The sequence below is a fragment of the Glycomyces lechevalierae genome (assembly GCF_027622945.1).
GTDB lineage: Bacteria > Actinomycetota > Actinomycetes > Mycobacteriales > Micromonosporaceae > Glycomyces > Glycomyces rutgersensis.
In genome coordinates this window covers 629284-684738 of the sequence record NZ_JAPZVQ010000001.1, presented here as the reverse complement: position 1 = coordinate 684738, position 55455 = coordinate 629284, and the positions used below count along the sequence as shown (strand labels likewise).

Sequence of the window (55455 nt, the reverse complement as noted above, 5' to 3'; positions counted from 1 at the left end):
ATGATGACGCTGTGGCGGATCACGTCGCGGGCCCGGTAGACGCCGTAGACCTTGCCGTTGACGCTGGAGGCCTCCTGGACCTCGGGGTTCTCGGTGACGAGGTTCGGGTAGTCGCCCGAGGCGAGGTAGTCGGTGAGGTCCCAGAACCCGCCGGCCTCGGCGGTCTGCACGAAGGCCTGGTCCTTGCCCTGGATGACCATCACGTCGGGGATGTCGTCGCCCGCGAGCACGGTGTTGGTCTTGGCGCCGTAGTCGCTGTTGGGCACCCACTGGACGCTGAGGTCGAGCCCGGCGAGGTCGCTGAGCGCCTTGTCGATCGGGTCGTCCTCCTCGGGCGGGACGGCGGAGAAGAAGGGCGCCATGATGTCGAGCGATTCGAGCGGCTCCTCGCTGCCGCCGCCGTCGGAGCAGGAGGTGAGCGCGAGGGCGCCGATGGCGAGCACCGCCAGCGGTATGCGCTTTCTTACGGGTTTCATCGGGGGTCCTTTCGGAAGGGGATCAACTCGGTCGGTGGCGCGGTGCCGTTGCCGCGCTTGGTCTCAGGCCGCGAGGTTCCGGTCGTTGGCGGCGTAGAACGAGAGGCAGAGGGCGGTGCACAGGTGCACCCACGCGCCGATCGCCACGACCGGCAGCAGCCCGGGGATGAACGCGGTGACCGCGACGGCGAGCGCCGTGGTCGCGATGAGGAGCAGGGGCGCGCCGGGGAAGCGCACCAGGAACGCCCAGGCCAGCCGCAGGCTCTGGACACGCCGCAGCTCGTAGTGGGCGTCCATCGTCAGCACGAGCACGAGGTGCGCGAGGCAGACGGCCGCGGCCGCCCACAGTCCGAACTGGAGCGCGCGAGACTCGCCTGTGGCCGTCAGGAGTCCGAGGCCGAGGCCGGTGAGCGCGGCGGCGGACGGCGCGGCGAGGAGGTTGGCGTGGAGGAAGCCGCGGCGCCACCGGGTCGCGAAGGCGCGCACGAGCGGCTGCGAGCCGCCGCGCAGGCGGGTCCGGCTGCACGCGGTGGCGGCCGCGAGGGCCGGGGCCCAGCCGAGGACGACACCGCCCGCGAGGGTGAAGGCGAGTACGAGCAGGTTGAGCAGGCCGACGTACATCGCCGCGTCCGCCCAGCCGTACCACCGCTCGAGCCGGGTGCCGGCCCGCCCGGTCGCTGACGGCCCGCCGGGGGTGACCACCGTCGTCATGCGCACTCCTGCCATCTCCATCGATGCATGCGAACAGTTCGATTCCTGAGATCGGCGGTGGCCGCTGCTGCCGGCGCGGTGACCGCTGTCGATTGAAAGGATTCAACTGTGGTTGCCACCATAGTTAACGATCAATCTCCCGTCAATACCGGGACGCACTCGATGTAAACGGTTCCCGAGGCGGGCCGTCCAGCGGCCCGCCGGGCCGCCGTCGTTGAATCGGTTCAAGGACTGATCTCAAGAAAATTAATCTCTGACTCTTGAAAATTAAGATTTACACGAGTACAACTTGACATATGACAGACGAGGCAATGGATTGGCAGGAGCTCACGAACCTCACCGGGGGCCGCGAGTTCACCGTCGAGCGGGTGCGCCTGAATGAAACCGGCGTCGCGATCGAGGGCGCCTTCGAGCTGCCGCAGCTCGCGCAGCTCAGCGCCGAGGACCAGGTCTTCGTCACCGCCTTCGTGCGGTGCCACGGCTCCATCAAGGAGATGGAGCGGACCTTCGGCGTCAGCTACCCCACGATCAAGTCCCGGCTCAACCGCATCACGCAGGCCCTCGACTTCGTGGAGACCGACCCCGCGCCCTCGCGCGCCGAGGTCATCGACCGGCTGCGGCGCGGCGAGATCACCGCCGAGCAGGCACTGTCCGAACTGGAGGGACCCACGTGATGCCGCACCTCGTGACGCTCCGCGTCAAACGCCCCGGCCACCGCACGATCCGGCTCTGGATCCCCGTGCTCCTCGTCGTGATCGTGCTCTCGCCGATCCTGCTCCTGGCCCTCATCGGCGGCGTCATCGCCTGCCTGATCTTCGACATGAAGGTCATCCCCACCTACGCCGGCCTCTGGCGCGTCATCGCCGCCCTCCCCGGCTCCCACTTCGACTACGAGCAGGGCCGCTTCGGCCTGCTCATGACCATCCGTTAAGAGAGGCACCGCCATGAACGAACAACGCAAGGCCATCCTGGACATGCTCGCCGCCGGCAGCATCACCGCCGACGAGGCCGAACGGCTCCTCACCGCCATCGAACCCGGCGAAGCGCCCGCGTCCGGCTCCACCGAGCGCCCCAAGGCCAAGGCCAAGTACCTGCGCTTCGTCGTGGGCTACACCGAGAACGGCGAGCCGGGCCGCGTCAACATCCGGGTCCCCATCGCCCTGCTCCGCGCCGGCGTGCGCCTCTCGGCCCTCGTCCCCGCGCAGGCCCTCGAGAAGGCCAACGCCGAGATCGCCAAGTCCGGCGTGCCCTTCGACCTCACCCAGCTCAAGCCCGACGAACTCGAGGAGTTCGTCAACCACCTCGACGAGGTGATCGTGGAGGTCGACTCGCCCGACGCCCAAGTCCGCATCTACAGCGAGTAGACCGGTGATCTGGCGGTACCGGTTGGCGGTGAACCTGATGCGCGCACGCTGCCGGCAGGCCGCCTGGCGGTACCGGATCGAGCGGACCGTCAGACGGCAGGAGCGCCTGCAACGGGCCTGACCTGGCCCGCGCGGGCGCCCTCGGGTGAGGGAGAATCCTGTACGTGTTGCATGTTCGCGTGATCAGCCCCGCCGCCCGCACCGAAGAGGTGCTGCGGATCGCCGCCGACTGCCCGGCCGTGGTCAATGTGCTCAAGCTGCCCGGCGCCGCCTACGACCCCGAAGGCGACGTCGTCGAGTTCGACGTCGCCCGCGAGGGCGCGAACTCGGTCCTCGCGGACCTGCGCGCCTTGGGCCTCAAGGACACCGGCGGCATCAGCGTCGAGCAGCTCGACCTCTCGATCTCCTCCGCCGCCGAGGTCGCCGAGCAGATCACCCCCGGCGACGCCGAAGACGCGGTCGTGTGGGAGGAGCTCTCCGCCCGCACCGCCGCCGAGACCCGCATGACCTGGTCCTACTTCGCGTTCCTGGCGCTGGCGGTGCAGATCGCGGCGATCGGCGCGCTCCTGGACCAGCCCATCCTCATCGTCGGCGCGATGGTCCTCGGCCCGGACTTCGGGCCCGTGGCCGCCATGTGCTTCGGTGTGCTGCAACGGAACCTGCGCCTCATCGGCGCGGCCGCGGTCACCCTCGCGGCCGGGTTCGCGGTCGCCGTCTCGATCACCCTGGTGTGCGCGATCGCCAGCCGCCTCATGGGCTGGATCGAGCCGACCATGCTCGACGACCGGCCGTTGACCAGCTTCATCATCCACCCCGACCGGTGGTCCTTCGTCGTGGCCGTCCTCGCGGGCGTCGCCGGGATCCTCTCCATGACCGCCCGCAAGTCCTCGGCGCTCGTGGGCGTCTTCATCTCCGTCACGACGGTCCCGGCGGCCGGGAACATCGCCGTCGCGATCGCGCTCGCGCACTGGGACGAGGTGGGCGCCTCCCTGATCCAGCTCGGCGTCAACCTCGCCGGCATGATCGTCGCGGGCATCGCCACACTGTTCGTCCAGCGGACCATGTGGGCCAGGTTCGGGCAGCACGACATCATCCCGCGCTCCCCGGAACTCGAGGGTCACCCGACGAGCGGACGCGTCTCCGGGAAGCGATAGAGGCGCTTGCGGGTGGCCATCGCCAGCGAGGTCGCGAACAGGACCGGGCCGATGCGCCCGCCGTACATGACGACGGCGAGCAGCCACTTCGACGGATCGCCGAGGTCGTACGTGATCCCGGTGGACTGGCCGACCGTGGCCGCCGCCGAGACGACCTCGAACATGATGGGCGCCAAAGAGATGTCCTGCTCGAAGCGCTGCATGAGCAGGACGGCCGCGACGTTGAGCGCGAGGTAGACCAGGGCGACGGTGAGCGCCTCGCGCACCACCGGCGTCGGCAGCCGCCGCCGGAACGCCACCGCGTCCTGCTCGCCTCTGATCTCGGCCCAGATCACCCACATCAGCAGGAAGAACGTGGTGACCTTGATGCCGCCCGCCGTCGAGGCCGAGCCGCCGCCGATGAACATGAGCGCCATCGAGACCAGCAGTGAGTCGTCGCCCAACTGCCCCACGTCGATCGAGTTGAACCCGCTCGTGCGCAGCACCGCCGACTGGAAGAACGCGGGCAGGAACCGGTCGTGCCAGGCGAACTGCCCGAACGTCGCCGGGTTCGACCACTCCAGCGCCAGCAGCACGAGCCAGCCGCCGAAGAGCAGCACCGCCGTGCCGAACAGGGTCATCTGCGTGTGCAGCGACCACCGCCGCAGCCGCCGCCGACGCGTGAGCTCGAAGACCACGGGGATGCCGAGCCCGCCGAGGATCGTGCCGAAGGCCAGCGGCAGGCTGATCCAAGGGTCGGTCGCGAAACCGATGATCGAATCGCTGAACAGCGCGAAACCGGCGTTGTTGAACGCAGCGACACTGTGGAACACCCCGTGCCAGATCGATTCGCCCGCACCGAAGCCGTACGCCGCATGGAACCGCAGGGTCAGGACCGCGGCGGCCGCGATCTCGACGGCGAACGTGTAGACCACCGTGAACCGGAGCACACTCCGCATGTCGCCCAAGCTGATCGACGGATGCAGCTCGGCCTGCGTCATCAGCTTCGACCGCAACCGCAGCTTGCGGCTCACCAGCATGCCGAGGAACGCCGCCGTCGTCATGATGCCCAGGCCGCCGAGCTGCATGCACACCAGGATCACGGCCTCGCCGAACCCGCTCCAGTGCGTCGGCGTGTCCACAGTGATCAGACCCGTGACCGCGATCGCCGAAGTGGCGGTGAACATCGCGTCCACGAACCGGGTCCCGCCCTCGGTCGACTGCGCGGCGGGCAGGAGCAGCAGCCCGGCCGCGGCGAGGATCACCGCCGCGAACGCGACGGGGACGATGCGGACGGGATGCCGGAGGAAGGCTTCGAGCACGGCGCGCGGGACGGGTCGCAGGGCGGCCTACCTGTCGTTCGGAGTCCGCGGCACGGGTCCGTGCCGCCGGTTGCAGGATAACTTCGCGGCGTGCGACGGCGGCGCAGCGGTGGCCGCGACACGGCCGCTACACGCCCGACTCGGCCTCCAGGTCCGCCCGCGGCAGCGCCAGCACCATCGTCAGCCCGCCGCCCGGCGTCGCCTCCGGCAGCAGCGTGCCGCCCATCGCCTCGGCCAGGCCGCGCGAGAGCGCCAGCCCGAGTCCCACGCCCGTCGAGTTGTCCCGGTCGCCGAGCCGCTGGAACGGCGTGAACATGGTCTCGCGGTCCTCATCGGGAACGCCTGGGCCCGAATCGATCACGCGGAGCTGCAAGAACTCGCCGCCCACGCTCGCGCTCACGATCGGCGGCCGCCCCGGCGGGCTGTACCGCAGCGCGTTCGACACGATGTTCACCAGGATGCGCTGCAGCAGACCGGGGTCGGACGACACCTGCGGCAGGTCCGCGCCGATGTCCAGCCGCACCTTCGCCGCCGCCTCGCCGATCTCGTCCAGCGCGAACGGCACCGCCTCGTCGAGCGCGATCGGTACCGGATGCGCCCCGAGCACGCCCGCCTGCAGCCGCGACATGTCGAGCAGGTTGTCCACCAGACTCGTCAACCGCGCCAGCGACGCCTCCGCCGTCTCCAGCAGCTCCGCCCGCTCCTCGGCCGTGAACAGCGCCTCGTCGGATTTGAGGCTGCTCACCGCCACCCGGACCGAGGCGAGCGGCGTGCGCAGATCGTGCGACACCGCCGCCAGCAGGGCCGTCCGCAGCTTGTCCGTGTCCGTGAGCCGCTGCACCGCCTCCGCCTGCCGCGCAAGGCGTTCGCGCTCCAGGGCGGCGGCCGCGTGCATCGCGAAGGCCTGCGCGATCCGGCGGTCCTTCGCCTCCAGGATGTGCCCGCGCAGCGCCAACGCCAGGTCGTCGTTGATCGGCAGGTCGTTCTCGGCCGCACCGGGACTCGCGCACGCCGCGCCCGCGTGCGCCACCGCCCGCCACAGCTTCGGGTCGTGCCGCTCGGCCGGGCCCGCGCCCGGCTCGATCCGCTCCAGGAGCGTCACCGAGTCCAGCGCGAAGGTGACCCGCAACTGCTCCAGCAGGTCTGCGACCCGGTTGCGGCCCCTGAGCACGTCGCCGGCGAGCGCCGCCAGGGTCTGCGCCTCGGCGCTTGCGCGCGCGGCGAGCCGCGCCCGCGCGGCGGACACGTTCACCACGCCCGCGCCGCCCAAGGCGAGTGCCACGAAGATGAACAGGGCGATCACCTGCTCCTGATCGTCCACTTTGAACGTGTAGTACGGCTCGGTGAAGAAGAAGTTCAGCAGCACGAACCCCAGCAGCGCGGCCAGCAGCGCCGGCCACATGCCGCCCGTGAGCGTCAGACCCATGACGGCGGTGAGGACGATGAGCATCATCGTGGTGAGCGAGAGCTCGCCGTGCAGCGGCGCCAGCACCGCCATCAGCGCTGGAATGCCCAAGAGCGCCAAGGCGATCCCGAGGCGCCGCCGGCTCTGGTCGATGAGTCCCCGGCCCGCGCGGGCGTGCTTCACGCTCGCCACCCGCTCGTGCGTGACCAGGTGGACGTCGATCGGCCCGGACTTCGCGGTGGCCGTGACGCCGACGCCGCGCGAGAGGAGCTGCGCGAACCGGCCGCGCCGGGAGGCCCCCAGAACCAACTGCGTCGCGTTCACCCCGCGCGCGAACTCCAGCAGCGCGTCCGGGATCGAATCGCCCACGACCTGGTGGTACGAGCCGCCGAGGTCTTCGACGAGGTTCCGCTGCCGGGCCAGGTTCCGGGCGGAGCGGGCGCTGGTGAGGCCGTCGCCCGAGGCGATGTACACGGCTTTCAGGTCCGCCCCGCCCGAGCGCGCGGCGATCCGCGCGGCGCGGCGGATCAAGGTGTCGCCTTCGTCGCCGCCGGAGAGGGCGACGACGACGCGCTCCTTGGATTCCCAGGTGGCGGTGATGTGCTGGTCTTCGCGGTACTGCTCGAGCTGGTCCTCGACCTTGTCGGCGAGCCACAGCAGTGCGATCTCGCGCAGCGCGGTCAAGTTCCCGACCCGGAAGTAGTTGGCGAGCGCGGCGTCGATCTTCTCGGCGGGATAGACGTTGCCGTGGAGCATGCGGCGGCGCAGGGCCTCGGGGGTGATGTCCGCGAGTTCGACCTGGTCGGCGCGGCGCACGACCTCGTCGGGGACGGTCTCGCGCTGGGGGACGCCGGTGATCTGGGCGACGACGTCGTTGAGGGATTCGAGGTGCTGCACGTTCACCGTGGAGATGACGTCGATGCCGGCGTCCAGCAGTTCGTCGATGTCCTCCCAGCGCTTGGCGTTGCGCGAGCCGGGGACGTTGGTGTGGGCGAGCTCGTCGACGAGCGCCACCTTGGGGGCGCGGGCGAGCACGGCGTCGAGGTCGAACTCCTCGAACCGGCCGCCCCGGTACGCGATGGTGTGGCGGGGGACGGTCTCGAGGCCTTTGACGAGGTCGGCGGTGCGCTCCCGGCCGTGCGTCTCGACGAAGCCGACCACGACGTCGGTGCCGCGCTCGGCCCGGCGGTGGGCCTCTTCGAGCGCGGCGAAGGTCTTGCCGACGCCGGGAGCGGCCCCGAGGTAGATCCGTAGCCGGCCACGTGTCACAACCATGAGAATCCTCGCTATTGCTCGGGACCGCTTCCGGGTCGGGATCTAGGTGAGCGGGAACGCCGCGTCGAGGGCCAGGTTGAGCTCGACGACGTTCACCGCGGGTTGGCCGATGAAGCCGAGGAACCGGCCGCTGGTGTGCTCGTCGATGAGGTCTCGGACCTCGGTGACGGTCATGCCGCGCTCGGCGGCGACCCGGGCGGCCTGAAGCTCGGCGTACTCGGGGCTGATGTGCGGGTCGAGGCCCGATCCCGAGGCGGTGACGGCGTCGGCCGGCACCGCCGGTTCGTCGGGGGCGTCGCCCCTGACCGGCGTGATGATCGCGGCCGCGTAGTCCTCGCCGTATTCGGCGCATTCGACCTGCACGCCTTCGTATTCGGCGAGGAACGGCGCCGCGACGGTGCCGCACTCCTCGTTGAGGCTCACCACGCGGGTGACCTCGCCGCTGGTGCCCTCGGAGTAGAAGACCCCCAGGACCGCGCCCACGCCGGTGTCGGTGCAGTACGGCCGCGAGCCGTCCACGCCTTCGCGTTCCCCGATCTGGAAGGAACGCTCGCACACTTGCGTGAGCAGGCTCTTCGCGGCGTTCTCGTCGTCGTCCCAGCCCAGTTCCGGGTCGGGGAGCGTGTCGACGACGTTCTCCGGGCCGAGGTTGGAGGCCCCGGAGACGAGCGGGTCGTAGTCGCCGTCCTCACCGGCCGCCGCCGAAGGCCGCGATTGGAAGTACGCCAGGAGCGCTTCGCCGTCGTTGTCGGTGTACGACTGCCCGATCAGCGAGGAGCCGACCACGTTGCCGTCCGCGTCCGTGAGGAGCGAGCCGTCGGCCTTGCCGTTCAGGCCCGGGAGCTGCGCGACTGCGAGGACCGCGAGCGGGTAGGCGATGCCGGTGACGACGGTCAGGACCGCCAGCGCCCGGAGCGCCACGAAGTGCTGGAGGATCCAGCGCGGGAGACGTGCCATTGCTATGCCATCCCTGGGATGAGGGCGACCACGAGGTCGATGAGTTTGATGCCGATGAACGGGGTGATGATCCCGCCGAGGCCGTAGACCAGGAGGTTGCGCCGCAGGAGCGACGAGGCCGAGCCCGGCTTGTAGGCGACGCCCTTGAGCGCCAGCGGGACCAGCGCGATGATGATGATCGCGTTGAAGACGACGGCCGAGACGATCGCGGACTCCGGGCTGGCGAGGCGCATGATGTTGAGCGCGTCGAGCCCGGGGTAGATCACGGCGAAGATCGCCGGGATGATCGCGAAGTACTTGGCGATGTCGTTGGCGATCGAGAACGTCGTCAAAGCGCCCCTTGTCATCAGGAGCTGCTTGCCGATGGCGACGATCTCGATGAGCTTCGTCGGGTCCGAGTCGAGGTCGACCATGTTCCCGGCTTCTTTGGCCGCGGAGGTGCCGGTGTTCATGGCGACGCCGACGTCCGCCGCGGCGAGCGCGGGCGCGTCGTTGGTGCCGTCGCCGGTCATGGCGACCATGCGCCCGGATTCCTGCTCGCGTTTGATGAGCGCCATCTTGTCCTCGGGCTTGGCCTCGGCGAGGAAGTCGTCCACGCCGGCCTCGGCCGCGATGGCCTTCGCGGTGCGCGGGTTGTCGCCGGTGACCATGACGGTGCGGATGCCCATGGCGCGCAAGCGACTAAAACGCTCGGCCATGCCATCCTTGACGACGTCCTTGAGATAGATGACGCCGAGGACGCGGGCGCTCTCGCCGTCCCGGTGCTCGGCGACGACGAGCGGCGTGCCGCCCTCGCGGGAGACCTGGTCCACGAGTTCGTCGACGCGCGGGTCCGGGTCGCCGTCTTGGGTCTTGACCCATTCGATGACGGCGGCGGCCGCGCCCTTGCGGATGCGGTGCACCGAGCCGTGCTCGGCCAGATCCACACCGGACATGCGGGTCTGGGCGGCGAACTCGATCCACTCGGCGTGGGCGAGCTCCCCGGTGTCCCGTTCGCGCAGACCGTAGCCCTCCTTGGCGTACACCACGATCGAGCGGCCCTCGGGGGTCTCGTCCGCGAGGCTGGAGAGCTGCGCGGCGTCGGCGAGATGGCTCCCGGCGATGCCCGGGACGGCGAGGAATGCGCTCGCGCGGCGGTTGCCGTAGGTGACGGTGCCGGTCTTGTCGAGCAGCAGCGTGTCCACGTCCCCGGCGGCCTCGACCGCGCGGCCGGACATGGCGAGCACGTTGCGCTGCACGAGCCGGTCCATGCCCGCGATGCCGATGGCGCTCAGGAGCGCGCCGATCGTGGTCGGGATCAGGCACACGAGCAGGGAGATCAGCACGATGCCGGTCACGCCGTCCTGATTCAGGACTGCTGTGTTCGGTGCCGCCGCCATGTAGTCCTTGGAGAAGATCGCGACCGGCTGCATAGTGACCACGGCGAGCACGAAGATGATCGTCATGGCCGCGAGCAGGATGTTCAGGGCGATCTCGTTGGGCGTCTTGCGCCGTTCGGAGCCTTCGACGAGCGCGATCATCCTGTCCAGGAAGGACTTGCCGGGCTCGGCGGTGATCTCGACGACGATCCAGTCCGAGAGGACTTTCGTGCCGCCCATGACCGCGCAGCGGTCGCCGCCGGATTCGCGGATGACGGGCGCGGACTCGCCGGTGATCGCCGATTCGTCCACACTGGCGATGCCGGTGACCACGTCGCCGTCGCCCGGGATCGTCTGGCCCGCTTCGACGAGGACGTAGTCGCCGCGCTTGAGCTCGGGCGCGGGGACCTCGATCGTCGCCGCCCGCGGCGATTCGATCCGCGGGTCCTGGTCGGCGAGTTTCCTTGCGACCGTGTCGGTCTTGGCCTTGCGCAGCGAGTCGGCCTGGGCTTTGCCGCGGCCTTCGGCGATCGCTTCGGCGGCGTTGGCGAAGAGCACGGTCAGCCACAGCCACACCGTGATCGTCCAGGCGAACACGCTCGGGTCGACGGCGGCGAGCACGGTCGTGAAGGCTGCGCCGATCTCGACGATGAACATGACCGGGTTGCGCCACATGACGCGCGGGTCGAGCTTGCGGAACGCCGCGGGGGTGGACTTGACCCATTGCTTCGGGTCGAGCAGTCCGTTCCGGGCCGTCGGGGATGCCATTGCGGACTCCTATTGCAGCCCTTCGGCCACGGGGCCGAGGGCGAGGACGGGCAGGAAGGTGAGCGCGACGAGCACGATCGTCACGCCGACGACCATGCCGACGAACAGGGGCTTGTGGGTGGGGAAGGTCCCGGCGGTGGCGGGCACGGGCGTCTGCTTCGCGAGCGACCCGGCGAGGGCGAGCACCAGGATGATCGGCAGGAACCGGCCGAACATCATGCACAGGCCCAGGGCGGTGTTGAACCAGGGCGTGTTCGCCCCGAACCCGGCGAACGCCGAGCCGTTGTTGTTCGACGCGGACGCGAAGGCGTACAACATCTCCGAGAGCCCGTGCGGGCCCGCCTCCTGCATCGCGTGGAGATTGGACGGCACCGCGATCGAGGCGGCGACGCCGACGAGGAGCAGCGCGGGCGTGACGAGGAAGTACAGGCTCGCGAGTTTGATCTCGCGGGCGCCGATCTTCTTGCCCAGGTACTCGGGGGTGCGCCCGACCATGAGCCCGGCGATGAACACGGTGATCACTGCGAGCACGAGCAGGCCGTACAGTCCCGCGCCGACGCCGCCGGGGGCGACCTCGCCGAGCATCATGTTGAGCAGGAGCACACCGCCGCCGAAGGAGGTGTACGAGTCGTGGAACGAGTTCACCGATCCGGTGGAGGTCAGCGTGGTCGCGGCGGCGAACAGCCCCGAGTCGGGGATGCCGAAGCGCACTTCCTTGCCTTCCATGGCCGCGCCGACCGCTTGCGGCACCGTGCCGGCGCCGATCTTCTCGAAGCCGATGACGAGCGCGGTCGAGATGAGGGCGATGACGCCCATGACCGAGACGATCGCGAAGCCCTGCCGGTTGTCGCGGACGATCCGCCCGAACGTGCGCGGCAGCGAGAACGGGATGACGAGCAGCAGGTAGACGATGAGGAAGTTCGTCCAGGTCGTCGGGTTCTCGAACGGGTGCGCGGCGTTCGCGTTGTAATAGCCGCCGCCGTTCGTGCCGAGGTTCTTGATCGCCTCCTGGCTCGCGACGAGCCCGCCCGTGATGGTCTGGTCGTTGGCCGTGGTGGTGAAATCGGTGAGGTTCTGGACCACGCCGCCCGCGACCAGCACGATCGCGGCGACGAAGCTGATGGGCAGGAGAATCCACAGCACGATCCGGGTGAGGTCGACCCAGAAGTTGCCGAGCTTGTCCGTGGCCTTCCTGGCGAAGCCGCGCACCAGAACGACCGCTACGGCGATGCCAACGGCTGCGGACACGAAGTTCTGCACCGCGAGCCCGGAGGCCTGGATCAGGATGCCCATCGCGGACTCGCCGGAGTAGGCCTGCCAGTTCGTGTTCGTGGTGAAGCTGACCGCGGTGTTCCACGCCAGGCCCGGTTCGAGGCCGGCGAAGCCGTTGTCGAGCGGCAACCGGCCCTGGACGCGCTGGAACAGGTACAGGACCACGATGCTCACGGCCGAGAAGGCGAGCACGCTGCGGGCGTACCCGGACCAGTGCTGCTCGGCGCTGGGCCGCACGCCGATCGCGCGGTAGACCCCGCGCTCGACTCTCCCGCTGAACGACGTGCCGTGGTGCTCCCGGGTGACGACCCGGTACATGTAGTCGCCGAGCGGCTTGTAGCTCAGCGCGAGCGCCGCGACCATGGCGGCGACGAGGAGCGCGCCGGTGGCGTCGATGGTGATGCCTCCCATCAGAAACGCTCTGGTTTCAGGAGGGCCCACACGAGGTAGGCACCGGTGATGACGGCCAGGACGAGGCCGATGGCGTTCACGGCGCTCACAGCTTCTCCACCGCCTTGACGACGAGTGCGAGGGCGACGAAGCAGGCCACCGTCAGCGCCAGATAGGCGAGATCGGGCATTGTTTCCTTCTTCTCAGCGAACCAGGGAGGCGCGGCAGGCGCCGCGCCGCCGACCGGGGTGCGTCGGCTCGGCCCAGTGAACGTCGTATGGAAGCCCTTGCCTAGACCGCTTGACGCCCTCCATACGCGTTCGCTCGAACACTTGACGCATCGTTGACGACTCCAGAGCAGAGCCGTGGCGGTGCCCACAGCGGCGGCCCGGTCCGACCAAGCTGGTCGGGACCAGGCCTTCGCTGACGCCAGAGCGGACGCCGTCGCCACAGGTCAAGCTGGTTATGCGGGCCCGAGGTCGGGCATGAGCGCGCGCGACTGGTCGAGAATCCACGGGCACCAGTCGTCACCGTTCCACGCGCCGTTCCAGACCGGTTCGTCATCGGCGGCATCGGTGAACCGGCAGCACTCGCGCGGGCCGACGCCGTCGTCCACGTCGACCAGGAACCGGTTCGGGAAGTCCGGGAAGCCGTTGAGGCTCGGCCCGAGTTCGTAGACGGAGAACCGGGCGGCGTAGCGGGTGAACCCGCCGAGGTAGCCGTACTTCGCGGGCTGACCGTCGGAGCGGTGCGAGGGCCGGTCGCCGGGTTCCTCGGAAGGCAAGGCGGGCATGGCGGTCCTACCCATCGCAGAACTTCACCATCGGCGGGGTCGAAGGGAGTGCGGTGCGGCCGCTGTAGAACACCCGGAAAGCCGAGTCCTCGACCCAGATCTTCCAGTTGGGTTTGAACGACCGCCAGAACGGACCCCAGGTCGCCTTCAGGTTGCCGGAGTTCAGCCCGGACACGATCAGCACGATGTCCTCGCTCGCGCCGGTGACGACTTGGAATGAGTCGGGCGCATCGGCGCTCGACGCGCGGACTTTGTAAGACCGGTAGTCATCGTGGAACGCTCCTCGCTCGAACGAGTCGGTTCGCCTTGCACCGCTTGCATTTTGTTCCCCCATATCTTGTTCCTCCACTTCGGATCAATGTGAGTGGCCGCATCTCGCGATAGATCGAAGATAGGCAGATCGACACGCTGAATCAAGGGTGAAATGCCTGTTCAGGGGGTATCTATGCGCCGTGGCGGCTGGCTGTGGCGCTGTGCGCGTAGCGCTCCGCCACGGCATGTAGGCCTACGCGGAACGACACTTCAAACCGCACATGATGGGGGTTGCGGATCAGGTGTTGTTTGTTTTACTGAGTGGATGGCAACGAATGCACCACGCCGAACTTCGGTACGCCGCAAGCTCATCGGACGCAGGCTCCGCATGAAGCGAGAGCAGGCGGGGTTGCCGATGCGGCACGAGAGGATCACCGCGATCGTCGGATCCACAAGATCGCTCCAGCGCCTGGAGGGCGGTGAGGCAACCGGCTTGACCTATCCGGTCATCGGGGCGCTGTGTGACCTGTACAAGATTCCTGCAGAGGAAAAATTCGAGCTTCAACGACTCTGGGAGCTTCGGGAAGGCACAACCTGGTCGCAGCCCTGGGGGAAAGGCCCCTTCGGCTACAACGCATATCAAGAGCTTGAGCTCGAGGCTTGCGAGGTGTTCCGGTTCGAGACGACCTACGTACCCGGAAAGCTCCAAACTGAGCGCTATGCGCGCAGGGTCTTCTCCGGCAATCCGGGGCTCGATGAAGCGGGCGTCGACAGACAAGTCGATCTTCGCCTTAAAGGGCAGCAGTCGTTCTGGGGAGGGGGAGGCGGCCGAACCTACAAGTTCCTTATCAGCGAGGCGGTCGTACGATTCGCCGGGGATGAGGAGCAGATCGACAGACTGATCGCGGCAGATGCCCTCCCCTATGCGACGGTCAACTACCTGCCGTTCGAATACGGCCCATCGCCACTGCTCAACGTCCCCTTCGCGATGCTGAGCTTCGCAGACGAGAACTTCCCGGATATCGTTTGCGTTGAGGCTGGCAACGGGATGATCTACTTTGAGGCGGAAGAGTCCGTGAGTTACTACCGGTACAGCATTGCCGCGGGCGAGGGCCAGTACAGGCCGATCAAGGAGATCACGCTGTGAACGAGGCACCGTGGCGAAAGTCGAGCCGTAGCAGCGGAGCGGCCGACACCGAATGCGTCGAAGCTCGGGCCGTCGCGGCTGACTTCCAGGTGCGGGACAGCAAGCTCGGTGACACCTCCCCGGTCTTCGACCTGAAGGCCTCCGACTTCACCGGTCTGCTCCGCACGGCAGCCCGCGACTGAACACCCGCAAACGCAAAGACCAGGGCCGGGCGCATCGCGCGCCTGGCCCTGATCATTGTGCCTGGCCGTCTGCTTCCATTCCGTGGCAGATGATGCGTACCAGATGGAGTGCATGGTCGGCATCGGTGGCCGCTGAGGCGGCAGCGCTGGTCAGTGTGAGTATGTCGCCGACGGTGAAATCGGGTCGCAGCGCGTCGGTGTCGCGCGCGCGGTCCAACAGTCGCTCGGCAGTGGCACGGATCGAGTCGTGCCAGCGGTCGAACAATGCGGTGCGATGCTCGGGTCGGCGCTCGGTCCCGGTGAAGGCCAGGGCACGTTTGGTCGCGATGTGGGTGGCGAGAAGGTCCAGCCACGCGAACAGGGCTTCGGTCGCCGAGGGCTCGGACAGAAGCGACTCACCCTTGGCGCACAACGCCGCGACGTCGTCTTCGTAGACGGCGATGAGGAGGTCGGCGCGAGTGGGGAAGTGCCGGTAGAGCGTAGCGTTGCCGACTCCGGCCCGCCGCGCGATCTGGTCCAACGCGGCATCCGGGCCGTGCTCCTCGAACAGTTCTCGAGCCGCGGCGAGCAGCAGGGCGGCGTTCTTGACGCCGTCGGCCCTGGGTGCCATCCGATCACTCCCATCACATAAGCGGGGATGTCCCCGTATATTGTAGGATCATCGAAACGGGGAAGTCCCCGGATGCTGCACTTGGTGCGAGAAACCCTGCTGACCTTTGGAAATGAGGACTGGCATGACCATCACCGCCGACGACCGCGCAGCCATCACCGAGCTGCTGGCGATGCACGGCCACTTGATCGACGCCGGCGAGCTCGACCGGCTCGACGAGGTGCTCACCACCGACGCTGTCTACGACGTGACCGACCTCGGATCGGCGCCGCTCGAAGGGCTCGCAGCCTGCCGCGAGGCGGCACTTGCGCTCGGCGAGGGCAACCCGCTGGGGCACCATGTCACCAACATCGTGCTCACCGAGACCACCGCGGGGCAGGTGCACGCCCTCTCGAAGGGGATCGGCGTCAACACCGACGGCACGACCGGCACCGTGACTTACGAGGACGCGATCGTGCGCAATGAAGGAGGCTGGAGGATTCGCCACCGAAAAGTCATCGCGCGACGCTCCCCCTTGGGCGGCAAGGGAACGGCCACGACCGCCCGCTGATCGGGCACCAGCATGGTGGCTGGCGCCCGATACCACTGAGCGTCGTCCCGCAAGAGATCTCGAACTGTTGCAAAGGTTCACTCGGTCGAATCGGCCGCCAGGACGCGAGTCGGTGTTACTTGCCAGAGCAGCGGCCAGGCGGACTCCGTGTCGAGGTCCGAGTCTCGCGCTGGCGCAAGTCCAGCCGGAGCAGCGGTAATACCGACTCCAAATGCGTCGAAGCCCGCGCCTTCGCGGCTGACTTCGGTGCGGGACAGCAAGCTCGGTGACGTCTCCCCGGTCTTTGACCTGAAGGCCGCTGACTTCACCGGTCTGCTCCGCACGGCAGCCTGCGGCTGCACACCCTCAAACGCAAAGACCAGAGCCGGGCGCGATGCGCCCGGCCCTGGTTGCTAGGCAGTGTTTGAGAACTGAGTGAGCCTCCAGGTAGTTTTGTTGTGTCGCAACGAAACTCAATACTGGAGGCCGGTCTCGGTGCCGCGCTCACCGATGCCAGTGGCGGCGCTTGCGCCGATGGCTGCCGCCCCAGCAGCGACGGGGCGGCCGATCACCAGGTCGCGGCGGACGCTGATCGATGCGATCGCCTGGCGCGTATGCGTCGGCGCTCCTTGGGGATTCCTTCCCGAGACCGTCTTCGACCCTGGCGCACCTCGAGACTGCTCACGCGGTCACCTTATCGTGCGCCAGGCGGGGCCCGGAGTGCTTGGCGCTCCGGGCACCGGCTCACTGAAACCTCAGTGGAGGTCCGACTGGACCTCGGTCAGTCGCGGCCTTCAACGATGCGGAAGTCGCGCTCGAAGCCGTCGGGGAGTTCGGCCAATGCCTCCTGGTAGGCCGCGCTCGCGCGCGCGGCGACCGCTTGTTCGAAGCTGTCGAACTCGATCAGCACGACGCGCTCAGCGATTCCGGCTTCGTGGGCTTCGACCCGGCCGCCGACGCTGGCGAGCACCCGTCCGTTTGCGGCCTTGACGGCTCGACCTGCCAGTTCGTTGTAGACCTCAAGCCTCGCAGGGTCATCGATAGTGGGGTAGACGCTGACCCAGTAGCCCTTGCGCATGGAGCCTCCAATGTCGGGATGCGTGCTTCGAATTCCGAAGCACTGTCGCGATGTGCGACACTACAGCTTCGGAATTCGAAGCGCAAGAGTCGACGGAGAGCCATGAGCACGACGCCCATGCCGGGCCGACCGGTCCGCGGTTCCACCACGGGCCGATCGCTGATGGCGGCACTGGACCTGTTCGGGCGCCGCTGGACGCTGCGCATCATCTGGGAGCTTGGGAACGAGCCGCTCGGATTCCGGCTGCTGCAGCGGCGCTGCGACGACATGTCGTCAAGCGTCCTGCGGCAACGGCTCACCGAGCTTCAAGAGGCTCGGCTCGCCGAGGTGCGGAGTGACGGCACCTACGCCCTCACCACGCTCGGCCACGACGCCCGCAAGTCCCTCGATCCCGTCATCGAGTGGTCGCGGCGGTGGGCTGCCGCGCTCGCCGATGCCCCTCCCACCACTGCCGAGAATGCCGACGACGGCTAGGCATCGGTGCGAGATGGCTTGGAGGCCTTCATGATCGTGATCATCGTTGGCGAGTCTGCGGCGGGAGAGCAGCAGCCGTCGTCGCAGTCCTCGTCCTTGCCGCTCTGGTCCGCCAGGGTGAGTCCGACTGGGGCACAGCAGTTGTCGCCCTTCCACGCTTCGCGGCCCTCCTTGACCGCCAACGCGGCGATGACCAGGGCCGCGGCGGGGTCGGCCCACCACCACCCGAAGACGCTGTTGACCACGAGGCCGACCAGCAGGACCGCCGACAGGTAAGTACAGAGCATCGTCTGCTTCGAATCCGCAACGGCAGAGGCCGAACCGAGTTCCCTTCCGGCCCGGCGCTGCGCCAGGGACAGCGCGGGCATTACCGCGAGCGACACCGCTGCGAGGACGATGCCGACTGTGGAGTGCTCGGCGGCCTCGGCGCCGATGAGGGCGCGGACCGACTCGACCGTGACGTAGGCGGCGAGAGCGAAGAAGGCGATCGCGATGAGCTTCAACGCGACCTTCTCGCGCGCTTCCCGCTTCTCGTGGGTGGCGGCGGAGAACTGCCAGGCCACGGCTGCGGCCGAAGCGACTTCAACGATCGAGTCGAGACCGAACCCGATGAGAGCCGTGGAAGAGGCGATGGTGCCCGCGCTGATGGCGACGACCGCTTCGACGATGTTGTAGGTGATGGTCGCCGCGACGAGGAGTCGCACGATGAGGGTGAGCCGGTCGCGTCGCTCGACGGTGAGTACCTGCGCGGAGGCCATCAGCAGCACCCCTGCTCGTCGGTCGCGTCGCACGCGGCCGGGTCGACCGTGAGCGCGATGTTCAGTAGGTCGCCCAGGGCGTGGGCCAGGCCCGGGTCGGCCAGTTCGTACCGGGTACGCCGGCCCTCGGGCATGGCGACGACGAGACCGCAGCCTCGAAGGCACGCAAGGTGGTTCGAGAGGCGCTGGCGGGAGACGCCCAGGAGGTCGGCCAGATCGGCCGGGTAGCCCGGCGCCTCCCGCAGTGCGAGCAGCAGGCGGGAGCGGACGGGGTCGGACAGCGCATGGCCGAAGCGGGCCAGGACCTGTCCATAGGTCAGAGTTTCCACGAACATGACAGTACATAATTTCGTGTATTCACGCAAAGATATACTGTGAATGAGAACTTGCCTGGGGCGGGTACAGGCTTGACGGGAGCCTTCGAGAGCTGATCGGTGGAGGCGACCGTGCGCCTCTGGTGACCGTGTCCTTGCGTATCGGCTTTGCGGTCGCAGTGTTCGGCGTTCAAGATGGCGGCGACGGCGGAGTGTGGTGGGGCGGCGTAGTCAACCTCGCGGTCACAGTGAGGGACGCCGAGGTTTGCCTTGGGCCGCAATGGGTTCCGGCCGAGGTCGGGCGGAACGTGAAGCCTTTCGCATCTTGTGGGTGATGACGCTCGGTGCGGGGCGAAGGATACTTGAGGTACGTACAAGGACAGGGAAAACGTACAGGTGTTGAGTAGGTGCAAGCAGACTGAGCCAAGCCTCTGGCCTCTCGCAAACCGGACTGATTCCGAGGCGACGACCCGGTAAGTCAGGGTTCTCCTCCTGTTGGGGGCGTCCGATCTCATCCTCTCGTGCTATCGCGTTCCGCAGCTGACTACGGCCCCTTGATGGGTCGTACTGGGCGGGAGATCGTTGGTCGGGATCACCTCGATCAGCGGCAGTGTTCTGAACGAGACACATTCGAGGCAAGTCCGCCGCGCGACAGGCGGGGCCAGCCGGGCATTAGAGGACCCGGCTGCAGTCCACGTCAGAAACGCAAGGCACGCAAGACAACAGCCACTACTTCCTTCCCGGCGCCAGTGTGCGCACAGGAGGGGGATAGAAAGAAGGAGAGGGAGATAGGCGACCGGGCCGGTCGGATAGGCGGCTCGGGTCGGCCAGACGGCGAGACCGCTGGTGATGGGCACCCGACCGAAGGTGCACGGCACTGCAAGTGATGTGCGACGACCGAGAACGAGGAAGCACGGAAGGAGGTGAATGTGATGCGAGGTTCACAGACGATGCTGGCCATGCGATCTGAATACGTCTGCGGGCGAACCGATCAGGACGTCGTGTGGTGCGGGTGCGTGACCGGCGTCGGCCAGACCGGCCACCGCCGGGCGGACACGGTCATGGCGGCTGACCGATCGCGGACCGAGGAGAAGGCCACCGAGCGGTGCCATCGAAGACCACCAGGACCGTCTTCGCCGCTCCCCGGCCCGGAGCGGCGAACGACGCCGCCTCGGGAACTCGACCTCGGAGACGATCCTCGCTCCACCGTCGCTGATGGGGTGAGTCTGAACCGAATCTTCGTCGGCCCCGGAGGTCGGGCCCCGAACACCGTCACCGCTGTTCTGTCGCTGATGGGGTTGGGCAGGGCCGATTCCGGCCTCGACCACCTGTCTCCACTGAACCGTCGGCGATGGGTGAGGTCGGACCGAAACGGGACCGGGCTCAGGCACTCGAAGCTGTGCCCCGCTGGAACGTCTGTTCAGAGCAGTTCGTTCCCCCAGAGCCGGGCGCATCGCTCGCCCGGCCCTGGTGCCGAAGGCGCTTAAATCGGGCGGAACTTGGTGACCGTGAAGTCGCCGAAGACGGCCGGGCCTCCGTCGGTGTAGAGCGCGATCCGCTCGTCCCCGCCCTCGGGGAAGACCAGGCTTGAGTGCACGTACCTTCCATCATCCACGAACACTTCGATGCTGGTGCGGTCCAATAGGATCCGCAGGTCAACACTCGTCCTGGCCGGGTCATGCGGGGTGCGGCTCTCGAGCCACCTCGCCGAGCGGTCGGGGTTCCAGGTGCCGGCGCGGTTGACGTACGTGAAGTCGTTGTAGACGCCGACGTCGATGTGCCTTGAGCCCCAGTTCGAGAGCGCGAGCTGCATGCCGACGTTGCGCAGTGAGGTCCACGAGATCGAGGTGCGGATCTCGTATGCGAGGCCGGTGGCGTCGAGTTCGAGGCGGCCGTCCACGGTGAGATCCCCGAGCTCGATCCGCTCGGCGACTCGGTTGTCCAAGGCCGCCACCGGCTTGGACACGAGGGCGCAGTCAGTGGCGCTGTAGTACTTGAGGCTGATCTCGCGGGTGATCGAGTCGGTGCCGTTGAAGCCGTCGCTCTCCCAGGTGGGCGTCTCGTGCGGGTAGTCCCAGAAGTTCATCCAGGCCCTCGCGTAACGCGTCTTCGGGTCCGCCTGCCCATCGGCGACCTTCTCCCAGGTGACGGCCCCGTACCAGTCCCATCCGTGGTCGAGCCAGCGCGGTTCGGCCCGGTCGGGGGTGAAGTTCGCGCCGTCGAAGTCGCCGGTCCAGTACGCGTACGTGGCGGGCAGTCCCGAGCCCTTCCCGTTGGCGCTCAATCCGAGCACCCATCGGCCGGGCCCGGTGTCGGAGTCGATCCAGAACAGGTCCGGGCATTCGAGCGCGCCGAGGCCGTCCTTGATGAAGCCGCCCGTGTAGGTCCAGGTTTTCAGATCGGGGGAGTGGTAGAAGCCGATCTTGTTGCCCTCGGCGAGGGCCATGGCCCAGCGCGAGCGCTCGTCGTCCCAGAACACCTTGGGGTCGCGGAAGTCGCGGCCGCCCGGGTTGGCCAGCACCGGCCCGCCGGGGAGGGCGGTGAAGGTGCGGCCGTCGTCCGTTGAGTACCAGAGGAACTGGGCCTGCGCGGCGCCGGCGGGGGCGTTGTGGTCCTCCTGGGTGGCGAGGACGACGACCGCTCCGGCGCCGAAGCCGGCGGTGTTGTCGGTGTCGACGACGGCGCTGCCGGACCAGACGTCGCCGTCCGCGTTGGCGTCCTTGGGGATCGCGACGCCGCCGTCCTGGTAGACCAGGTTGTCGGTGCTGGTGGCGAGCCGCCAGGCGGTGCCTTCGGCGGCGTCGCCGTAGTCGGCGTTGTAGAGGTAGTAGTACAGGTATTCGCCGCCGAGCCAGATGGGTCGCTGGGGGTCGTTCTTCCAGCCGTCGGGGGTGGCGAAGTGGTAGACGGGTCGCTTCGAGGCGACGGCGGCGGCCTGGTTCTGGCCCTGCCCTTGGCCGTGCGCTGATTTCGCGGTGGCGGTGGAGGGCAGACCGACGACGGCGGTGGCAGTGCCGAGGCCGAGTGCGCGGAGCATCGTCTTCCTTGACGTGCGGATCATGTTGGACTCCAAAGGGTTCGGATGGGATGCGAACCACGCTAAAGAGTTAAAATAGTTAAATCAATGGATAAATAGGTTAAGCGGTAGGTTAATTCGTGCTGAGATCGAAAACGGGCCGCCCGAAGGCGGCCCGCTCGCTCCTCACCTAGCAGGCGGAGACGGTCTTGGCGCTTTCGATATCGTCGTTGAAGTCCCAGTCCTTGAGGTTGCGCACCGAGGACCCGGGGGCGACGCAGTGGGACTCGCCGGAATAGTCGTCGTTGGCGTAGACCCGGATCATGTAGCGGGTGCTGTTCATGAGCGAGGTGATCTCGTTGTCGCCGTCCCAGCCGTCGAGCTGGTACTTCTGGCCGGTGCCGGTCGGCGCCCAGTTCGCGTACCGGCTGCCGGAGAAGCTCGAGTCCTCCCACATGCAGAACCGGCCCCCGGCGCAAGTGCCCGCGTCGGCCTCCTCGTCGGCCTGTGCCGGAGCGACACTGAGCGCGACGACCGCGCTCGTCGCGACGAACCCGTACGCCGCTCCCCGGAGGGCGCGGCCCAGCAGCATCTTGATCTTGGCGTGCGACATATCGCAACTCCTGAAATCTCGTAGGTACCGGAACAACTCGCCTGTTCCGGTACGAGACGCCAGCCGCCGCGGCGGCTGTTGCCTGTCGCGCAGGAGATCACCGTCATATAACGATGGCGCACGGAGTGCGGTGCCGCCTCGGTGAGCACGAGGTCCCGGCCTTCTCGGGTGTTCTCGCGGAGAGGGCGAACCGCCCAGGACGGCGCCCGCCGCTCACACGAGTTCGTTCCGCCAAGGCGGGTTCGCGCCCGCTCGGGAGCAGGTCACCGCCGCGACTTTCGAGGCGAAGGCGACCGCATCGCGCGCTTCGGCAGCGGTCAGCCGGTCCAAGTCCTCGCGGCGCAAGCGCCCGTTGCGGTCCAGCCAGTCGAGCAGTGCCCCGCTGAAGGAGTCGCCCGCGCCGACCGTGTCGACCATGTCGGCCTTCGCAGCCGGCACCGCGAACGCTTCGCCCCCGGCCCACACCAGCGAGCCGTCGCCGCCGCGCGTCACGATGACCAGCTTGCGGCCCTTCGCGATCCAGTCCGCGGCCAGCTCGGCCGGGTCGGCCCCGGGCCAGATCCATTCCAGATCCTCATCCGAGACCTTCACGATCGCCGCGAACGCGAGCCACCGCTCCAGTCGCTCGCGGTATGCGTCCCGGTCGCCGAGCAGGGCTGGGCGCACGTTCGGGTCCAGGCTGATCGTCGTGGTCTTGCCGAGGTCCGCGAGCCACCGCTCGACCACCGGCCCACCAGGCTCGACGGCGATTGCCAGCGACCCCGCGTGCACCGCGTCGAGACCGGGATTGTGGGGCAGTTCGGCGTCCTGCCACTGCCAGTCGGCGGTCCCGGCAACGTGGAACGCGTAGCTCGCCGACCCGCTCGGGGCGACGGACACGATCGCGAGGCTGGTCGGCTCGTCCGCGTCGACGATCCAGCGCAGGTTCACATCGGACTCGGCCAGGTGCGTGCGCAGCAGCTTCCCGAAGGCGTCTGCGGAGAGTCGGCCCAGGAAGGCGACCTCAGAACCCAAGCGGCCCAAGGTGACCGCGACGTTCATCGGGCTGCCGCCGGGGTGCGCGACCGGATGCCGGGCGTCCCCGTGGCCGACCTCGAGATCGATCAGGGCCTCGCCGACCACGGCGATCCTGGGAAAGCTCAGCATGTGCGCACCAGCCTCTCTCCGTCCCAGCGGACCGGGATCGGGTCCGCGAGCTCGCCCACGAACCCGCCGTCCTCGATGTTGCGGAAGCCGATGATGACGGTCTGGCCGTCGACATCGTGCAGTCTCGCCGCGTACAGGCTCTCATGCTCGAACGGCCGTGCCTTGGCAATGTCGAAGGAGGTCCCGTCGAATCCGCCGAAGGGGTCGTCGACGGGCACCACGTAGTTGTCGCCGGTCTCGTCAAGCGCCCGGCGGGCGTCGGAGGCCTCGCCCTTGCCGCAGCAGAACAGCAGCAGCCACTGGCCGTCCACTTTGTGGAGCTGGGTGACCTCGATCTGGCCGAACCCGAGCACGTCCGGGCGGCTCAGAGGCGGCAGGACCTCCCAGTCGACCAGATCCTGCGACCTCGCGTGGCCGACGACGCCGCGTTCGCGGGTCGGTTCGGGCCCTTCGACTCTCGCGGTGAAGAGCATGTGCCAGCCGTCGTCGGCGCGCACCACCCAGGGGTCGCGGCAGGCCTCGTCGAACCAGTCGGACTCGGGGGAGAACTTCTCGTAGAAGCGCGGGTCGGCCTCGACCTGCGGGCCGGGCTCGCGGTGCCACACCAGGAGGTCGTCGGAGACGGCCGAGCCGATGCGCTGCACGTTCCCGCCCTCGGAGCGGGAGACGCCGGTGTAGAACATGCGCCACCGGCCCGAGTCCTCACGCACGATCGAGCCGGTCCAGGTGGCCTGGTCGTCCCAGGCCGGCGAGTCGGCGAAGACCAGCGCGTCCGGCAGGAGGGTCCAGTCCTTGAGGTCCGCGGAGACGGCGTGGCCGATGGTGGCCCGGTGGTGGCGGCGGCCCTCCTCCTGGAGCGCCCGGGAGGCGCGGAGGAAGAACACGTGGTGCCGCCCGTCGTCGTCGGTCGCGTACCAGGAATCCCAGACCCAGTGGTCGGCGAGGTTCAGCATTATCGTCCTATCTAGAGAGTGGGGGAGTTCAGTCCTTCATGCCCGCAGAGGCGATGGACTGGATGAACGCGCGCTGGAAGACGAGGAACACGACCACCATCGGCACGGTGATCATGGCGATGTACGCCATCACCTCGCCCCAGGCGGTGTCGAGCTGGAAGAAGTACTGCACGCCGACCATGACCGGCCGCAGCTCCTCGCTCTGCACCGTCATGAGCGGCCACAGGTACGCGTTCCAGGTCGCGGGGGAGGTGACCACGGTCAGGATCGCGACCGTCGCGAACACGGGCTTGGAGAGCGGCACGATGATGCGCCAGTACGTGCGCAGCCACCCGGCCCCGTCGATCGCGGCCGCCTCCTCGAGTCCCTTGGGGAGGGACTTGAAGTACTGCGCGAACAGGAAGATCGAGAAGGCGTTCACGATGAACGGCACGATCTGCACCCGGTACGTGTTGAGCCACCCGAACTCCAGGATCGGCGTGAGCCCGTCGAAGCCGACCCAGGGCAGCTTCGAGACCAGGTACACCATCGGCACGATCGTGGTGTCGAACGGCAGGATGAGCGTGGCGATGACCAGGCCGAAGACCAGGCCGCGGCCCTTCCAGCGCATCCGGGCCAGCGCGTAGCCGCACATCGAGTTCACGACCAGGCCGAGGGCGGTGACCATGAAGGTGACGAACAGCGTGTTCCCGAGGAAGCGCCAGAACGGGACCCGGTCGAACACGGCCGCGTAGTTCTCGAGCGAGAGGTCGCCCACGGGCAGGAACGCCTTGAAGGAGTTCATGTCCGCGAAGATCTGGTGGTCGGTCTTGAGGCTCGCGGCGAGCATGAAGACGATCGGGAAGAGGAAGAAGGCCGCGAGCACGGTCATCGGGACGTACGTCCAACGCTTGCGGGCTCCTGAGATGGTGGTCATCTGAGTCTGTGCGGTGTTAACCCTCTCCGTTTAGGGAGGAAACCGCACCCTCCTCTCGGTTGAACTACTACATGGATAGAATTTGAGCTGTGACCATCGCAGTGAGGCACCGGGCATTCCGGTTCCGCTGTTACCCGACGCCGGCCCAGGCCGCGAACCTGGCTCGGACGTTTGGGTGTGCCCGCCTGGTCTACAACAAGGCCCTTGATGCCCGCCAGAAAGCCTGATATCGGCGCAAGGAGCGGGTCAACTACGTCCAGACCTCGGCGTTGCTCACCGCATGGAAACGCCGCTCCGATCTCGCTTTCCTCAACGAGGTGTCTTCGGTTCCGCTGCAGCAAGCGCTCAGGCATCTCCAGAAGGCCTACACCGGATTCTTCGACGGACGCACCGCCTACTCGCGTTTCAAGCAGAAGCGACACCTGACTGGTTCGGCCGAGTACACCAAGTCCGGGTTCACCTTCAGAGGAGGCGAGCTGAAGCTCGCCAAGCACGATGCGCCGCTGGCGATCCGCTGGTCGCGTGAACTGCCGTACGGAGCAGATCCTTCGACGGTAACCGTGACACGCGACGCGGCCGGGCGCTGGTTCGTGTCCCTCCTGGTCAAACAGGACATCCCCACCTTGCCCAAGCGGGACAATGCGATCGGCATCGACGCCGGTCTCACCGCCCTCTTGACCATGTCCACCGGTGAACAGATCATCAACCCGCGCCATGAGCGCCGTGACCGGGCCCGCATCAAACAGCGGCAGCAAGACCTGTCGCGCAAGCAGAAAGGCTCTACCAACTACCGCAAAGCCCAAGTTCGGCTCGCTCGCACACACGCGCGTGTCACTGACCGGCGTCACGATGTCCTGCACAAGCTCACGACTCGACTGGTTCGCGAAAACCAAACGATCTGCGTCGAGGACTTGCACGTGCGGGGGATGCTGGGAAACCACACACTTGCCCGCGCGATTGCGGATGCCTCCTGGAGCACGTTCCGGCGTTTGTTGGAGTACAAGGCCGATTGGTACGGACGGGAACTGGTCGTTATCGACCGGTTCTTCCCGTCGTCGCGGACGTGTTCGGCCTGCGGCACCCTTAAGAGCAAGATGCCGCTTGCGGCCCGGACCTTCACCTGTCCCGAATGCGGGCATGCCGAGGACCGCGACGTGAACGCGGCCAAGAACATTTTGGCGGCCGGGCTGGCCGTTGCAGCCTGCGGAGACGGTGTCAGACCCAAACGCCGATAGGCGCGCGGGCAACTGTCTATGAAACAGGAAACTCCTCCTAGTGATAGGCGGCATCCCGTCTCTTCGGAGAGCGGAAGAAGTCAACAGTCCTTGTCCCTCGTCAGGCGGCGCTGCACGAGCGCGAGCGTGAGCACGATGCAGAAGAAGATCAGTGAGAGCGCGGCGCCGTAGCCCATCTGCTGCTGCTGGAATCCCTTCTGGACGATCTGCAGCACGATGGTGCTTGTCGAGCCCACTGGGCCGCCGTTCGTCATGATGTTGACCTGCACGAACAGGCTCATCGCCGCGATCGTGATGGTGATGAGCACGAACACGAACGTGGGCTTGAGGAGCGGCAGCGTCAGGTGCCAGAAGCGCTGGCGGGGCGTGCAGCCGTCGAGCGCGCCGGCTTCGTAGACCTCTTCGGGGATGGTCTGGAGGCCGGCGAGCCAGATGATCATGTGGAAGCCCACGCCCTGCCAGACGCTCATGACCACGATGGCGCCCATGGCGGTCGAGGGGTCGGCGAGCCAGGCCTGCCCGGCCCAGGCGCCGCCGGTGAGCATCGAGAGGGAGGCGTTGATGAGGCCGTCCTCTTGGTAGAGGAAGCGCCACAGGAGGCTCACGACCACCATCGAGGTGATCACGGGCAGGAAGAAGATGGTGCGGAAGACGTTGCGGCCTGCGAGCTTCTGGTTCACCAGGAGCGCGAGGACGAGCCCGAGCCCGCCTTGGAGCGGGACCACGATGACCGCGAACAGGAGCGTGTTCAGCAGCGAGCGGTGGAAGGTCGCGTCGTCGGTGAAGGCCCGCTGGAAGTTCTCGAGGCCCACGAACTCGGGCGGGGTCGGCGAGATGAGGCGGGCGTTGGTGAACGCGAGGACCAGGGACACGAGTGCAGGCCCGATCACGAACACGAGGAGGAGCACGATCCCGGGCACCGCGAACACGGCGCCCGCGCGCTGCTCGGCGCGGGAGTGGCTGCGGCGCTTGCGCTTCGGCGGCGGGGCCGCCGCCTTGACGGCGGCCCTCTCGGCGGTGGCGACCACTGCTAGAACCCGTACCCGGAGTTCGCGTCGATGTCCGCGTCGATCTCGGCGACGGCCGCGTCCAGGGCGGTCTGCACGTCGCCGCCGTGGATGATGTCGCCCGTGTACTGGCCGAAGACGGAGGCGATCACGGTGTACGCGGGGGTCTCGGGGCGGAGGGTCGCGTAGGCCTTGGAGTACTCGACCATCATGCGCAGCTTGCCGTCCGTGCCGTAGTGCTCGGTGAGCTCCGCGGCGGCGTCGGTGGCGGGGATGAGGCCGGTCTGGTTGGCGTACTCGGCCACGTACTCATCCGAGAGCGCGGTCTCCAGCCACGAGTTGGCCCCGGCCTTGTCGGCGGTCGCGGTGACGGCCCACTGCCAGGAGCCGCCGCCGATCTTGGGGCCGTTGCCGAAGTCCGGCGGCGGCAGGAACAGCATGTCGTCGTACAGGTCCATGGCCGGGAGGGCGCCCCAGTTGCCGTGGAAGGCCATGGCGGCCTTGCCCTGCATGAAGTCCTCGGCGCCGCCGGGGGACTCGGGGTTGGCGAGGTTCGCGGTGAACAGGCCCTGGAACCACTGGCCCCACGCGAGGGCTTCGGGGCCGTTGAGGACGCCGTCGGACTTCAGGTAGCTCGAGCGGTCGATGAGGTCGCCGCCGAAGCTCTGCAGGAAGGGCGAGAACGCGTACGGGTACCACTCGCCGGTGTCGGCGGTGGAGAAGTCGATCGCGTACTGGTACCCGGCCTTGCCGGTGACGGCGGTGAGGGCGTCGTCGAACTCCTCACGGCTCCAAGGGGACTCGATTGTCGGGATGCGGACGCCGGCGGTCTCGAGCACCGACTGGCGGGCGAAGACCGAGCAGGCGGCCTCCCAGTGGCCCACGGAGTAGAGCTGGTCCTGGAAGACGCCGAGCGTCGAAGGCAGGAACTTCCCGGTGATCTCCTTGGGCACCTCGAGCGGCTGCAGGTGCCCGGCCCAGGCCCAGTTCGGGACGTTCGGGCCGTCCACAGTGAGCAGATCGGGGAGGTCGCCGGAGAGCGCGGCGGCGTTCACTGTGTCGTTGTAGACGTCCTGCGGGAAGGGCTCCAATGTGGCCTTCACGCCGTCCTGGGACTCGTTGAACGCCTTGATGATGTCCTCGGTGACCGCGATCTCCAGCGGGCTGCCGGCGTTGTGGCTCCAGAGGACCAGCTCGCCGTCGGAGGCGCTGGAGGCGGTGCACGCGGCCAGGGCGGGCCCGGCGATGGCGGCGCCGCCCGAGGCGGCGGCGAGTTTGATGAGGTGGCGTCGTTGCATGGTGCTCACTCCAATGTGATTCGGGCAGAAGAGGTTCGGGGTGTGCCGGGGCCTCACCTGGGCGGGGAGACGGAGTCGCGCTTGGCGACGGGGCAGGGCATGAGGTGCTGGACGGGCGCGGTCTCGGGGTCGTCGAGGCGGCGCAGCAGCTCCACGACCGCCCAGCGCCCCATCTGGTAGTGGGGCAGTGCGGCCGAGGTGAGTCCGGGCTGTAGCTCGGGGGCGATGAGTTCCTGGTCGTCGTAGGAGACGACGGAGAGGTCTTCGGGGACGCTGAGCCCCAGCTCGGCCGCGGCGCGGTAGACGCCCATCGCGACCCGGTCGTTGAAGCAGAAGACGGCGGTGGGCCGGTCGGGCCGCGAGAGCAGGCGCAGCGCGCCCTCGTGCGCGGGCCGGGTCGTCGCCTGGTCGATCTCGATGAGCAGGTCATCGGGGTCGAGGCCGTTGGCGGCGACGCGCTCGCGCCAGGTCGCGAGGCGGATCGCGCGGGCTTCCACGTCCTCAGTGGTCGTGATGTGCCCGATGCGGGTGTGCCCGGCCCCGGTGAGCTCCGCGAGGACCCCGAGGGTCCCGCCGCGCTCGTCGGGGACCACCGACGACGCCGAGCCGTCTGCGGTCCGGGCGTCGAGCAGTACGCAAGGGGTGGAACCGATCACGGCCGGCACCTCCACCACTTGGTGGTACATGGTCGCGAGCAGGATCCCGTCGATCTGGCGCTCCTGCAGGGCCCCGATCGCCTCCTCGGTCTCGGCCTTGTCGCCCGAGGTGTCGATCATGAGGAGCAGGAACCCGGCCTCCCGGGCCGCGTCGTGCGCGCCCCGGATCATCTGGCCCGCAAAGGGAGTCGTGGCCACGTCGTCCCCGACGAACCCGATCATCTGGGTGCGCCGCGTCCGCAGCCCCCGTGCCACCGTGTTCGGCCGGTACCCCAGCTCGGCGGCCGCCGCACGCACCCGCTCCCGGGTCTCGGGGCCGATGCGCCGACCCCCGGTCTCGTTGAGCGCCATAGAGGCCGTCGCCGTGGAAACACCGGCCGCCTTTGCGACATCGGCCAATCGGGGCTGCTTCGTCACCGTTGACTTCCCTTCATCAGTTAATCGATTAACCAAAATACTAAGGCGTATTCGCAAGAAGTTGTTAATCGATTAACCGAGAATCTACGACCGCCCGGAAACAACCCGGCCACGCCCGAGTCACGGTTCGGCAACGACACGACCGGCCGCGGCGTGTTAGGAATGGGCATGCCTCAGCACAAGTCCTATGACGCCGTGATCGTCGGCGGCGGCCACAACGGCCTGGTCTCGGCGGCCTATCTCGCCCGGGCGGGGAAGCGGGTGCTGGTGCTGGAGCGGCTGGGGCACACCGGGGGAGCGGCGATCTCCGCGCCGGCGTTTCCGGGGGTGGACGCCCGGCTGTCGCGGTACTCGTACCTGGTGAGCCTGCTGCCGCGCAAGATCGTCGACGATCTCGGGCTGCGGTTCGAGGTGCGCAAGCGCAGCGTCTCGTCGTACACGCCGACCGAGCGCGGCGGGCGTTCGACCGGCCTGCTCGTCACGCGCGACGCGGGCCGGACCAGAGAGGCGTTCGCGCGGCTCACCGGGTCCGAGAGCGAGTTCGAGGCGTGGCAGGACTTCTACGGGAAGGCCGCGCACGTCGCCGAGCGGGTGTTCCCGACGCTCACCGAGCCGCTGCCCACCGAGGAGGAACTGCGGGAGCGCATCGGGGACGACCGGATCTGGGACATGTTCTTCCAACAGCCCCTAGGGGAGACGATCGAGCAGACCTTCGCCGACGACCTCGTGCGCGGGGTCGTGCTCACCGACGGGCTCATCGGGACGTTCAGTTCGGCATGGGCCGAGGACCTGCGGCAGAACCGGTGCTTCCTCTACCACGTGATCGGCGGCGGCACGGGGGACTGGGACGTGCCCGTCGGCGGGATGGGCGCCTTCACCGACGAGCTTGCGAACGCGGCCCGCGCGGCGGGCGCGGAGATCCTCACCGGGCATGAGGTTTCGAGGATCGCGACGGATGGTTCGCGCGCTGAGGTGGCCTTCGTCAACGAGGCGGCGAGCGGGACGGTCGAGGCCCGGCATGTTCTGGTGAACGCCTCGCCCGAGGCGCTGGCCGACCTGCTGGGGGAGGAGCGCCCGGCGCATGCCGAAGGGGCGCAACTCAAGGTGAACATGCTGCTCAAGCGGCTGCCGAGGCTGCGGGACACCGGGGTGGACCCGCGCGAGGCGTTCGCCGGGACCTTTCACGTCTCGGAGTCCTTCGAAGAACTCGAATCCGCGTACACCGAGGCGGCCTCCGGGCGGCTCCCCGCGAGGCCGCCTTCGGAGATCTACTGCCATTCGCTCTCGGACCCGTCGATCCTCGGCGAGGAGCTGGTGCGCGCGGGCTACCAGACGTTGACGCTGTTCGGGCTGCACACGCCCGCAAGGCTTTTCGACGGCTCCGAGGATGAGAAGTCCGCCCTGCTCGCGGCGACCGTGGCGCAGCTCGACCGGTACCTCGACGAGCCGCTGGCCGACTGCCTGGCCGTGGACGGGAACGGGGAGCCGTGCATCGAGGCGAAGACCCCGCTCGATCTCGAACGCGACCTGCGGCTGCCGGGCGGGAACATCTTCCATCGCGACCTCTCATGGCCGTTCCGCACGGGCGGGATCGGGCGGTGGGGCGTGGAGACCGGGCACGCGAACGTCTTCCTCTGCGGGGCCGGGGCGGTGCGCGGCGGCGGGGTGAGCGGGATTCCGGGGCACAACGCGGCCATGGCCGTCCTCGAAGCCGGTGTCGGCCCTCGGTCGTAGACTGCGACGCGGAAAGGAGGCGGCGATGGAAACGAAGGACGAGGTCATGGCCGAGCTGGCCGCCCTCGAGGACACGAAGATCCGCGCGGTGAACGAGCGGCACGGGGACGACCACGGCGTGAACCTGACCAAGCTGCGCGCCGTCGCGAAGCGGCTGAAGACCCAGCAGGACCTGGCCCGCGAGTTGTGGGGCACCGGCGACTCCGCCGCGCGGCTGCTCGCGCTGCTCGTCTGCCGCCCGAAGGCGTTCGACCCCGACGAGCTGGACTCGATGCTCCGCGAGGCGCGGACCCCGAAGGTCCACGACTGGCTGGTCAACTACGCGGTCAAGAAGCACCCGCAGGCCGAGGAGCTGCGCCTCGCTTGGATGGCCGACCCGGACCCGGTGGTGGCCTCCGCGGGTTGGGCGCTCACGAGCGCGCGGGTCGTGAAGCAGCCCGAGGGCTTGGACCTGCCGGAGCTGCTCGACGTGATCGAGGCGGAGATGAAGGCCGCGCCCGACCGCCTCCAGTGGGCGATGAACGAATGCCTCGCGCAGATCGGCATCGCGCACGCGGACCTGCGCGAGCGCGCCATCGCGATCGGCGAGCGGCTGCAGGTGCTCAAGGACTACCCGACTCCGCCGAACTGCACGTCGCCGTACGCGCCGGTCTGGATCGAGGAGATCGTGCGCCGCAACAGTCCCGCACACAACAGTGCCGCACCCAGCCGCGCCGCAACGGCCGGTTAAGCCTCGGGGGTCTCCGGGGTCTCGTCGTCGTCCAGGGGCAGGAACGGCAGGGAGTCCTCGACGCCCAAGAGGTGGTTGGCCATGCGGATGCGGGCGTTGTCCGGCTCGCGGTAGTACAGGGCCCGCAGGATCGCGAAATGCTCGCCGTGGGTGCGCCGGTCGATGCCCTCTTCGCGGAGGCTGCGCCACAGCCGCGCGCGGACGGTGCGGCTCGCGAACGCCTCGATCATGCCGGTGAGCACCGAGTTGCCGGTGTGGGCGGCGATGATGCGGTGGAACGCGATGTCGATCTCGATGATGCGCTCGTGCTCGTCCGGGGTCTCGTCGAGGATGCGGGCGGCCTCGTCGAGCAGGGCCCGGGCCTCGGCGAGCGCTTCGTCGGTGATGCGGGTGGCGGCGAGCCGGGCGGCCTCGCTCTCGAGGAGGCGGCGGATGGCGTGCACCTCGCGGGCCTGGCCCTCGCCCTGGAGGTCGACGACGAAGCCCATGGGGGCGAGGAGCTGCGAGACGTCGAGCTCGGTGACGTAGGTGCCGTCGCCCTGGCGGGAGTTGAGGATGCCGAGGATCGAGAGGGCGCGCACGCCTTCGCGGAGGGAGCCGCGGGAGACGCCGAGGGTCTCGGCGAGCTCCTTCTCGACCGGCAGGCGCTCGCCGGGCTGGAGTTCGCCGTTGAGGATCATGTGTTTGATGCCGTTGACGACATCGTCCGTGCGGGACATGGGTGCAAGTATCGCCGAGTCGCCACCGAACCGCAAGAATCGTCGGATCATTCTGTTTTACCGGGTCAAGAAAACGGGGCCCTCCGGGTCCGGGCGCAGTGTGCAGCTGCATTGCCCGGCCGGAAGGCCCCTGGCCGCGAGCGGTACGACGGCGAATCGACCCCCCGACCCTCACATCGCGCTCGCGGACCGACCCGGGGGCGGACCCCCGGGACGTTCTAACCCTTGATGGCCCCCGTGATGACGGCCTTGGTGAAGTGCTTCTGGATGAACGGGTACATGATCACGATCGGCAGGACCGTGCAGACCACGACGGCCATCTTCAGCGCCGCTGTCGGCGCGGCCTCGCCCTGCGCCTGGTACTGCGCGGTCGCCGCCGCGCCCTCGGGCAGGCCCTGCGTGGACATGAGCATCCGCTGGAGGACCACCTGGATCGGCTGGACCTCCAGGCCCGGCGTGTAGAGCACGGCCGAGAAGTAGATGTTCCAGTAGCCGACGGCGTAGAAGAGGGCGACGACCGCGAGGATCGCCTTCGACATCGGCAGCACGATGGTGAGCAGGATCCGGAACTCGCCGGCGCCGTCGATGCGGGCCGCGTCGAGGAGTTCGCCCGGGATCGTGTTCATGAAGAACGACCGGAGCACGATGAGGTTGAAGGCGCTCAGCGCGACCGGCAGGATCAGCGACAGGTAGTCGTTGAACAGGCCGAGCTTCTGCACGACCAGGAAGCTCGGGTACATGCCGGGGCCGAACAGGAACGTGAACAGCACGAGCATGAGGATCGGCCGGTGCAGGACCGAGCCGGGCCGGGCGAGGGCGTAGGCGCCGCAGACGGTGAGGACCATGCTGAAGGCGGTGCCGCCGGCGGTCAGGATCACGGTGAGCAGCAGCGAGTCGGTGAGCGCGCCGCCGCTGAAGATCTCGCGGTAGGCGGCGATGCTCAGGTCCGTCGGGATGAGCAGCAGGTTGCCACCGGCCCGGCTGAGGGCGTCCTCGCTGGCGAAGCTGGTGGCCACGATCGCCCACAGCGGCACCAGGATCGCGCCGGCGTAGCAGATCAGGAACAGGGCCTTGACGGCCTTGCCGGCGAAGGACGGCTCCTCGTCCCAGACGGGGCGGGCGCTCTTCCGTGGGGAGCGGCGCGGTGCGGTTCGGATGGCGTTGGCGGTCATGACTTCTGGTAGATCCCTTGCTCTCCGAGGCGGTGCGCGACCTTGTTGGCGGCGAGGATCAGGATGAGCCCGATCGCGCCCTTGAACAGGCCGGCCGCGGTGCCGAACGACGCGCCTTCGGTGCCGATGACGCTGCGGTAGTACACGTACGTGTCGAGCACTTCGGTCGCCTGGTAGCCGATGGCGTTGCGCTGCAACTGGTACTGCTCGAAGCCGACGGAGAGGATGCCGCCGATCTGGAGGATGAGCAGGAGGATGATGACCGGCCGGATGCCCGGCAGGGTCACATGCCACATCCGGCGCCAGCGGTTCGCGCCGTCGACCGCGGCCGCCTCGTAGAGGCTCGGGTTGATCGAGGCGAGGGCGGCCAGGAAGATGATCATGCCCCAGCCGGCGTCCTTCCAGGCCCACTGCATCCACGCGAGCAGCAGGAACGTGTCCGGGTTCGACGTGAAGGAGAGCCGGTCGCCGCCGAGGCCCATGATCCAGTTGGAGACCAGGCCGTCAGCGCCGAGCACCTGCACGAACACGGTGACGACGAGGACCCAGGAGAAGAAGTACGGCAGGTACACGATCGACTGGAACGTGCTGCGGACCTTGGTCGAGACCACCGAGTGCATGACCAGCGCGAGCGCGACCGAGAGCGGGAACAGGAACAGCAGGTGCGCGGCGGCGAACTTGAGCGTGTTCAGCAGGGCCGGAACGAAGTACGGGTCCGCGAACAGCCGCTCGAACCAGGCGAAGCCCACGATGGGGTTGTCCCAGAACGGCCGGTGGGGGCTGTAGTCCATGAACGCGATGACGTTCCAGGCCGAGGGCCAGTAGAAGAACACCGCGAGCTGGGCGACCACCGGGAGGGCGAGCACCAGGAGCGGCCAGTCGAAGCGGAGTCGCTGCGCGAAGCTCCGCTTGCGTTTGACGGTGCGCGCGTCCGGGTTGCGGGCCGTGAGCGGCGGGGCCTCGCTTTGCATTGTTGCCATTGCTGATTCCAGTCTCAAGTCGAGTTCGGCGGGCGACGGCGGCCGGGCCGCCCGGGGGAGCGGGCGGCCCGGCGCCGGGTCACTTCTCGTTGAGGCTCTTGTAGACGTCCGTGTAGAACTCGCGGGCCTCTTCGCCGCCGTTCTCCATGAACGTCGCGACGATGTCCGGGATGGTGGACAGCTCGGCGCGGCCGTAGGCGATGTCGTTCTGCTGGTCGCTGAGGGTCTGCGCGGCGGACTTCGCGGCGGCCGGGGCCTCGATGCGGACGCCTTCGAAGGCGCTCGGCACGATGTACTGCTGGACCGAGGCGTTGTAGTCGAACTGCGCCTGGACGACCTCGGGGTCGCCGGTGAGGAACTTCTGCACCTTGCCGGAGTACTGCTTCAGGTTGACCGGGGCCTGGACGATCTTGGTGCCGTGCTCGGTGTAGATCGGCGTGCCGGTGGCGTCGTACTCGAAGTGGTCGCCTTCGACGCCGTACTCCATGAGCTCGTACTCCTTGGTGCCGAACGGCGCCGAGCACCAGTTGGCGACGTCGAGGAGCTCCTCGACCTGCTCCTTGGAGAGGTCCTTGTTGAGGAACGTCCAGCCGTCGACGGAGGTGCTGGCCTTGAGGACCGGCGTGCGGCCCTTCGCGGCGAGCGGCGGGAGCGGCTTGATGGAGCCGGTCGCGGCGCCGTCCTTGACGAGGGCCGTGTACTCGTACCAGCGGACCGGGTTCTCCTGGGAGAACAGGATCGTCCCGGCGATCTGCATGGCGCCGCCGTCCAGGGTGCCCGTGGGGGCGTCCGGGTGGATGAGCTTCTCGTCCCAGCAGAGGCGGCGGAACTCGAGCATCTCGGTGAACTCGGGCTTCTCGCAGTCGTTGACGAGCTTGCCCTGCTTCTCGTCCCAGCTCCAGCCGTCGTCGCCGATGAGCCCGAACATCTGGGGCAGGATCCAGTCGATGCTGCCGAAGGCCCACTTGCCGTTCGCGTCGTCGGACCAGGTGCGGGCGGCCTCGAGGAGCTCTTCGATCGTGGTCGGCATCGCGATGCCCGCGTCGTCCATGAGGTCGTCGCGGACGAACATGGCGTTGCCGGGCCCGCCGCTGAAGGTGGAGGGGATGCCGAAGAGGCGCGCGCTTTCAGGGTCGGCCGGGTCCTTGGACCACACGGACTGGGCCCAGGACTGGGTCGGCAGGCCGGCCAGGAGCGGCCAGCGCCCGGAGATGTCGCCCTTGAGGATGTCGGTCAGGTCGTAGAACGAGTTGACCACGGTCTCCTGGAAGTTGGTGTGGGAGCCGAGCATCCAGCTGAACAGGAGAATGCCGTCGCCGTACTCGTTCGCGTTGAGCCACTGCACGGAGGTGTCGGCGTAGGTGTTGCCGTCGGCCTGGCGCAGGTTGATGGTGGTGCCGCCCCAGCCGTCGCGCAGCGCGGCGAAGTACGAGTCGTCGTTCGAGGGGGCCTCGCCCCAGAACGGGACGGTGAACTCGTAGGTGCCGGAGCCCGAGGGCACCTCGCTGATCGCCTCGACCGGGTCGGGGTAGGAGGTGAACGCGGAGGGGTGGTTCGGCGGGTCGCCGACGAGGTCCGGTTCGGCCGGGAGGGGCCATTCCTTGTACTCGGGCAGGAAGTCGAAGCCCTCGGTCGTCTGCGTCGAGCCCTCGCCGGTCTTGAGGTCCGAGCAGGCGGCGGCGAAGGGCAGGCCCGCCGCGCCGATCGCGCCGAGGCCGGCGGCCTTGAAGAGGGAGCGGCGGCGCATCGCTTGCGGGGAAGAGGAGTCGGGCACGTCATCGGCCTTTCAGTCATGCTGCCGCGAGGGATGTGTCAGCAGCGAGGGATCTCTAAATTTGGATATGCCTTCAAACAAAAGTAAGCGAGGTGGGGACCCTGAGACAAGACCTCAGGGCCCGAAAGATCAGATGAATCCGGAGTAATACGAGAACGATGCGAAGTCGTTACCAAGCAAACGCTGCCATGACGCCGCGTCGCCGACGATGTCACTCTAGAAACATCGGACGCATTGCTACCGCACAGTATGGCTACCGCGCAGTATTGCTACCGCACAGTGAAGATCCGCGCCGCCGGTCCCGCCGGGACCTCGACCACCGGCGCGTCGCCGTCCGTGCGGATCTTCCACTCCGGCAGCTCGACCGGGTACACCTGTTCCAGCGTCCGTCCGGCCAGCCCCGGCAGGGCGACCTCCGCGGCCTCGCCGCGCGACCACAGCGCCAGCAGCGACTCCTCGCCCGCGTCCAGCTGCAGCGCCACGACCTCGTCGTCCCAGCCGGGCAGGCCCAGCGGCCACACCGGGTGCGACTCCGCGATCCGCTGACGCCAGTCCTTGTGCAGCGCAACGGCTTCACGCACCAGCGCGGACTGCTCCGGGGCGAGCGACCCCAGGAAGCCCGAGAGGTACAGCCGGCCCATGACGCCCGCCGTCATCGCGAACGCCGTCTCCTCGATGCTCATCGAATCGGACGGGTACGCCCAGTTCCCGGCCTGCTCGGGGAGCACGCTCGCGGGCGCGGCCGCCGCGATCGGGACGTACTTCCGGAAGTCCTGCTGGTCGCTCGTGGACTGCATGTGCGCCACCGAGAGCAGGTTGTAGTCCATCCGCATGCCGCCCGAGGAGCAGCTCTCGAACAGCACCCGCGGGTGCCGCTCCTGCACGTCGCTCAGCCACTGGCGCAGCGCCCGGGTGTGCCCCAGGAGCCCGGCCCCCGGCGCGACGCCGTCCACATCGGTGCCCACCCCGAAGTTCACGTTGTAGTCGAGCTTGAAGAACTCGATGCCGAACTCGGACACGAGCCGGTCCACGGTCTCGTCCAGATGCGCCCGGGCCGCCGGATGGCGCAGGTCCAGCTGGTAGTGGCCCGTCTCGTCCAGGCGCTTGCCGAACCGCTGGAAGAACGCCTCGTCCGGCAGCTCCCGCGCCGCCCGCGAATTCCCGCCCACCGCTTCGGGCTCGAGCCAGATCCCCGGCCGCATCCCCTTCGCGCGGATCGCGTCGATCACCGAGATCAGGCCGCCCGCGAAGTGCCCGGGGGCCTCGAACCAGTCGCCCGCGTCCGACCACCAGTTGCCGGAGCCGAACCAGCCCGCGTCGATGCAGAAGTACTCCGCGCCCGCCGCGGCCGCCCCCTCGATGAGCGGCAGCTCCTTCTCGGTGGTCGGGCCGCCCATGAGGGTGTTCATGAAGTCGTTGTAGACCAAGGGAAGCCGCGCGTCGACCGGACGCAGCTCGCGGATCGCCCGCCGGTAGTCCGTGAGCGCCGCGAAGGCCGCGTCCCGGCCGCCTGCCGCGACGCAGATGCCGGCCGGCACCGTCGTGAACTCCTCGCCGGGCGCCAGGCGCGCGGCGAACTGGTGGTAGAGGTCAGTCGGGCCGTACACGCCGATCACGACCGCGCCCCAGTGCTGCGTCGCCTCCCAGTGCCAGCCCGCGCTCGTCTCCGGCTGCCACGCGACGGAGGCCTCCTTGCCCGCGAGGACGCCCGTGGGCAGGTACTCGCCGCTCGGGAACGAGCCGTGGCTGGTCACCGCGAAGTTGCCGCGGTTCTGGCGGCCGTGGAACTCCGGGTTCACGTTCGGCAGCATCTCCGCGAGCGGGCGCTGGTGGAAGCGGCCCTCGGCGAGCCATTCGCTCTCGCCCCAGACGATGTCGTGCGCCCCCTCCGGGACGGCCACGAGCGCGGAACTGATGTTGAGGAGCACGACCTCCTCGTCCGATCCGTTGCGGAGGGTGTGCCGGATCTGCAGGCCCGGCCCGGCCGCGCGGAAGCGGCTCGTGACCTCGAGGCCGCGCTCCGGATCGCGCTGGCGGACCAGCAGCTCGCCGTCGGCCGCTTCGTGGCCGGTGTACCGCAGGCGCATCCCGCCGCCCCAGGAGAGGAGGCTCTGATTGTGCCGGGCGCGCTGCTCCCCGGCGATGCTCAGGTCGACGAGAGGGGAGGGCGCGGCGATCGACTCTGCGTCCGGGCCGGCCGCCCAGCGCACGAGCCGGACGGGTCCGTCCTCGGCGTAGTCGAAGCCCAGATGCAGTCCCGGGCGGCTCCATTCGAAGGTGCCGTCGGTGAGGGTGGTCATGAGGCGGAGCGCTCCTGCTCGATCGATAAAGCGTTATGAATCAACACCACAATCTAGTGCTCGGCCGGTGACGCCGCAAGACGTCGAGCGCCTGAAAAAGCCGATGAATCGATGCAAGATCCCTTGGGAGAGCGTGCTGAAACAGCTGAAGCGGCGAGAAATCACCGCTTGAGCGGCGAATAGATCCGATGTTTGCAGCCGTTGGCGCGCTGGGCGGTTCGCGCCCGACTACCCTCCGTAGGTTTTTGTCCTGATTCAAGTTTTTTGCCCCTGACGTCTTGACCCGATATCGAGCGATATCTATAGTTTGGAACCGTAAGTTTCGGGGTCCACCCCGAAAGTTTCAAACAAAGGAGACGATTCGCACGATGCTCCCCATTCCAGCCCGCCGCCGCACCAGGGCCGCGCTCGCGGCCTCGGTCGCCGTGGGGGCCTTGGTGGTCGGCGCGACCTCCGTCCACGTCCGGCCGTTCGCGGCCGAGGCCGCCACGGAAGAGGGCCCGCCCGCCGCCCGGCAACTGCCCGAGAGCTACCAGTGGACCTCCACCGGCGAGCTCGTCGGACCCAAACCCGATGCCGCGCACGACATCGTGTCCGTCAAGGACCCGACGGTGGTGCGCCACGGCGACGAATGGCTGGTCTACATGACCACCGCCAACACCGCCGGGGCCTGGAGCCTCGCCTACACCAGCTTCGGCGACTGGGACGGGGCCGCCGCCGCGCCGCAGTCCTTCCTCGACACCAACCCGAACATCGGCACCCGGTACGCCGCTGCTCCGCACGTGTTCTACTTCGAGCCGGGGGACGAGTGGTACCTCGTCTACCAGACCGGCCTGCCGTCCTACTCCACCACGGACGACCCGACCGACCCGCAGAGCTGGTCGGCGCCGAAGAACTTCCAGGACACGGTGCCCGACATCGTGCAGGACAACATGGGGAACGGCGCCTGGCTCGACTACTGGGTCATCTGCGACGACGTCAACTGCTACCTGTTCTCCGCCGACGACAACGGCCACCTGTACCGGGCCGAGACCACGATCGGCGAGTTCCCGAACGGCTTCGACGACACGCAGATCGTCCTCCAGGACGACCGGTTCGACCTCTTCGAAGGCCCGGCGGTCTACCGCGTGGGCGACACGGACACGTACCTCCTCATCATGGAGGCCATCGCCTCCGACGGCAGCCGGTACTACCGCTCGTTCACCTCCCAAGGGCTGACCGGGGAGTGGCAGCCGCTCGCGGACACCCAGGACGACCCGTTCGCCGGGCCCGCCAACGTGTCCTTCCCGGACGGCGCCTGGACCCGCGACATCAGCCACGGCGAACTCCTGCGCGCCGGGAACGACCAGACCATGACCATCGACCCGTGCAACCTCCAGATGCTCTACCAAGGGCGCGACCCGAACTCGGACGGCATGGACTACTCCCAGCTGCCGTACCGCCTCGGCCTCGCCACCCAGAGCAACCCGAGCTGCTGAGGAGCCACAGATGACATTGCGACGACGCACCCTGTTCAGCCTCGGCCTCGCCGGAGCCGCCGCCGCGGGAGTCTCCGCGCTCGGCATCGGCCAGGCCCTCGCCGACCCGCCCGCGCGGCCCTACCAGGGGACCGCGCCGACCGATCCGCTCGCCGTCGGCGTGCGCGAGTACCAGTGGAGCCGCGGCGACCGCCGCCTCACCACCCGCATCTTCTACCCCGCCGCCGGGAATCCGGGCGGCGGACCGGTGCGCGACGCGCCGCTCGCGGACGGGGCCTTCCCGGTCTGCGAGTTCAGCCACGGCCTCAACGGCAGCCCCGAAAGCTACGGCGACCTGATCGTCCCGCTCGCCGCGGCGGGATTCATCGTCCCGGCACCCGTCTTCCCGACCACGACGGCCGGCTCGGAAGGCAACGTGGGCGACGTCTACAACGGCAACCAGTCGAAGGACGTCTCCGAGGTCATCACCCGGACCATCGCGTTGAACGACACGGACGGCGACCCGTTCGCCGGGCGCATGGCCCTCGAACTGGGCGTCGGCGTCGCCGGGCATTCCTTGGGCGGCATGACCACCCACGGCCTGCTCTCGGCCTGGCCCGACTCCCGCATCACCGCCGCGGTGCCGTTCGCGTGCATCGACATGGGCGACCCGGCCCCCGACGTCAAGGCCAAGGTCCTGTTCATCCACGGCGACCAGGACACGCTCACCCGCTACGACCTGGCCCGCCAGGCCTACGCCGAACTGCCGGCCCCGAAGGCGTTCATGACGCACACCGGCGCCGGCCACCACGAGTACATCTGGGGCGGCCCCACCACGGGCGCGACCCTCGAGACCTATCTGGACTGGATGCGGTGGGGCCTCTACGGCGACACCGCCGCCCGCGACCGCCTCGCGGCGGACGCCGCCGTCCCGGGCGTCGTCTGGGAAGCCGAGGGCCTCTGAACATGGAGAAGGACGAGGACATGCACCAGACCCCGACCCGGCGCCTCCGTCGCCGCATCACCGCCGCCGTCGCCGCCACCGCCGCGGCCGGACTGGCCGCCGCCGGGGCGATGCTCTTCGCGGGCAATGCCTCCGCCGCCGAGACCCTCGGCGCCTCGGCCGCCGAGAGCGGCCGCTACTTCGGCGCCGCGATCGCCCCGAACTTCCTCGGCGAGGAAGGCTACGCGAACACGCTCAACGCGGAGTTCAACTCGATCGTGGCCGAGAACGCCATGAAGTGGGACGCGACCGAGCCCAGCCCCGGCCAGTTCAACTTCACCGGCGGCGACCAGCTCGTGGCCTACGCCGAGGACCACGGCATGGCCGTGCGCGGCCACACCCTCGTGTGGCACGCCCAGCAGCCCACGTGGGCGCAGGGCCTCCAAGGCCAGGCCCTGCACGACGCCATGACGACCCACATCGCGGGCGTCGCGGGCCACTACCAGGGCAAGATCAGCTCCTGGGACGTGGTCAACGAGGCCTTCGAATGGGACGGCTCGCGCCGCCAGTCGAACCTGCAGATCCAGTTGGGCGACAAGTGGATCGAGGACGCGTTCCGCGCCGCCGACGCGGCGGACCCGGACGCGAGGCTCTGCTACAACGACTACGGCACCGACGGCGTGAACGCGAAGAGCGACGCCATCTACGACATGGTCGTCGACTTCCAGGCGCGCGGCGTCCCGATCGACTGCGTCGGTTTCCAGACGCACCTGGGCTCGGACTCCGATCTCGGCTCGTACCAGCAGAACCTGCAGCGCTTCGCCGACCTCGGCGTCGACGTCGAGATCACCGAGCTCGACGTCGGCGGCTCGGGCTCGGCACAGGCGAACGTCTTCCGCACGGTCACCGAGGCGTGCCTGGCGGTCGACCGCTGCACCGGCATCACCGTCTGGGGCATCACCGACAAGTACTCGTGGCGCGGCGAGGAGACCCCGCTGCTCTTCGACGCGAACTACCAGAAGAAGGAGGCGTACGAGGCCGTCCTCGACGCCCTGAACGCCGGCGGCCGCCGGGGCCCCCCGCGGCGGGGGGGGGGCCGGGCCCCCCCCCCGCCCCTCAGGATCGCTTGCACGCCCAGCAGACTGCCGTGAACGCCGGAAGCGGCTCGCGCTTCCGGCGTTCGCCCGTGCCGCGACCGGGGGAGGGGACGGTGGCGTGAGCGGCGGGCGATGGTTACCGTGAAGGTTCCCGGCCCGTATCCACCGCCGAGCCGGTCGCGTTCCCATGATCGAATTGAGCGCTGCCGATGAGAGCCCGACCCCGCGCCGCGGACGGAGCGGGCGTCGGCAAGGCGCGCCGCCTTGCGGACGAGCGCGGAGCGAAGGGAAACGGCGAGTGGGCAAACGGGTGACGATCCTCGACGTCGCGGCGGAGGCCGGGGTGTCGCGGCAGACCGTGAGCCGGGCGATGAACGACACGGACGACATCAACGCGGCGACCCGCCGTAGGGTGCTGGACGCCGCCGAGCGCCTCGGCTACCGCCCCAGCCGCTTCGCGCGCAGCTTCGTAACCCGGGACAAGACCCACGCGGTCGGCCTGGTCGTGGCCTCCTTCCGCAACCCGTACTACACGGACATCGCCGGGGAGCTGCTCGAAGCGGCCGCCGCGCGCGGCTGGCCGCTCATGATGACGGCGGTGGAGGGACCGACCGCGGCGTCGATGGCCATGCTGTCCAACCAGGTCGACGTCCTGGTCGGCCATTTCGACCAGGCCGACGCGGACCTGCTGGCGGTCGCGCGCGGACTGCCGCTGATCCGGCTGGAGGGCCGGGGGAGGCTCCCGGGGGTGCACTCGGTCGAGGTCGACATCAGATCCGGTGTGGTGGAGGCCGTTCGCGCGCTGCGCGAGCGCGGCGCGCGCCGCTTCGGGATGGTCGACTCCGCGTACTCGGTGCACAGCGGCGGCGCCTATGAGCCCTCGGCCCGGAGCGACTGGTTCGCAGCGGCGGTGGGCGAGGGGTTCACCGGCCTGGTGCCGGGGGAGGAGACCATCACCGGCGGCGGCCAAGGCTTCCGCGACCTCATGGCGCGGCACCCCGAGACCGACGCGGTGCTGATGTTCAACGACCTCATGGCCTTGGGGGCCGTGCAGAGCGCGCACGTGCTCGGCATCGACGTGCCCGGCGACGTGCGGATCGTCGGGGTCGACGGGCTCGCGCTCGGTGAGGCCGTCGACCCGCCGCTGACCTCGGTCGCGCTCGACCGGCAGGGGCTCGCCGCGAACGTGCTCGACATCGTGGAGATCCTGGCCGCGGCCGACTTCGCCCGGCTCGACCCGATCAGCCGGGTGGTGCCCTCGAAGCTGCTCTGGCGCAAGTCCGCCTAGCGGTTCTCAAGCCCCGGTTCCCACGGGACCGGCGCGCTGAAACTCGCGCCGAACAGGCGCGAGAGGTTCCAGTAGTCGTCGTCGACGGGTTCGTGGTCGGCGAGGAGCATCCGGGCCGGCGGGAACGGGCGGTCCGCCCGCAGCTGCGCGATCTCGATCAGGTTGGCGCGCTCGGACTCCGCGTCGCTGGAGCCCTCGAAACAGGCGAGCGCGGCGCGCAGCGCGGGCTGGAACGTGCCCTCCTCCCAGAGCCCTTCGATCTCGTCGAGTTCGATCGTGATGAACCGGCCGGGCGCGGCCTCGACGGCCTGGCGCAGCATCGCGGCGTGGTCGTCAAGGGGCCCTTCGGGTTTGAAGAGGCGGTTGAGCACCGGCAGCGCGGCGTCGAGCTGGGCGAGCGCCCGGTCCTTGGCGACGAGTGGCGCGACGGCCTCGACGACCTCGTCCTCCTCCTCGTGGTCCTCCACCTCGACGAAGTCGCAGGTGGCCTCGTCGAACTCGGCGTAGACCGCGTCGGGGTCCGCTTCGATCACGATCGTCTGGGTGCGGAGGTCGGCGGGGCGGAACAGGGCGAGCCACAGCAGCGGCACGCAGCGCACGTCGTAGGCGACGACGTCCGTCGCGGCCGCGAAGCCCTCTGCGGTCGAGGGATAGAGGGTCTCGCGGTCGGCGGTGCAGAGGTACGAGGAGTTCGGCATGGCGGGAGCCTATCCGGCGGCACCGACGCCGGGCGTCCTCAGCGGGGCGGCGCGGTGCTGGCGCGCAAGACCAGCTCGGTGGCGATCTCGACGCGGCGCTTCGCCGGAGGCCGGCCCGCGGTGAGCTCGAGGAGCATGGACGCGGCGGTCGCGGCCATGTCGTGCAGCGGCTGGCGGACCGAGGTGAGCGGCGGGATCATCCACTTGGCCTTCGGCAGGTCGTCGAAGCCGATGACGCTGAGGTCGTCGGGCACGCGCAGGCCGAGTTCGGCGGCGGCGTGGTAGACGCCGAGGGCCGAGCCGTCGTTGCACGCGAAGATCGCGGTGGGCGGGTCGGGGAGGCGCAGGAGGACGCGGGCGTGGTCGCGCCCGTCCTCGATCTGGAAGTCGCCCAAACAAACCAGGGCAGGGTCGACCGGGACGCCCGCGAGGTCCATGGCGGCGCGGAAGCCGTCGAGCCGGGCCCGGCCGGCGAGGACCCGTTCGGGGCCGGTGATGACGGCGATGCGGCGGTGGCCGAGTTCGAGCAGATGCCGCGTGGCCTCCAGGCCGCCGTTCCAGTTGCTCGTGCCCACGGACGGGTCGTCGTGGCCGGGCTCGCCCGTCGGGTCGACGGCGACGATCGGGATGTCCCTGGCGCGCAGGCGTTCCCGCTGGTCCTCGGTGACGCCGCAGAAGACGGGGATGACGCCGACGGGGCGGCGGGCGAGCACGTCCTCGACCCAGCCGCGGCCGGGCACGTGGCTGCCGCCGAGTTCGGAGACGACGACGCCCAGGCCGTTCGCGCGCGCGACCGAGCTGACGCCGTTGATGACCTCGACCGGGTACAGCCCGCGCACCTCGTGGAAGACGAGTTCGATGAGCGGGGCGGGGCGCGAGGCCCGCTTCTGGCGGCGGTAGCCGTGCCGCCGGATGAGCGTCTCGACGAGCTCCCGGGTCTCGGGGGCGACGTCGAGGCGCCCGTTCACGACCTTGGAGACGGTGGCCACGGAGACGCCCGCGCGTTCGGCGAGCTGCGCGATCGTGAACGGCTCGCTTTGGGGCGCAGGGTCGGCGGGGGTGTCGGGTGAGGAGGACATCCGTGGATTCTAGCTGCGGTTCGACCGAAAGGACCGAGTCGAGGCCCGTTCCACTCTTGACAGACATCGAGAGTGATCGATAACTTATATCCGGAAGTTTCGTTTTCATCATCGAAACTTTCGCTCGAACCGACCCGGCACCGCTTCGACCCCCCAGGAGCTTTGATGAACCCGGCACCCGACCTCGCGGTCCTCACCCGGTGGACTCGTGCCCTCGCCGCCCTCGCGGCGGCGGCCGTGCTCGCCACCGCCGGCCTGCTCGCCTTCGGCGCCGACCGCGCCGAAGCCCAGCCGACCGCCACCGACTGGTACACCGTGCAGTCCCGCCACTCCGGCCTCGTCCTCGACATCCAGGGCGCCTCCACCGCGACCGGCGCGGTCCTCACCCAGTACACAGCCTCCGGCGGCACCAACCAGCAGTTCCGCTTCATCGACCTGGCCAACGGCTACTACGTGATCCAGGTCCGGAACTCCGGTCTCGTGCTCGACGTCTCCGGCGCCAGCACCGCCGACGGCGCGAGCATCATCCAGTGGACCCGCCACGACGGCGACAACCAGCAGTGGAAGGTCACCAGGGACTCGGCCGGCTACTACGCCATCGTGAACCGCCGCTCCGGCAAGGCACTCGACGTCTACAACTGGTCCACCAGCGCCGGCGCCACGATCGTCCAGTACGCCCCGACCGGCGCCGCGAACCAGCAGTGGACGCTCAACCCCGCCGGCGCCACGTGCGGCGCGGACACCGTGCTCGCGGCCATCGCCGCCGCCTAGACCCGATCCCCCGTGGGGCGGCCGGTGCCATCGAGCGATACCGAACCGGCCGCCCCTTCCCGCCAACGAAGGAAGCACATGCAGCGCAGAACCGTCCTGAACCTCACGGCCGCCGCGACCGCCACCGCCGCGGCCTCCATGATCGCGCCCGCCCCGGCCCAGGCCCGGCGCGCGCCCGCCAAGACGTTCGCGGTCGGCTGGCGCGAGTTCGCATGGAGCCGCGGCACCCGCCGCCTCACGACCCGGATCTTCTACCCCGCCACCGGGACCCCCGGCGGCGACCCGGTCAAGGACGCCCCGCTCGCGCCCGGGAAGTTCCCCGTCTGCGAGTTCAGCCACGGCCTCGGCGGCAACCCCGAGAGCTACGGCGTCATGAGCCGGCCCCTCGTCGCAGCCGGGTTCATCGTCCCCTCGCCCGTGTTCCCCACGACCACGACGGGAGCCGAAGGCAACATCGGCGACGTCTACAACGGCAACCAGTCCAAGGACGTCACCGAAGTCCTCTCCCGCACGCTCGCCCTCAACGAGAAGGGCTCCGGCGACCCGTTCGAGAACCGCATGCGCCTCGACAACGGCGTGGGCGTCGCCGGACACTCCCTGGGCGGCATGACCACCCACGGACTCCTCACCGCCTGGCCGGACAGCCGCGTCACCGCCGCCATCCCCTACGCCTGCGTCGACATGGGCGACCCCGACGGCACCGTGCACGCCAAGACGCTCTTCGTCCACGGCGACCTCGACCCGATCTGCAAGTACCCGCTGGCCCGCCAGGCCTACGCCGAACTGCCGTCCCCCAAGGCCTTCATGACCCACACCGGGCAGGGCCACGACGAGTTCATCTGGAACGGCCCCACCTACCCGCAGACCGTCGCCACCAGCATCGACTGGATGCGCTGGGCCCTCTACGGCGACGAGCACGCCCTCGACCGCCTCGCCGAGGACGCCTCCGGCGGCGGCATCGTCCTCGAAACCGACCTCGACTGAGGAGCGCTACCGTGAACTGGATCGACCACGCCCTCAAATACTCAGCCAACCGCCGCCGCCTGTTCATCACGGGCGCGGGACTCGCCGCCGGAGCCGCAGCAGCCGTGTACGCCCCCTACGCCCTCGGGCAAGCCGAGGCGCAGCAGACCACCTACGCCAACCCGGTCGTGTGGCAGGACTTCGCCGACGTCGAGGTCATCCGCGTCGGCGACGTCTTCTACATGACCGCCTCCACGATGCACTACTCGCCGGGCGCGCCCGTCCTGCGCTCGTGGGACCTCGTCAACTGGGAGTTCATCGGCCACTCCGTGCCGAAGCTCGACTTCGGCGCCAAGTACGACCTCAACGGCGGCCGCGGCTACGTGCGCGGCATCTGGGCCTCCACGATCGCCCACCGCCCCAGCGAGAACCGCTTCTACTGGCTCGGACAGATCGACTTCGCCCGCTCCTACATGTACACCGCGACCAGCCCCGCCGGGCCCTGGACCCAGCACGCCCAGCTCCCGCGCGCCTACTACGACGCCGGAATGCTCGTCGACACCGACGGCACGATGTACGTCGCCTACGGCAACTCGCAGATCTCCGTCGCCCAGCTCTCCGCGGACGGCAAGACCGAGGTCCGCAACCAGCAGGTCTTCACCACGCCCTCGAACATCGGCACCCTCGAAGGCTCCCGCTTCTACAAGATCAACGGCAACTACTACATCTTCCTCACCCGCCCCGCCAACGGGCAGTACATCCTCAAGTCCTCGTCCCCTTGGGGCCCTTACACACTCCGGCAGGTCCTGCTCGACATGCCCGGCCCGATCGCCGGCGGCGGCGTCCCCCACCAGGGCGGCCTCATCTCGACCCCGAACGGCGCCTGGTACTACATGGCCTTCGTGGACGCCTACCCCGGCGGCCGCATGCCCGCCCTCGCGCCGATCACCTGGACCGCCGACGGCTGGCCGCAGGTCACCACCGTGAACGGCGCCTGGGGCCAGACCTACCCGTTCCCGAACCTCACCCCGCATCCGGTGCCGCCGCTCACCGGCGCGGACACGTTCACCACGGCCGCGCTGGCGCCCAAGTGGGAGTGGAACCACAACCCGGACAACACGAAATGGACCACCGGCAGCGGGCTCCGGCTCCAGACCGCGACGGTCACCAACGACCTCTACAACGCGCGCAACACCCTCACCCACCGCATCCAGGGCCCCAGCTCCACGGCCACCGTGGAACTCGACCTCGCTTCCATGCGGGACGGCGACCGCACCGGCCTGGCGATGCTGCGCGACTCGTCCGCTTGGATCGGCGTGCGGCGCGACAACGGCGTGCTGCGGGCGGTCATGTGGGACGGCTTGAGCATGGACTCGAACTGGAACACCACGGGCACCGGCACCCAGCGCGCCACCGCCGACCTGTGCGACGCCCGGGTCTGGTTGCGCGCCAAGGCGGACATCCGGCCCGGGTCGGGCCGCCAGGCCCAGTTCTCGTACAGCACGGACGGATCGAGCTTCGTCCCGCTCGGGCCCGCGTTCACGCTCAACAGCAACTGGACGTTCTTCATGGGCTACCGCTTCGCGGTCTTCAACCACGCCACCCAGTCCCTGGGCGGCGCGGTCACCGTGAAGCGCTTCGAGGTGAGCACGCCCTGACGGCCGCTCCCTCCATCGGCATGAGCGCGGGCCCGTCCTCAGGCGGGCGCCGCCTCCGCCCGGTCGCCTCGAAGCCGAAGCGCCGGTAGCGCCGGGCGGAGTCCGGCGTGCTCGCCTCCAGGCAGGCGGGCGCGCCCGCCTCGGCGCGCCCTGCCCGGCTATCGAGAGGCCTGGCGAAAGCGACGTGCGACCGGCCTCCCGCGGCCCCGGTTCACACTGCGAGAGGTCCGACAACCGCCGTAGCGAAACGGTTTCCACGTGTTACCTTGCGCTCCATGGAACCCCTGAATTTTCGACACGAAGGCCGAACCATTCGCGGCACCCTCCACCTCCCGGAGCGGGGCGACGCCCCCGGCGTCGTGCTCTGCCACGGCTTCTCGGGCAACCGCACCGAATTCGGCCACACCTACGTGCGCCTCGGCAGGCGCCTCGCCGAGCGCGGCATCGCCGCGTACCGCTTCGACTTCGCCGGCGGCGGCGACTCGGACGGCGAGTACGGCGACATCACCGTCTCCGACCAGGTCTCCCAGACCCTCGCCGCGCTCGACGCGCTGGGCCAGGTCCCGGGCGTCGACAAGGACCGGCTGTCGCTGCTCGGCATGAGCCTCGGCGGCCTCACCGTCTCGCTCGCCGCCGCGAAGCGCCAGGTCCGCTTCCTCGCCCTGTGGGCCCCGGCCGCGATCGCGGTGGCGGACGAGGTCAACGTGCGCCGCCGCGCGATCATCGCCGAGCACGGCTACGACGACTTCGGCGGCACCCCGATCTTCCAGCGCTTCGTGGACGACGCCGAGACCGTCGACGCGTTCGCCGACGCGCAGGGCCACACCGGGCCGGTGCTCCTCGCGGCCGGTTCCGAGGACGGGATCTTCGCGCCCGGCGTCCTCGAGGGCTACCAGAAGGTCTACGGCGACCAGCTCGAGCACCACAGGCTCGACGGCGTCGGCCACGGCTTCGAGACCGTCCCGGCCCGCGAGCACCTGCTCGACCTGACCGAGGCGTTCATCGTCCGCCACGCGTAAAAGTTCAGATCGGCCCCTCGCGCCGGGCGCGAGGGGCCTCCGCGTCACGCCACGGCCGTGCCCTCGAGCTCGACCATCTGGCCGGGCACCGCGAGCCGCGCTACCTCGAGCATCGTCGTCGCCGGCGCGACCCCGGCCTCGCCGAGCCGTCCGGCCAGCACCCCGTAATGCGGGAACAGCAGGTCGATGTCCGTCGCGTACACGTTGAGCCGCACCAGGTTCGCGAGCGACATCCCGGCCGCGCCGAGCACCGCCTCCAGGTTGTCGACGGCCAGTGCGAGCTGCCCCGCCATGTCGCCCTCGTGCTGCGGCTTGCCCTCGGCGTCCATCGCGGTCTGCCCCGAGCAGTACAGCGTCCGGGTCTGCCCGGACACCAGCTCACCCTGGTTGAACCCCAGCTCGATCGACCACCGCACCGGGTTGACCGCGGTTCGCTCCATAGCCATTTCGACTCCGTTCCATTGCCGTTCGGGCGGCACGTCGCCGCCCCGGAACAGAGCCTCGCAACCAATCACGACATCCTGTGTCAGGTATTCCCCATAGAATTCCGGGATGCGCGCCGACCGCCTCGTGTCCCTCGTCCTCCTGCTGCGCCAGCGCGGCCGCATGACCGCCGAGGCCCTCGCCGCCGAACTCGAGGTCTCCACCCGGACCGTGCTGCGCGACATCGAGGCGCTCTCGGCGGCGGGCGTCCCGGTCTACGCCGAACGCGGCCGCCATGGCGGCTTCGCGCTCCTGCCCGGGTTCCGCACCGAGCTGACCGGCCTCAACCACGAAGAGGCCCTTGCCCTCCTGACGGCCGGGTCGGGGCGCGGCGAGCGGGCGTTCGGGCTCGGTTCGGCGCTGGCCTCGGCGATGCGGAAGGTGGTCGACGCCCTGCCCGCGAGCCATCAGGCCACGGTGGGCGACGCGGCGAGCCGGTTCCTCGTGGAGCCGGAGACGGACCTGCTCTCGCGGCGGGCGCCTGCCGAGGCGATCCCGGAAGGCGTGGTGCACGAGGTGCGGCGGGCGGTGCTCGCCGGGCGGCGGCTCCGCATCCACTACGCGGCCAACGGGGAAACCCCGCAGTGGCGCACGGTCGACCCGATCGGCCTGGTCACCGTGCGGGACCGCGCCTACCTGCTCGCGACGCGCGGCGGCGCGGACCGCACCTACCGCCTGTCGCGATGCCTTGCGGCCGAAGCGCTCCCGGAACCGGCCGAGCGTCCCGGCACCGTGGACCTGGACCGGGTCTGGCGGGAACGCTGCGCGGGATTCCTCGCGGACGGGCATCTCAGCGTGCAGGTACGCGTGGACCCGGCGCACCGGGAGGCGCTCCTGGACACGGCGGTGGCCGTCCGGGCCGAGGCCCCGGAGGCGGACGGCCGGCTGCGTCTGGAGGTCGCGTACCAGGACGCGGAGCACGCCGAATGGGCGCTGTGGCAGCTCGGCACGCACGCGGAAGCCCTTGCGCCGCAGTCGTTGCGCGAGGCGCTGCGGCTCAGGGCCGCCGCGCTTGCCGCCCGCTACGCCTAGACCTTGAGCGGGTTCGGGAGCTCGAGCTCGCCGTTGTCGATGAGCCAGCGCAGGGATTCGAGGACGGCCTGCTCGGGCTCGTACGCCGGGGCGTATCCCAAGCGGGCCTTGGCCTTTTCGATCGTGAAGCACTGGCTGCGGTCGAGGTGGCCCCATGACGCGTCGGCGTGGCCCTCGCTCGTGCCCGCGCGGAACTCGTCCCAGGTCACTGATTCCAGGTGGGCGGTCTGGCCGAACCAGGCGGCGGCGATGTCGGCGTAGCCGCGCACGCTGAGCGCGGTGGGGGCGACGACGTTGAAGTCCTCGCCCGCCGCGGCGTCGCGCTTCTCGACGGCGAGTTCGAAGGCCTGGGCGAGGTCGTCGGCGTGCACGTGGTGCATCATCTCGGTCCCGCTGCCGGGCACGCGGAGCGGCCGCCCGCTCGCGATCGCGGTCCAGACCTCCGGGTCGAGGTTGCCGAGCGGGTTGATCGGGTGCCAGCCGGGGCCGACGATGTGCCCGGGGTGGATCGTGGTGGTGACGAGCCCGCCGGAGGCCGTCTCCTGCTTGAGCATCCGCGCGATGCGGTCCTTCTGAATGCCGTACTCGTCGAGCGGCGCCTCGGCTGAGTCGGAGCCCTCGGCGATGGGCAGCTTGCGGCTCTTGCCGTACCGCCAGATGGAGCCGCAGTGGACGAGGTGGGCGCCGCTGCCGCGCAGGGACTCGACGAGCGCGGTCGCGGATTCGAGGGTGAAGCAGACGAGGTCGACCACGGCGTCGGGTTCGAGCGCGGTCACCGTCGCCCCGAACGTGCCGTCCGCGTCCTGCCGCTCGCGGTCGGCGACGACGTGGCGCACCCGGGCCCATTCGGGCGCGTCCGTGTAGGCGGTGCTGGTGCCGCGGCTGATGTTGACGACCTCGTGGCCGGCGCGTACCAGGCGCGGGACGAGGAAGGTGCCGATGTGGCCGGAGCCGCCGATGACGACGATTCTCATGGTGGTGCTCCCATCAGGTCGAGACGCGCCGAAGTGTACCGGCGGGGCGGCTGCCTCATCGAGCGCCACGGCGGCGACTCGCTCGGCATCCGCGCCGCCAACCGGCGTTACCTGCGAACTCGCCTCCCGAAACCCCGATGAGGGCCGACGGGCGGTGCTGGTCGATGCCCTGACTTCAGCTAGCCGCCGATGAGCCGCTGCACCGCGCTGCTGGTGGCCGAGCGGGCCAGGTCCTGGAAGACCTGCGTGGTCATCGTGGTCATGGGAGCCGCGACCGGCTTCTGGTAGGGGTGGGCGATCCAGATCTGCTCGCCCAGCTGCGAACCCATGATGACGGCATACCGAAGGTCGCCGCACACCCACAGGACTCCCATTCCGTCCGTCAGGCTCCACCAGACATCCTGCGGCATCACCGCGGTGAACACCCTGACGACTTCCTGCTGAGGAGACATCAGATAGATGTGCTTCGCGAAGGAGTTCGGGTTGCCGTCTTGGCCTTCTGCGACGCATGGCCAAGCTTGCCAAGAATGGTGCTGGAGTATTTGCATCAGGTATTGCGAGTTTCGCGATACATGTCGTCGACCTTTGCGATTCGCGATTACCAGCATCGCGGCTGCAATGAAGATCATCCCGATCAAGGCTCCGAGAATGAAGCCGAGCGCATGTCGTGTGATGCCGCCGATGGTAAGGGATGCAACGAGTCCGATGAATAGTCCGAGGAACACGACATGGGCTCTTCGGGTGTCCTGATGCGCCTTCGCCGCGGCTCCGTGGACGGCCTCAATGGCAGTTGGAGTGTTGGCGGTTTCCGCTGCCGGGTTCGGAGAGATCCAGTAGCCGTATTTCTCTGCGATCACTTGTGCTCCAGGGCGATCGGGTGAGGGGACTTGTCCTTGAGCTTATCGTGATCGCCCTTGCGGAGGAGACCGCGAACTGGGGCGCCGACCACGAAGGGCCCTGCAGTTCAGGCAGTCGGTGAACCCGCGTCGCGGTCGCGCAGGCCCGAGGACTCGAGGAAGTTGCGCAGCACCATGGCCGCGCCGCCGATGGCGGGGGCCTGGGAGACGTCGTCGGCGAGCTCGACCTGCACGCTGTGGACCTGCCGCATGAACACGGACCGGTCGAGCACCTCCTGGATCGCGTCCCGGTAGCGCGGGCCGAGGTCGGCGAAGGCGCGGCCCGCGAGCACCACGCGGCCGACGTCGAACATGTTCACCAGCGAGACGGTGCCCACGGCGAGCATCTGCGCCGAGGAGTCGATGAGCTCGACCGCGTCCGGGTCGCCCGCGAGGGCGGCCCGGCCGATGCGCATGAACGCGCCGAGCTGGTCGCCTTCGAGGTCCAGCCGCCTCGCCAGGGCCGCGTTCGCCTGCGCGTTGCGCACCACCGCGTTCGGGCCGCCCACGATCTCCAGGCAGCCGCGGTTGCCGCACCCGCAGATCTCGCCCAGGGCGTCCACGGAGATGTGCCCGAGCTCGACGCCGTTCGAGGTCACGCCCCGGTACGGGAACCCGTCGAGGATCACGCCGGAGCCGATGCCGCCGGACATGAACACGACCGCGAAACTCGACGAGGCGCTGCCCTGCGCCTGCACGCCGAGCCCGGCGGCCGTCGCGTCGTTCTCGATCCGCACCGGCAGGCCCGTGGCCGCCGAGAGCTCCGCCGCGAGCGGGTAGCCGCGCCACTGGGGCGCGGGGTACTCGGTGAGCAGCACGCCCGCGTCGCGGTCCTGCGGGCCGTGCGTGGCGAGGCCGATGCCGAGCACGCCGTCGCGCGGCACCCCCGAGTCCTTCAGCAGCCCTTCGATCCTCGCGGCGTAGTCGAGCAGCACGTCACCGGGGTCGCGGTCGCTGGATCCGGGCATACTCGTCTGTGCGACCACGCGCCCGGCGAGGTCCACGACCACGCCGAGCGCCGTGTACCGGTCGAACTGGACGCCGACCATGTGCCGCGCGTCCGGCTGGAGTTCCAGGAGCCGCCGCGGGGTGCCGCGGGCGGCGCGGGCCGTGCCGACCTCGTGCACCATGCCCAGCGCGATCAGCCGCCGCACCGCGTGCGTCATGGTCGCCTGCGTCAGGCCCGTGGCCTCGGCGAGCTCCACGCGGCTGACGGTGGTGCGCTCGCGGACGAGGTCGAGCACCACGGCCAGCGTGGACATCCGAGTGTCCGAGCCGAACGACCTCAATGCGACCTCCTGTACTCGCGCCGCCCACCGGCGGCGATCCGCACCACCATACTTGGCCTCCGTGCCTACGCCGATTCGATTCGCTGCGGCTCCCGTCGCACGTCCACCGGCATCGTCCGCAGCACGTGGAGCGCCCCGCCGATGGCCGCGGCGGTCTCCACATTGGCGGCGAGCCGCACATCAGGGCTGCTCAGGGCCCTGGTGAGCGCGCGCCGGCGCAGTTCGCTCTCCACGTGCAGCCGGTACAGCGGCCCGGCGGTGGCGAACGCGGGCCCGGCGAGCACCACCGTGTCGAGGTCGAAGAGGTTGACGAGGGTGACGGCGGCGCGCCCGATCCAGCGGGCGGACCGCTCGAGCAGGGCGGCGGCGTCCCGGTCGCCCGTACGCCAGGCGCGGGCGAGCCGTTCGAAGTCGGCGAGCGTCTCGTCCGGATCGCCCCTGATACCAAGGCGCGCAGCCAGATCGGGGTCGGCGAGCGCCTGCTCCACGACAGCCCGCGGCCCGGCCTCGGCCTGCGCGCAGCCGCTGTTGCCGCAGAAGCACGGGGCCTGGCCGAGGGCGATGTGGCCGATCT

Annotated in this window: 54 protein-coding genes and 1 pseudogene (2 of these 55 cut by a window edge); 21 read left to right on the top strand and 34 right to left on the bottom strand. The window is 69.1% G+C overall.

Annotated elements, in window-relative coordinates:
* A protein-coding gene (locus O2L01_RS03170) for an extracellular solute-binding protein (RefSeq protein WP_270120332.1) crosses the window boundary here: on the bottom strand, positions 1–476 show its 5' portion. 427 nt of this gene lie to the left of the window's left edge; only the first 476 of its 903 coding nucleotides appear in the window; the start codon lies at positions 474–476; its stop codon lies off the left edge, out of view.
* A 63-nt stretch (positions 477–539) separates the two neighbouring features.
* Positions 540–1187, bottom strand: a complete 648-nt coding sequence (locus O2L01_RS03165; protein ID WP_270120329.1) for a DUF624 domain-containing protein — start codon at positions 1185–1187, stop codon at positions 540–542.
* 311 nt (positions 1188–1498) lie between these two features.
* On the opposite strand from O2L01_RS03165, the gene O2L01_RS03160 reads away from it, so the two are divergent.
* From O2L01_RS03160 to O2L01_RS03145, 4 genes are all read left to right on the top strand, one after another.
* The gene (locus O2L01_RS03160; RefSeq protein WP_344468987.1) at positions 1499–1861 is read left to right on the top strand and encodes a DUF2089 domain-containing protein; all 363 of its coding nucleotides are present in this window, start codon (positions 1499–1501) and stop codon (positions 1859–1861) included.
* Positions 1861–2118 (top strand): hypothetical protein, encoded by a 258-nt coding sequence (locus O2L01_RS03155; protein WP_270120327.1) that lies wholly within the window; start codon positions 1861–1863, stop codon positions 2116–2118. The genes O2L01_RS03160 and O2L01_RS03155 overlap by 1 nt, the downstream gene beginning before the upstream one ends.
* A gap of 13 nt (positions 2119–2131) precedes the next feature.
* Entirely contained in the window at positions 2132–2551 is a 420-nt protein-coding gene (locus O2L01_RS03150; protein WP_270120325.1) for an SHOCT-like domain-containing protein, read from the top strand.
* Between the two features lie 164 nt (positions 2552–2715).
* Positions 2716–3705, top strand: a complete 990-nt coding sequence (locus O2L01_RS03145; protein ID WP_270120324.1) for a DUF389 domain-containing protein — start codon at positions 2716–2718, stop codon at positions 3703–3705.
* Here the strand turns inward: O2L01_RS03145 and O2L01_RS03140 are convergent.
* From O2L01_RS03140 to O2L01_RS03105, 8 genes are all read right to left on the bottom strand, one after another.
* Entirely contained in the window at positions 3669–5006 is a 1338-nt protein-coding gene (locus tag O2L01_RS03140; RefSeq protein ID WP_270120321.1) for a TrkH family potassium uptake protein, read from the bottom strand. The genes O2L01_RS03145 and O2L01_RS03140 overlap by 37 nt on opposite strands.
* A gap of 127 nt (positions 5007–5133) precedes the next feature.
* On the bottom strand, positions 5134–7680 hold the full coding sequence (locus tag O2L01_RS03135; protein ID WP_344468985.1) for an ATP-binding protein: 2547 nt from the start codon (positions 7678–7680) through the stop codon (positions 5134–5136).
* Positions 7681–7728: 48 nt separating this feature from the next.
* Positions 7729–8643: a potassium-transporting ATPase subunit C gene (locus O2L01_RS03130; protein ID WP_270120318.1), complete on the bottom strand. Its 915-nt coding sequence runs from the start codon at positions 8641–8643 to the stop codon at positions 7729–7731.
* Positions 8644–8645: 2 nt separating this feature from the next.
* The gene (gene kdpB, locus O2L01_RS03125) at positions 8646–10769 is read right to left on the bottom strand and encodes a potassium-transporting ATPase subunit KdpB (RefSeq protein ID WP_270120315.1); all 2124 of its coding nucleotides are present in this window, start codon (positions 10767–10769) and stop codon (positions 8646–8648) included.
* Between the two features lie 9 nt (positions 10770–10778).
* Positions 10779–12452 carry a potassium-transporting ATPase subunit KdpA gene (gene kdpA, locus O2L01_RS03120; protein ID WP_270120314.1) on the bottom strand — a complete coding sequence of 558 codons (1674 nt, stop codon included), beginning with the start codon at positions 12450–12452 and terminating at the stop codon, positions 10779–10781.
* The gene (gene kdpF / locus O2L01_RS03115) at positions 12452–12541 is read right to left on the bottom strand and encodes a K(+)-transporting ATPase subunit F (protein WP_270120311.1); all 90 of its coding nucleotides are present in this window, start codon (positions 12539–12541) and stop codon (positions 12452–12454) included. Before kdpF ends, kdpA begins: the two co-directional genes overlap by 1 nt.
* Positions 12542–12894: 353 nt before the next feature.
* A complete protein-coding gene (locus O2L01_RS03110; protein ID WP_270120309.1) occupies positions 12895–13224 on the bottom strand; it encodes a hypothetical protein in 330 nt (109 codons plus the stop codon).
* A 7-nt stretch (positions 13225–13231) separates the two neighbouring features.
* Positions 13232–13573, bottom strand: a complete 342-nt coding sequence (locus tag O2L01_RS03105; protein WP_270120308.1) for a hypothetical protein — start codon at positions 13571–13573, stop codon at positions 13232–13234.
* A 291-nt stretch (positions 13574–13864) separates the two neighbouring features.
* Here O2L01_RS03105 and O2L01_RS03100 point away from each other — a divergent pair, with 291 nt between their 5' ends.
* Both O2L01_RS03100 and O2L01_RS03095 read left to right on the top strand, forming a co-directional pair.
* Positions 13865–14623, top strand: coding sequence for a helix-turn-helix domain-containing protein (locus tag O2L01_RS03100; RefSeq protein WP_270120307.1), 759 nt, complete (start codon positions 13865–13867; stop codon positions 14621–14623).
* Positions 14620–14805 (top strand): DUF397 domain-containing protein, encoded by a 186-nt coding sequence (locus O2L01_RS03095; RefSeq protein WP_270120306.1) that lies wholly within the window; start codon positions 14620–14622, stop codon positions 14803–14805. Before O2L01_RS03100 ends, O2L01_RS03095 begins: the two co-directional genes overlap by 4 nt.
* Positions 14806–14857: 52 nt before the next feature.
* Here O2L01_RS03095 and O2L01_RS03090 read toward each other — a convergent pair whose 3' ends face one another.
* The gene (locus tag O2L01_RS03090; RefSeq protein WP_270120304.1) at positions 14858–15415 is read right to left on the bottom strand and encodes a TetR/AcrR family transcriptional regulator; all 558 of its coding nucleotides are present in this window, start codon (positions 15413–15415) and stop codon (positions 14858–14860) included.
* 124 nt (positions 15416–15539) lie between these two features.
* Here O2L01_RS03090 and O2L01_RS03085 point away from each other — a divergent pair, with 124 nt between their 5' ends.
* Both O2L01_RS03085 and O2L01_RS25615 read left to right on the top strand, forming a co-directional pair.
* Positions 15540–15965, top strand: a complete 426-nt coding sequence (locus tag O2L01_RS03085) for a nuclear transport factor 2 family protein (protein ID WP_270120303.1) — start codon at positions 15540–15542, stop codon at positions 15963–15965.
* Positions 15966–16084: 119 nt separating this feature from the next.
* Positions 16085–16234, top strand: coding sequence for a DUF397 domain-containing protein (locus O2L01_RS25615; RefSeq protein ID WP_374727650.1), 150 nt, complete (start codon positions 16085–16087; stop codon positions 16232–16234).
* A 491-nt stretch (positions 16235–16725) separates the two neighbouring features.
* Here O2L01_RS25615 and O2L01_RS03080 read toward each other — a convergent pair whose 3' ends face one another.
* Positions 16726–17022, bottom strand: a complete 297-nt coding sequence (locus tag O2L01_RS03080) for a DUF1330 domain-containing protein (protein ID WP_270120302.1) — start codon at positions 17020–17022, stop codon at positions 16726–16728.
* A gap of 102 nt (positions 17023–17124) precedes the next feature.
* Here O2L01_RS03080 and O2L01_RS03075 point away from each other — a divergent pair, with 102 nt between their 5' ends.
* Positions 17125–17496: a winged helix-turn-helix transcriptional regulator gene (locus O2L01_RS03075; protein WP_270120301.1), complete on the top strand. Its 372-nt coding sequence runs from the start codon at positions 17125–17127 to the stop codon at positions 17494–17496.
* Here the strand turns inward: O2L01_RS03075 and O2L01_RS03070 are convergent.
* The 7 genes from O2L01_RS03070 to O2L01_RS03040 form a co-directional block, all read right to left on the bottom strand.
* Positions 17493–18254 (bottom strand): cation efflux transmembrane domain-containing protein, encoded by a 762-nt coding sequence (locus tag O2L01_RS03070; RefSeq protein WP_270120300.1) that lies wholly within the window; start codon positions 18252–18254, stop codon positions 17493–17495. The genes O2L01_RS03075 and O2L01_RS03070 overlap by 4 nt on opposite strands.
* Complete coding sequence (locus tag O2L01_RS03065; protein ID WP_344468924.1) at positions 18254–18589, bottom strand: ArsR/SmtB family transcription factor; 336 nt, start codon at positions 18587–18589, stop codon at positions 18254–18256. Before O2L01_RS03065 ends, O2L01_RS03070 begins: the two co-directional genes overlap by 1 nt.
* Before the next feature lie 1462 nt (positions 18590–20051).
* A complete protein-coding gene (locus O2L01_RS03060; protein ID WP_270120297.1) occupies positions 20052–21629 on the bottom strand; it encodes a glycoside hydrolase family 32 protein in 1578 nt (525 codons plus the stop codon).
* 145 nt (positions 21630–21774) lie between these two features.
* Positions 21775–22197 carry a peptidase inhibitor family I36 protein gene (locus tag O2L01_RS03055; RefSeq protein ID WP_270120296.1) on the bottom strand — a complete coding sequence of 141 codons (423 nt, stop codon included), beginning with the start codon at positions 22195–22197 and terminating at the stop codon, positions 21775–21777.
* A 213-nt stretch (positions 22198–22410) separates the two neighbouring features.
* Positions 22411–23343 (bottom strand): carbohydrate kinase family protein, encoded by a 933-nt coding sequence (locus O2L01_RS03050; RefSeq protein WP_270120295.1) that lies wholly within the window; start codon positions 23341–23343, stop codon positions 22411–22413.
* Positions 23337–24296: a glycoside hydrolase family protein gene (locus tag O2L01_RS03045; RefSeq protein WP_270120294.1), complete on the bottom strand. Its 960-nt coding sequence runs from the start codon at positions 24294–24296 to the stop codon at positions 23337–23339. Before O2L01_RS03045 ends, O2L01_RS03050 begins: the two co-directional genes overlap by 7 nt.
* 28 nt (positions 24297–24324) lie before the next feature.
* Positions 24325–25212 carry a carbohydrate ABC transporter permease gene (locus O2L01_RS03040; protein WP_270120293.1) on the bottom strand — a complete coding sequence of 296 codons (888 nt, stop codon included), beginning with the start codon at positions 25210–25212 and terminating at the stop codon, positions 24325–24327.
* A gap of 95 nt (positions 25213–25307) precedes the next feature.
* On the opposite strand from O2L01_RS03040, the pseudogene O2L01_RS03035 reads away from it, so the two are divergent.
* Positions 25308–26447: pseudogene (locus tag O2L01_RS03035) on the top strand (RNA-guided endonuclease InsQ/TnpB family protein).
* A gap of 80 nt (positions 26448–26527) precedes the next feature.
* Here the strand turns inward: O2L01_RS03035 and O2L01_RS03030 are convergent.
* From O2L01_RS03030 to O2L01_RS03020, 3 genes are read right to left on the bottom strand one after another with little or no spacing between them, the layout of a single operon-like run.
* On the bottom strand, positions 26528–27475 hold the full coding sequence (locus O2L01_RS03030; protein WP_270120292.1) for a carbohydrate ABC transporter permease: 948 nt from the start codon (positions 27473–27475) through the stop codon (positions 26528–26530).
* 2 nt (positions 27476–27477) lie between these two features.
* Positions 27478–28752: an extracellular solute-binding protein gene (locus O2L01_RS03025; RefSeq protein WP_270120291.1), complete on the bottom strand. Its 1275-nt coding sequence runs from the start codon at positions 28750–28752 to the stop codon at positions 27478–27480.
* A gap of 53 nt (positions 28753–28805) precedes the next feature.
* Entirely contained in the window at positions 28806–29825 is a 1020-nt protein-coding gene (locus tag O2L01_RS03020; RefSeq protein ID WP_270120290.1) for a LacI family DNA-binding transcriptional regulator, read from the bottom strand.
* 168 nt (positions 29826–29993) lie between these two features.
* On the opposite strand from O2L01_RS03020, the gene O2L01_RS03015 reads away from it, so the two are divergent.
* Together O2L01_RS03015 and O2L01_RS03010 are read left to right on the top strand one after the other, a co-directional pair.
* Positions 29994–31559 carry a phytoene desaturase family protein gene (locus tag O2L01_RS03015; protein ID WP_270120289.1) on the top strand — a complete coding sequence of 522 codons (1566 nt, stop codon included), beginning with the start codon at positions 29994–29996 and terminating at the stop codon, positions 31557–31559.
* Positions 31560–31584: 25 nt separating this feature from the next.
* Positions 31585–32289 (top strand): DNA alkylation repair protein, encoded by a 705-nt coding sequence (locus O2L01_RS03010; protein WP_270120288.1) that lies wholly within the window; start codon positions 31585–31587, stop codon positions 32287–32289.
* Here O2L01_RS03010 and O2L01_RS03005 read toward each other — a convergent pair.
* From O2L01_RS03005 to O2L01_RS02985, 5 genes are all read right to left on the bottom strand, one after another.
* Positions 32286–33008, bottom strand: a complete 723-nt coding sequence (locus tag O2L01_RS03005; protein WP_270120287.1) for a FadR/GntR family transcriptional regulator — start codon at positions 33006–33008, stop codon at positions 32286–32288. The two genes, O2L01_RS03010 and O2L01_RS03005, sit on opposite strands and share 4 nt — an antisense overlap.
* Positions 33009–33226: 218 nt before the next feature.
* Complete coding sequence (locus tag O2L01_RS03000) at positions 33227–34180, bottom strand: carbohydrate ABC transporter permease (RefSeq protein ID WP_270120285.1); 954 nt, start codon at positions 34178–34180, stop codon at positions 33227–33229.
* On the bottom strand, positions 34177–35160 hold the full coding sequence (locus O2L01_RS02995) for an ABC transporter permease (protein ID WP_270120284.1): 984 nt from the start codon (positions 35158–35160) through the stop codon (positions 34177–34179). Before O2L01_RS02995 ends, O2L01_RS03000 begins: the two co-directional genes overlap by 4 nt.
* A gap of 79 nt (positions 35161–35239) precedes the next feature.
* Entirely contained in the window at positions 35240–36934 is a 1695-nt protein-coding gene (locus O2L01_RS02990; protein ID WP_270120282.1) for a type 2 periplasmic-binding domain-containing protein, read from the bottom strand.
* Positions 36935–37203: 269 nt separating this feature from the next.
* A complete protein-coding gene (locus tag O2L01_RS02985) occupies positions 37204–39234 on the bottom strand; it encodes an alpha-galactosidase (protein ID WP_270120281.1) in 2031 nt (676 codons plus the stop codon).
* Between the two features lie 368 nt (positions 39235–39602).
* Here O2L01_RS02985 and O2L01_RS02980 point away from each other — a divergent pair, with 368 nt between their 5' ends.
* From O2L01_RS02980 to O2L01_RS02965, 4 genes are all read left to right on the top strand, one after another.
* Entirely contained in the window at positions 39603–40712 is a 1110-nt protein-coding gene (locus O2L01_RS02980; protein ID WP_270120280.1) for a glycoside hydrolase family 62 protein, read from the top strand.
* Positions 40713–40722: 10 nt separating this feature from the next.
* Positions 40723–41655, top strand: coding sequence for an alpha/beta hydrolase family protein (locus O2L01_RS02975; protein WP_270120279.1), 933 nt, complete (start codon positions 40723–40725; stop codon positions 41653–41655).
* A gap of 2 nt (positions 41656–41657) precedes the next feature.
* A complete protein-coding gene (locus O2L01_RS02970; RefSeq protein ID WP_270120278.1) occupies positions 41658–42785 on the top strand; it encodes a glycoside hydrolase family 10 protein in 1128 nt (375 codons plus the stop codon).
* Positions 42786–43029: 244 nt separating this feature from the next.
* Positions 43030–44019 (top strand): LacI family DNA-binding transcriptional regulator, encoded by a 990-nt coding sequence (locus O2L01_RS02965; RefSeq protein ID WP_270120277.1) that lies wholly within the window; start codon positions 43030–43032, stop codon positions 44017–44019.
* Here O2L01_RS02965 and O2L01_RS02960 read toward each other — a convergent pair.
* Both O2L01_RS02960 and O2L01_RS02955 read right to left on the bottom strand, forming a co-directional pair.
* Positions 44016–44717, bottom strand: a complete 702-nt coding sequence (locus O2L01_RS02960) for a hypothetical protein (protein WP_270120276.1) — start codon at positions 44715–44717, stop codon at positions 44016–44018. The genes O2L01_RS02965 and O2L01_RS02960 overlap by 4 nt on opposite strands.
* A 38-nt stretch (positions 44718–44755) precedes the next feature.
* Positions 44756–45796, bottom strand: coding sequence for a LacI family DNA-binding transcriptional regulator (locus O2L01_RS02955; RefSeq protein WP_270120275.1), 1041 nt, complete (start codon positions 45794–45796; stop codon positions 44756–44758).
* Positions 45797–45961: 165 nt separating this feature from the next.
* On the opposite strand from O2L01_RS02955, the gene O2L01_RS02950 reads away from it, so the two are divergent.
* The 4 genes from O2L01_RS02950 to O2L01_RS02935 all read left to right on the top strand — a co-directional run bounded on the left by O2L01_RS02950 (position 45962) and on the right by O2L01_RS02935 (position 50207).
* Entirely contained in the window at positions 45962–46567 is a 606-nt protein-coding gene (locus tag O2L01_RS02950) for an RICIN domain-containing protein (protein ID WP_270120272.1), read from the top strand.
* Positions 46568–46645: 78 nt separating this feature from the next.
* Positions 46646–47551: an alpha/beta hydrolase family protein gene (locus O2L01_RS02945; RefSeq protein ID WP_270120271.1), complete on the top strand. Its 906-nt coding sequence runs from the start codon at positions 46646–46648 to the stop codon at positions 47549–47551.
* An 11-nt stretch (positions 47552–47562) separates the two neighbouring features.
* Positions 47563–49188, top strand: coding sequence for a glycoside hydrolase family 43 protein (locus O2L01_RS02940; RefSeq protein WP_270120270.1), 1626 nt, complete (start codon positions 47563–47565; stop codon positions 49186–49188).
* 275 nt (positions 49189–49463) lie between these two features.
* Positions 49464–50207 carry an alpha/beta hydrolase family protein gene (locus O2L01_RS02935; protein ID WP_270120268.1) on the top strand — a complete coding sequence of 248 codons (744 nt, stop codon included), beginning with the start codon at positions 49464–49466 and terminating at the stop codon, positions 50205–50207.
* A 44-nt stretch (positions 50208–50251) separates the two neighbouring features.
* On the opposite strand, the gene O2L01_RS02930 is transcribed toward O2L01_RS02935, so the two are convergent.
* A complete protein-coding gene (locus O2L01_RS02930) occupies positions 50252–50647 on the bottom strand; it encodes a RidA family protein (protein WP_310286631.1) in 396 nt (131 codons plus the stop codon).
* 112 nt (positions 50648–50759) lie between these two features.
* Here O2L01_RS02930 and O2L01_RS02925 point away from each other — a divergent pair, with 112 nt between their 5' ends.
* Positions 50760–51722 carry a helix-turn-helix transcriptional regulator gene (locus O2L01_RS02925; protein ID WP_270120265.1) on the top strand — a complete coding sequence of 321 codons (963 nt, stop codon included), beginning with the start codon at positions 50760–50762 and terminating at the stop codon, positions 51720–51722.
* On the opposite strand, the gene O2L01_RS02920 is transcribed toward O2L01_RS02925, so the two are convergent.
* The 4 genes from O2L01_RS02920 to O2L01_RS02905 form a co-directional block, all read right to left on the bottom strand.
* On the bottom strand, positions 51719–52696 hold the full coding sequence (locus O2L01_RS02920) for an NAD-dependent epimerase/dehydratase family protein (RefSeq protein WP_270120263.1): 978 nt from the start codon (positions 52694–52696) through the stop codon (positions 51719–51721). The genes O2L01_RS02925 and O2L01_RS02920 overlap by 4 nt on opposite strands.
* Positions 52697–52875: 179 nt before the next feature.
* Complete coding sequence (locus tag O2L01_RS02915; RefSeq protein ID WP_270120261.1) at positions 52876–53553, bottom strand: hypothetical protein; 678 nt, start codon at positions 53551–53553, stop codon at positions 52876–52878.
* A gap of 107 nt (positions 53554–53660) precedes the next feature.
* A complete protein-coding gene (locus O2L01_RS02910; RefSeq protein WP_270120259.1) occupies positions 53661–54854 on the bottom strand; it encodes an ROK family transcriptional regulator in 1194 nt (397 codons plus the stop codon).
* 92 nt (positions 54855–54946) lie between these two features.
* A protein-coding gene (locus tag O2L01_RS02905; protein WP_270120257.1) for an ROK family transcriptional regulator crosses the window boundary here: on the bottom strand, positions 54947–55455 show its end. Its footprint extends 712 nt past the window's final position; only the last 509 of its 1221 coding nucleotides appear in the window; its start codon lies off the right edge, out of view — the gene reads right to left on this strand; it ends in the stop codon at positions 54947–54949.

What these genes read in the sequence shown, in the direction of transcription:
- O2L01_RS03165 (WP_270120329.1), bottom strand. Translation starts at nt 1,187, where the DNA reads ATGACGACGGTGGTCACCCCCGGCGGGCCGTCAGCGACCGGGCGGGCC.
- O2L01_RS03160 (WP_344468987.1), top strand. Translation starts at nt 1,499, where the DNA reads ATGGATTGGCAGGAGCTCACGAACCTCACCGGGGGCCGCGAGTTCACC.
- O2L01_RS03155 (WP_270120327.1), top strand. Translation starts at nt 1,861, where the DNA reads ATGCCGCACCTCGTGACGCTCCGCGTCAAACGCCCCGGCCACCGCACG.
- O2L01_RS03150 (WP_270120325.1), top strand. Translation starts at nt 2,132, where the DNA reads ATGAACGAACAACGCAAGGCCATCCTGGACATGCTCGCCGCCGGCAGC.
- O2L01_RS03130 (WP_270120318.1), bottom strand. Translation starts at nt 8,643, where the DNA reads ATGGCACGTCTCCCGCGCTGGATCCTCCAGCACTTCGTGGCGCTCCGG.
- kdpB (WP_270120315.1), bottom strand. Translation starts at nt 10,769, where the DNA reads ATGGCATCCCCGACGGCCCGGAACGGACTGCTCGACCCGAAGCAATGG.
- kdpA (WP_270120314.1), bottom strand. Translation starts at nt 12,452, where the DNA reads ATGGGAGGCATCACCATCGACGCCACCGGCGCGCTCCTCGTCGCCGCC.
- O2L01_RS03110 (WP_270120309.1), bottom strand. Translation starts at nt 13,224, where the DNA reads ATGCCCGCCTTGCCTTCCGAGGAACCCGGCGACCGGCCCTCGCACCGC.
- O2L01_RS03100 (WP_270120307.1), top strand. Translation starts at nt 13,865, where the DNA reads ATGAAGCGAGAGCAGGCGGGGTTGCCGATGCGGCACGAGAGGATCACC.
- O2L01_RS03090 (WP_270120304.1), bottom strand. Translation starts at nt 15,415, where the DNA reads ATGGCACCCAGGGCCGACGGCGTCAAGAACGCCGCCCTGCTGCTCGCC.
- O2L01_RS03085 (WP_270120303.1), top strand. Translation starts at nt 15,540, where the DNA reads ATGACCATCACCGCCGACGACCGCGCAGCCATCACCGAGCTGCTGGCG.
- O2L01_RS03080 (WP_270120302.1), bottom strand. Translation starts at nt 17,022, where the DNA reads ATGCGCAAGGGCTACTGGGTCAGCGTCTACCCCACTATCGATGACCCT.
- O2L01_RS03075 (WP_270120301.1), top strand. Translation starts at nt 17,125, where the DNA reads ATGAGCACGACGCCCATGCCGGGCCGACCGGTCCGCGGTTCCACCACG.
- O2L01_RS03070 (WP_270120300.1), bottom strand. Translation starts at nt 18,254, where the DNA reads ATGGCCTCCGCGCAGGTACTCACCGTCGAGCGACGCGACCGGCTCACC.
- O2L01_RS03065 (WP_344468924.1), bottom strand. Translation starts at nt 18,589, where the DNA reads ATGTTCGTGGAAACTCTGACCTATGGACAGGTCCTGGCCCGCTTCGGC.
- O2L01_RS03060 (WP_270120297.1), bottom strand. Translation starts at nt 21,629, where the DNA reads ATGATCCGCACGTCAAGGAAGACGATGCTCCGCGCACTCGGCCTCGGC.
- O2L01_RS03055 (WP_270120296.1), bottom strand. Translation starts at nt 22,197, where the DNA reads ATGTCGCACGCCAAGATCAAGATGCTGCTGGGCCGCGCCCTCCGGGGA.
- O2L01_RS03050 (WP_270120295.1), bottom strand. Translation starts at nt 23,343, where the DNA reads ATGCTGAGCTTTCCCAGGATCGCCGTGGTCGGCGAGGCCCTGATCGAT.
- O2L01_RS03045 (WP_270120294.1), bottom strand. Translation starts at nt 24,296, where the DNA reads ATGCTGAACCTCGCCGACCACTGGGTCTGGGATTCCTGGTACGCGACC.
- O2L01_RS03040 (WP_270120293.1), bottom strand. Translation starts at nt 25,212, where the DNA reads ATGACCACCATCTCAGGAGCCCGCAAGCGTTGGACGTACGTCCCGATG.
- O2L01_RS03025 (WP_270120291.1), bottom strand. Translation starts at nt 28,752, where the DNA reads ATGCAACGACGCCACCTCATCAAACTCGCCGCCGCCTCGGGCGGCGCC.
- O2L01_RS03015 (WP_270120289.1), top strand. Translation starts at nt 29,994, where the DNA reads ATGCCTCAGCACAAGTCCTATGACGCCGTGATCGTCGGCGGCGGCCAC.
- O2L01_RS03010 (WP_270120288.1), top strand. Translation starts at nt 31,585, where the DNA reads ATGGAAACGAAGGACGAGGTCATGGCCGAGCTGGCCGCCCTCGAGGAC.
- O2L01_RS03005 (WP_270120287.1), bottom strand. Translation starts at nt 33,008, where the DNA reads ATGTCCCGCACGGACGATGTCGTCAACGGCATCAAACACATGATCCTC.
- O2L01_RS03000 (WP_270120285.1), bottom strand. Translation starts at nt 34,180, where the DNA reads ATGACCGCCAACGCCATCCGAACCGCACCGCGCCGCTCCCCACGGAAG.
- O2L01_RS02995 (WP_270120284.1), bottom strand. Translation starts at nt 35,160, where the DNA reads ATGGCAACAATGCAAAGCGAGGCCCCGCCGCTCACGGCCCGCAACCCG.
- O2L01_RS02985 (WP_270120281.1), bottom strand. Translation starts at nt 39,234, where the DNA reads ATGACCACCCTCACCGACGGCACCTTCGAATGGAGCCGCCCGGGACTG.
- O2L01_RS02980 (WP_270120280.1), top strand. Translation starts at nt 39,603, where the DNA reads ATGCTCCCCATTCCAGCCCGCCGCCGCACCAGGGCCGCGCTCGCGGCC.
- O2L01_RS02975 (WP_270120279.1), top strand. Translation starts at nt 40,723, where the DNA reads ATGACATTGCGACGACGCACCCTGTTCAGCCTCGGCCTCGCCGGAGCC.
- O2L01_RS02970 (WP_270120278.1), top strand. Translation starts at nt 41,658, where the DNA reads ATGGAGAAGGACGAGGACATGCACCAGACCCCGACCCGGCGCCTCCGT.
- O2L01_RS02960 (WP_270120276.1), bottom strand. Translation starts at nt 44,717, where the DNA reads ATGCCGAACTCCTCGTACCTCTGCACCGCCGACCGCGAGACCCTCTAT.
- O2L01_RS02955 (WP_270120275.1), bottom strand. Translation starts at nt 45,796, where the DNA reads ATGTCCTCCTCACCCGACACCCCCGCCGACCCTGCGCCCCAAAGCGAG.
- O2L01_RS02950 (WP_270120272.1), top strand. Translation starts at nt 45,962, where the DNA reads ATGAACCCGGCACCCGACCTCGCGGTCCTCACCCGGTGGACTCGTGCC.
- O2L01_RS02945 (WP_270120271.1), top strand. Translation starts at nt 46,646, where the DNA reads ATGCAGCGCAGAACCGTCCTGAACCTCACGGCCGCCGCGACCGCCACC.
- O2L01_RS02935 (WP_270120268.1), top strand. Translation starts at nt 49,464, where the DNA reads ATGGAACCCCTGAATTTTCGACACGAAGGCCGAACCATTCGCGGCACC.
- O2L01_RS02930 (WP_310286631.1), bottom strand. Translation starts at nt 50,647, where the DNA reads ATGGAGCGAACCGCGGTCAACCCGGTGCGGTGGTCGATCGAGCTGGGG.
- O2L01_RS02925 (WP_270120265.1), top strand. Translation starts at nt 50,760, where the DNA reads ATGCGCGCCGACCGCCTCGTGTCCCTCGTCCTCCTGCTGCGCCAGCGC.
- O2L01_RS02920 (WP_270120263.1), bottom strand. Translation starts at nt 52,696, where the DNA reads ATGAGAATCGTCGTCATCGGCGGCTCCGGCCACATCGGCACCTTCCTC.
- O2L01_RS02910 (WP_270120259.1), bottom strand. Translation starts at nt 54,854, where the DNA reads ATGTCCACGCTGGCCGTGGTGCTCGACCTCGTCCGCGAGCGCACCACC.